This is a genomic window from Shigella sonnei, assembly GCF_002950395.1.
Classification (GTDB): domain Bacteria; phylum Pseudomonadota; class Gammaproteobacteria; order Enterobacterales; family Enterobacteriaceae; genus ECMA0423.
On sequence record NZ_CP026802.1, the window covers coordinates 4032786 to 4090456 of the forward strand.

Sequence of the window (57671 nt, forward strand, 5' to 3'; positions counted from 1 at the left end):
GGAGTTATCGTCAAATTTACCGCCTGCGTGCAGAACGGTCATGATCACTTCCGCCGCCGATACGCCCTCTTCCGGGTGAATACCGGTCGGAATGCCGCGCCCGTCATCCTGTACAGAGACAGAGTTATCGGCGTGAATGGTGACGATAATTTCTTTACAGTGACCCGCGAGCGCTTCGTCGATAGCGTTATCTACCACCTCGAATACCATGTGGTGCAGACCGGTGCCGTCATCCGTGTCGCCGATATACATACCCGGGCGCTTACGCACCGCATCCAGCCCTTTCAGGACTTTGATACTGGAGGAGTCATAAGAATTCGACATCAACGTTTCTCGCTCATTTATACTTGGGTTAATCCGTTATTTTACCCTTTTCCACGGTAAACATCTTCGAATTTTCGTCCGACATGTCTATAACGTGTTCAGCACTGATCGCGCTGACAAAGACCTGTGATTGCGTCGCTTTTAAGCGGCTGGCAAGCAGCCCGCGACGCTCATCATCAAGCTCAGAGGCAAAATCATCTATCAGGTAGAGACACCGCCGCCCGCTTTCACGGGTGAGGAACTCTCCTTGCGCCAGACGTAAGGCGCACATCAACAGCTTAAGCTGCCCACGCGATAAGGTATCTTCCACCGGCGCACCGTCGGCGCGAATGCGTAAGTCCGCTTTATGCGGGCCATGCGCGGTGTAGGTTAGCTGGCGATCGCGTTCAAAATTACGTTCCAGCACCTCAGCATATTCTGTCTCTTTCTCCCAGCCGCGCTGGAAAGAGAAAGTCAGAGAAAACTCAGGGAGAAATTGCTTACAAGTATCGGCCATATCAGCCGCGATACCGGCGCTATACTCCGCGCGCCAGGTGCTGATTTGCTCCGCCAGCGGGATCAGCTCTTTATCCCACGGGCGTAGCTGTTCGTAACGTGTCACCTGGCGCAGCGCCGCATTGCGCTGCTTGAGCAATCGCTTGAGATTGCTCCAGGCGGTGAAAAATCCGGGTTCGTTGTGAAAGCATCCCCAGTCGAGGAATGCTCTTCTGTATTTGGGGCCGCCGTTGAGTAAAGTAAACCCTTCTGGCGTTATCAACTGCATTGGCATCAGGTGCGCCAGTTCCGCGACCTTATGCCCGTCTGTACCGTCGATGCGGACTTTGCTGTCGCCCTGTTTGTCTTTGGTTAAGCCAATCGCTGTCTCGCGCTCTTCGCCCTGTAATCGCCCGTGGAGAACAAACGCCTCCTGCTCATGGCGAATGACGCGACCAATCTGCAAACTGCGAAACGCCCGACCATGGCCGAGCGTATAGATGGCTTCCAGCACGCTGGTTTTGCCACTGCCGTTGGCACCTACCAGAAAGTTAAAGCCGGGAGATAAAGCGAGATCCGCGGTTTCAATGTTGCGGAAATCGCGGATCAACAAGCGGGTGAGGGACATTACAGTCTCATTGGCATGACAACATAGGCAGCCGACTGTGATGCGGCATCTTCAATCTGCACGCTGGAAACCGAATCGGTCAGCATCATGCGGACGTTTTCACATTTCAGCGCGTTCAGAACATCCAGCACGTAGCTGACGTTGAAGCCGATTTCCATCTCCGCACCGCTATAGGTAACGTCGAGGATCTCTTCCGCTTCTTCCTGTTCCGGGTTGTTGGCGGTGATTTTCAGCTGGTTTTCGCTGACATAAAGACGTACGCCGCGGAATTTCTCGTTAGAGAGAATCGCCGCGCGAGCAAACGCCTGCTTGAGCAGATCGCAGCCAGCTTCCAGATGTTTGTCCGGGTTCTTCGGCAGAACGCGGCGATAATCCGGGAAGCGACCATCCACCAGTTTGGAGGTGAAGATAAAGTCGCCAACGTGGGCGCGAATGTTGTTGCTGCCAATCTGTACGCGCAGCGGATTGTCGCCGCCGTCGAGCATACGCATCAGTTCAATCACGCCTTTACGCGGCACGATCACCGAATGGCTTGGCAAAGATTGACCAATTGGCATTGAACAGACTGCCAGACGGTGGCCGTCGGTCGCCACGGTGCGCAGTTCTTCGCCTTCGGTTTCAAACAGCATACCGTTTAAGTAATAGCGAACGTCCTGATGCGCCATAGAAAACTGGGTCGCTTCAATCAGACGCTTCATCGTCGCCTGCGGCAGGGTAAATTCGACTTCGCTCTGCCAGTCATCGAGGTTCGGGAAATCCGCCGCTGGCAGGGTAGACAGCGAAAAACGGCTACGCCCGGAGCGCACCAGCATCCGTTCACCTTCCAGCTGTACGGCAATTTCCGCGCCTTCAGGCAGACCACGGCAGATATCAAAGAATTTGCGCGCCGGAACGGTCGTCGCTCCTGGCTCGTGTGGCTGAACCAGCGCAACGCGTGCCACCATTTCCATCTCGAGATCAGTACCGGTCAGCGACAACGTACCGTCAGCAACCTGTAACAGCAGATTACCGAGAATCGGTAGCGTAGGACGACCACCTAACGGCCCGCTCACCTGTTGTAGCGGTTTTAATAAATGCTCACGTTCTACGGTAAATTTCATAGGTTTACGATGACAATGTTCTGATTAAATTTGAAAAATCTTCTTTGATATCGTGGCTCTCTTCACGCAACTGCTCGATCTTACGGCAGGCATGAAGCACCGTCGTGTGGTCACGACCACCAAACGCATCGCCAATCTCCGGCAGACTGTGGTTAGTCAGCTCTTTCGCCAGCGCCATCGCCATCTGGCGCGGACGCGCCACCGAGCGGGATCGACGCTTGGAAAGGAGATCCGCGACTTTGATCTTGTAGTACTCCGCCACCGTCTTCTGAATATTGTCGATGGTGACCAGTTTTTCCTGCAATGCCAGCAAGTCGCGCAGTGCCTCACGCACGAAGTCGATGGTGATCGCCCGTCCGGTAAAGTTGGCGTTAGCAATAACGCGGTTCAGCGCCCCTTCCAGCTCACGTACGTTAGATCGTAGACGCTTGGCGATAAAGAACGCCACTTCGCCTGGCAAACGAATGTCATTTTCGTCGGCCTTTTTCATCAGGATCGCCACGCGGGTTTCCAGCTCTGGCGGTTCGATCGCCACAGTCAGTCCCCAACCGAAGCGGGATTTCAAACGATCCTCAACGCCGTTGATCTCTTTCGGATAGCGATCCGAGGTGAGAATGATCTGTTGATTACCTTCCAGCAGGGCGTTGAAGGTGTGGAAAAACTCTTCCTGAGATCGTTCTTTATTAGCAAAAAACTGAATATCGTCGATCAGCAGTGCATCTACGGAACGGTAGTAGCGTTTAAACTCTTCGATCGCGTTGTTTTGCAGGGCTTTAACCATGTCCTGAACAAAGCGCTCGGAGTGCATATAAACCACTTTGGCATTCGGCTTGCGCGCCATAATGCCGTTACCCACCGCATGCAGCAGGTGAGTTTTACCCAGACCCGTGCCGCCATAAAGGAACAATGGGTTATAGGCACCGCCAGGGTTATCCGCCACCTGGCGAGCCGCCGCGCGCGCCAGTTGGTTAGATTTACCTTCAACGAAGTTATCAAACGTGTGTTTGACGTTTACGTTAGAACGATAGGTCGGTTCTGCCGGGGCCGGGACGTTATCCCAACCTGAGCGCGTAGAAGGCGCAGCACGTTGCGGCTGCGTTTGCGCCACCTGTGCAGGGGCCGCGACGTTGCTCGTCACTGCCGCTTGTGGCGTTTGCGTCACCGGTTTGGTGCCGACTTCAAAACGCAGCTGTGGGGCATCCGCTCCGCAGAAACTGGTTAGCAGTCCATTGATATTATTAAGGTACTTGTCCCGTACCCAATCGAGGACAAAACGGTTTGGCGCGTACAGGGCCAGCGTGTTATCGCTCAGTTCCGCCTGCAATGGGCGTATCCACATACTGAATTCTGTGGCTGGTAACTCATCCTGCAATCGGGCAAGACACTGCTGCCAAAGCGAAAGTGACACGGCGGACTCCACTCGAACAAAAGTCGATAATGACTAAGGCTGAAACATTCATGATTGTTGACGTACGTCGAAAAGACCCTGCTTGAGGGTGACGCACGAACCGCTGTCTGCGGTTATATGCCCGATCAAGATCCTGCAAAACGATCGGGACCGCGGATCATAGCCTAAACTGCGCAAGAGATCTTCTGTTTCTCACAGATTTTCCCGATTTATCCACAGGACTTTCCAGACCTCGCTAAGTGTAAACGATCCTGCCGCGAGGCGGGCACGATTTACGCCGCATATTGGAAAATTTAATGACCATAGACAAAAATTGGCTTAATCGATCTAATAAAGATCTAGGACGATCCTTGCGCTTTACCCATCAGCCCGTATAATCCTCCACCCGGCGCGCCATGCTGGTTTTCACTGGTGTGAGGTCGTACATTTTCCCTGCGAAAAGGTGCGGAAAAGCGCGGTAAATAAGGAAAGAGAATTGACTCCGGAGTGTACAATTATTACAATCCGGCCTCTTTAATCACCCATGGCTTCGGTGTCCATCGTTTCATTTTTCGGCGGATATCCAATAAAGCCATTGAATTTATTCAAGTTTAGGTAGAAATCGCCATGAAACGCACTTTTCAACCGTCTGTACTGAAGCGCAACCGTTCTCACGGCTTCCGTGCTCGTATGGCTACTAAAAATGGTCGTCAGGTTCTGGCACGTCGTCGTGCTAAAGGCCGCGCTCGTCTGACCGTTTCTAAGTAATAAAGCTAACCCCTGAGTGGTTAAGCTCGCATTTCCCAGGGAGTTACGCTTGTTAACTCCCAGTCAATTCACATTCGTCTTCCAGCAGCCACAACGGGCTGGCACGCCGCAAATTACCATTCTCGGCCGCCTGAATTCGCTGGGGCATCCCCGTATCGGTCTTACAGTCGCCAAGAAAAACGTTCGACGCGCCCATGAACGCAATCGGATTAAACGTCTGACGCGTGAAAGCTTCCGTCTGCGCCAACATGAACTCCCGGCTATGGATTTCGTGGTGGTGGCGAAAAAAGGGGTTGCCGACCTCGATAACCGTGCTCTCTCGGAAGCGTTGGAAAAATTATGGCGCCGCCACTGTCGCCTGGCTCGCGGGTCCTGATAGCCCTCATTCGGGTCTATCAACGCCTGATTAGTCCGCTACTCGGGCCGCATTGTCGTTTCACTCCAACCTGTTCAAGCTACGGAATTGAGGCATTGCGCAGGTTTGGAGTGATAAAAGGCAGTTGGTTGACGGTGAAACGCGTATTAAAATGCCACCCTTTACACCCTGGTGGTGACGATCCCGTCCCGCCCGGACCATTTGATACCAGAGAACACTAACGATGGATTCGCAACGCAATCTTTTAGTCATCGCTTTGCTGTTCGTGTCTTTCATGATCTGGCAAGCCTGGGAGCAGGATAAAAACCCGCAACCTCAGGCCCAACAGACCACGCAGACAACGACCACCGCAGCGGGTAGCGCCGCCGACCAGGGCGTACCGGCCAGTGGCCAGGGGAAACTGATCTCGGTTAAGACCGACGTGCTTGATCTGACCATCAACACCCGTGGTGGTGATGTTGAGCAAGCTCTGCTGCCTGCTTACCCGAAAGAGCTGAACTCTACCCAGCCGTTCCAGCTGCTGGAAACTTCACCGCAGTTTATTTATCAGGCACAGAGCGGTCTGACCGGTCGTGATGGCCCGGATAACCCGGCTAACGGCCCGCGTCCGCTGTATAACGTTGAAAAAGACGCTTATGTGCTGGCTGAAGGTCAAAACGAACTGCAGGTGCCGATGACGTATACCGACGCGGCAGGCAACACGTTTACCAAAACGTTTGTCCTGAAACGTGGTGATTACGCTGTCAACGTCAACTACAACGTGCAGAACGCTGGCGAGAAACCGCTGGAAATCTCCACCTTTGGTCAGTTGAAGCAATCCATCACTCTGCCACCGCATCTCGATACCGGAAGCAGCAACTTCGCACTGCACACCTTCCGCGGCGCGGCGTACTCCACGCCTGACGAGAAGTACGAGAAATACAAGTTCGATACCATTGCCGATAACGAAAACCTGAACATCTCTTCGAAAGGTGGTTGGGTGGCAATGCTGCAACAGTATTTCGCGACGGCGTGGATCCCGCATAACGACGGTACCAACAACTTCTATACCGCTAATCTGGGTAACGGCATCGCCGCTATCGGCTATAAATCTCAGCCGGTACTGGTTCAGCCTGGTCAGACTGGCGCGATGAACAGCACCCTGTGGGTTGGCCCGGAAATCCAGGACAAAATGGCAGCTGTTGCTCCGCACCTGGATCTGACCGTTGATTACGGTTGGTTGTGGTTCATCTCTCAGCCGCTGTTCAAACTGCTGAAATGGATCCATAGCTTTGTGGGTAACTGGGGCTTCTCCATTATCATCATCACCTTTATCGTTCGTGGCATCATGTACCCGCTGACCAAAGCGCAGTACACCTCCATGGCGAAGATGCGTATGCTGCAGCCGAAGATTCAGGCAATGCGTGAGCGTCTGGGCGATGACAAACAGCGTATCAGCCAGGAAATGATGGCGCTGTACAAAGCTGAGAAGGTTAACCCGCTGGGCGGCTGCTTCCCGCTGCTGATCCAGATGCCAATCTTCCTGGCGTTGTACTACATGCTGATGGGTTCCGTTGAACTGCGTCAGGCACCGTTTGCACTGTGGATCCACGACCTGTCGGCACAGGACCCGTACTACATCCTGCCGATCCTGATGGGCGTAACGATGTTCTTCATTCAGAAGATGTCGCCGACCACAGTGACCGACCCGATGCAGCAGAAGATCATGACCTTTATGCCGGTCATCTTCACCGTGTTCTTCCTGTGGTTCCCGTCAGGTCTGGTGCTGTACTATATCGTCAGCAACCTGGTAACCATTATTCAGCAGCAGCTGATTTACCGTGGTCTGGAAAAACGTGGCCTGCATAGCCGCGAGAAGAAAAAATCCTGATTCGGTGAGTTTTCGCTAAAATAAGGGCGGTCAGTTGACCGCCTTTTTTCTTTTCGTAGGGTGGATAAGCACCGCGCATCCGCCACACAAAGCAACAGGAACATCATGAGCGATAATGACACTATCGTAGCCCAGGCCACGCCTCCGGGACGTGGCGGCGTTGGCATCCTGCGCATCTCCGGCCTAAAAGCCCGTGAAGTTGCCGAAACCGTGCTGGGTAAACTGCCTAAGCCGCGCTACGCCGATTATCTTCCGTTTAAAGACGCCGACGGCAGCGTGCTCGATCAGGGGATTGCGCTATGGTTCCCTGGCCCGAACTCGTTCACCGGCGAAGATGTGCTGGAACTGCAGGGTCATGGCGGTCCGGTGATCCTCGACCTGCTGTTAAAACGCATTCTGACCATTCCCGGCCTGCGGATTGCTCGCCCTGGTGAGTTTTCCGAACGCGCGTTTCTTAACGATAAACTCGACTTAGCCCAGGCCGAGGCGATTGCCGATCTTATCGACGCCAGTTCGGAACAGGCGGCCCGTTCGGCACTTAACTCGCTGCAAGGCGCATTCTCCGCACGGGTCAACCATCTGGTGGAAGCCCTCACCCACTTGCGCATTTACGTCGAAGCGGCAATTGATTTCCCTGATGAAGAGATCGATTTCCTCTCCGACGGCAAAATTGAAGCCCAGCTTAATGACGTGATTGCCGATCTCGATGCAGTGCGTGCTGAAGCACGTCAGGGTAGTTTGTTGCGCGAAGGGATGAAGGTGGTGATTGCCGGACGTCCTAACGCCGGTAAATCGAGCCTGTTAAACGCGCTGGCGGGCCGTGAAGCAGCAATCGTAACTGATATCGCCGGAACCACACGTGACGTGCTGCGTGAGCATATCCACATTGACGGAATGCCGCTGCATATCATCGATACCGCTGGGCTACGTGAAGCCAGTGACGAAGTGGAACGTATTGGTATCGAGCGCGCGTGGCAGGAAATTGAACAGGCCGACCGCGTGCTGTTTATGGTCGATGGCACCACAACAGACGCCGTGGATCCGGCAGAGATCTGGCCGGAATTTATCGCCCGTCTGCCAGCGAAACTACCGATCACCGTGGTGCGCAATAAAGCCGATATCACCGGCGAAACGCTGGGAATGAGTGAAGTGAACGGTCACGCGTTAATTCGTCTCTCGGCAAGGACAGGTGAAGGCGTGGAGGTGCTGCGTAACCATCTCAAACAGAGCATGGGCTTTGACACCAACATGGAAGGCGGCTTCCTGGCGCGTCGTCGCCACCTACAGGCGCTGGAACAGGCAGCGGAGCATTTGCAGCAAGGTAAAGCGCAACTGTTAGGTGCCTGGGCGGGTGAACTGCTGGCGGAAGAGTTGCGCCTGGCACAGCAGAACTTAAGCGAAATCACCGGGGAATTTACCTCTGATGATTTGCTGGGGCGGATTTTCTCCAGCTTCTGTATTGGTAAGTAACCGCGCTTACGAAGCCGTATTCTGACTGTCAGATGCGGCTTCGCTTCATTGTTAGCACTCCTGTTATTCCTCAACCCTTTTTTTAAACATTAAAATTCTTACGTAATTTATAATCTTTAAAAAAAGCATTTAATATTGCTCCCCGAACGGGTAATGACTCCAACTTATTGATAGTGTTTTATGTTCAGATAATGCCCGATGACTTTGTCATGCAGCTCCACCGATTTTGAGAACGACAGCGACTTCCGTCCCAGCCGTGCCAGGTGCTGCCTCAGATTCAGGTTATGCCGCTCAATTCGCTGCGTATATCGCTTGCTGATTACGTGCAGCTTTCCCTTCAGGCGGGATTCATACAGCGGCCAGCCATCCGTCATCCATATCACCACGTCAAAGGGTGACAGCAGGCTCATAAGACGCCCCAGCGTCGCCATAGTGCGTTCACCGAATACGTGCGCAACAACCGTCTTCCGGAGACTGTCATACGCGTAAAACAGCCAGCGCTGGCGCGATTTAGCCCCGACATAGCCCCACTGTTCGTCCATTTCCGCGCAGACGATGACGTCACTGCCCGGCTGTATGCGCGAGGTTACCGACTGCGGCCTGAGTTTTTTAAGTGACGTAAAATCGTGTTGAGGCCAACGCCCATAATGCGTGCAGTTGCCCGGCATCCAACGCCATTCATGGCCATATCAATGATTTTCTGGTGCGTACCGGGTTGAGAAGCGGTGTAAGTGAACTGCAGTTGCCATGTTTTACGGCAGTGAGAGCAGAGATAGCGCTGATGTCCGGCAGTGCTTTTGCCGTTACGCACCACCCCGTCAGTAGCAGAACAGGAGGGACAGCTGATAGAAACAGAAGCCACTGGAGCACCTCAAAAACACCATCATACACTAAATCAGTAAGTTGGCAGCATCACCCTAAATTTGGCTAAATCCTTCAAGAAGCCAGCCATTCGCTGGCTTCTTGCCTCTCAGGAAATCACTTATGTCCAAATGGCAACTCGCCTGATCCTCCTTCACCACGTATGCTTTGCGTCACCTTACTATCAGGACGCTTTAGCCCATGTCCCGCTTTTTGATTTGTAGTTTTGCCCTGGTTTTACTTTATCCCGCCGGGATTGATATGTACCTCGTTGGTTTACCGCGCATCGCCGCCGATCTCAATGCCAGCGAAGCGCAGTTGCATATTGCGTTCTCCGTATATCTGGCGGGGATGGCAGCTGCGATGTTATTTGCCGGTAAAGTGGCTGATCGTTCAGGGAGAAAGCCGGTCGCCATACCCGGCGCGGCGCTATTTATTATTGCCTCGGTGTTCTGTTCACTGGCTGAAACCAGCACGTTATTTCTTGCAGGCCGATTTCTACAGGGGTTGGGCGCAGGCTGTTGTTACGTAGTGGCGTTCGCCATTTTGCGCGACACGCTGGATGATCGACGTCGGGCTAAAGTGCTGTCATTACTCAACGGTATTACCTGCATCATTCCGGTGTTAGCGCCAGTGCTCGGACATCTGATTATGCTTAAATTCCCGTGGCAGAGTCTGTTCTGGGCGATGGCAATGATGGGCATCGCGGTACTGATGTTGTCTTTGTTTATTTTAAAAGAAACGCGCCCAGCGTCCCCCGCTGCTTCGGACAAACCACGAGAAAATAGCGAGTCGCTGCTTAATCGGTTTTTCCTCAGCCGTGTTGTTATCACCACCCTCAGCGTTTCGGTGATCCTCACTTTCGTCAATACATCGCCGGTATTGCTGATGGAAATCATGGGTTTTGAGCGCGGAGAATACGCCACCATTATGGCGTTGACCGCTGGCGTCAGCATGACCGTTTCATTCTCCACGCCATTTGCGCTGGGAATTTTTAAGCCACGTACGTTGATGATCACCTCGCAGGTGTTATTCCTTGCGGCGGGGATCACCCTTGCCGTTTCACCTTCCCATGCGGTTTCTCTGTTTGGTATCACGCTGATTTGCGCCGGTTTCTCGGTAGGTTTTGGCGTAGCGATGAGTCAGGCGTTAGGACCATTTTCATTACGCGCGGGCGTAGCCAGCTCGACCTTAGGTATTGCGCAGGTTTGCGGTTCGTCACTGTGGATTTGGCTGGCAGCGGTGGTTGGTATTGGCGCATGGAATATGCTGATCGGGATTCTGATTGCCTGTAGTATAGTGAGCCTGTTGCTGATTATGTTCGTCGCGCCTGGACGCCCCGTTGCCGCTCATGAAGAAATCCATCACCACGCTTGATCTCAATCTGCTGCTCTGTCTGCAACTGCTGATGCAGGAGCGCAGCGTGACCAAAGCGGCGAAGCGGATGAACGTGACCCCTTCAGCGGTGAGTAAGTCGCTGGCAAAGTTAAGAGCGTGGTTTGACGACCCGCTCTTTGTGAACTCACCGCTGGGCCTGTCGCCCACACCGCTAATGGTCAGCATGGAGCAAAATCTGGCGGAATGGATGCAAATGAGCAATCTGCTGCTGGATAAACCGCACCACCAGACACCGCGCGGCCTGAAGTTTGAGTTGGCGGCGGAATCGCCGCTGATGATGATCATGCTTAATGCGCTGTCGAAACGGATCTACCAACGTTACCCGCAGGCGACCATCAAACTACGTAACTGGGATTACGATTCCTTAGATGCCATTACTCGTGGTGAAGTGGATATTGGTTTTTCCGGTCGCGAAAGCCATCCTCGCTCGCGGGAGCTGTTAAGCTCGCTACCGTTAGCCATTGATTATGAAGTGCTGTTTAGTGATGTACCCTGCGTCTGGTTACGCAAAGATCATCCGGCACTGCATGAAACGTGGAATCTGGACACCTTTTTACGTTATCCGCATATCAGCATTTGCTGGGAACAGAGCGACACCTGGGCGCTGGACAATGTGTTACAGGAGCTGGGGCGCGAACGCACGATTGCTATGAGTCTGCCGGAATTCGAGCAGTCACTGTTTATGGCAGCGCAACCCGACAATCTGCTACTGGCGACCGCGCCGCGCTACTGTCAGTACTACAATCAACTCCATCAACTGCCGTTGGTTGCTCTTCCTCTCCCGTTTGACGAAAGCCAGCAAAAAAAGCTGGAAGTTCCTTTTACCCTGCTGTGGCATAAACGGAACAGCCATAATCCGAAGATCGTCTGGTTACGGGAAACCATTAAAAACCTTTACGCGTCGATGGCATAACCGAATCGTATGAAACGCGACCCAATTTCACAATAAAATGTAAAAAAGTTGTAACAAGCTTGTCTGAATCGAACTTTTAGCCGCTTTAGTCTGTCCATCATTCCAGTAAATGATTACTCTTGTATTCATAATGGACCATTAAGCATGGAGCGAAAAATGGCGACTCACTTTGCCCGAGGGATTTTAACGGAAGGACATCTGATTTCTGTTCGTCTCCCCTCCCAGTGTCATCAAGAAGCCCGAAACATTCCCCCTCATCGTCAAAGCCGTTTTCTGGCGTCCAGAGGTTTACTCGCAGAACTGATGTTCATGCTGTATGGCATTGGCGAATTGCCGGAAATCGTCACCCTGCCGAAAGGTAAACCGGTTTTCAGTGATAAAAATTTGCCTTCGTTTTCTATTTCCTATGCCGGGAATATGGTTGGCGTGGCGTTAACAACCGAAGGTGAATGTGGCCTCGATATGGAACTACAGCGTGCGACGCGCGGGTTTCATAGCCCACACGCGCCCGATAACCACACCTTTTCCAGCAATGAATCGCTATGGATCAGTAAACAAAACGATCCTAACGAAGCGCGGGCGCAGCTCATCACGCTGCGCCGAAGCGTGCTAAAACTAACCGGTGATGTTTTGAATGACGATCCGCGCGATCTGCAGCTGCTGCCCATTGCCGGACGCCTGAAATGTGCTCATGTAAATCATGTAGAAGCGTTATGCGACGCGGAGGACGTGCTGGTGTGGTCCGTGGCGGTCACGCCCGCGATTGAAAAGCTCAGTGTCTGGGAGTTAGATGGCAAACACAGCTGGAAAAGCCTGCCGGATATTCACAGCCGCGCCAACAATCCTACCAGCCGGATGATGCGTTTTGCCCAGCTCTCTACCGTGAAGTCTTTTTCGCCAAATTGATAGACAACCACAGGAGTCATTATGTCTGAAAAATTGCAGGTGGTTACGTTACTGGGGAGCCTGCGCAAAGGCTCATTTAATGGCATGGTTGCACGTACCCTGCCGAAAATTGCTCCGGCGAGCATGGAAGTCAATGCGTTACCTTCCATTGCCGACATTCCCCTGTATGACGCTGACGTACAGCAGGAAGAAGGTTTTCCAGCAACGGTTGAAGCTCTGGCGGAACAGATCCGTCAGGCTGACGGTGTGGTGATCGTCACGCCGGAATATAACTACTCGGTACCGGGTGGGCTGAAAAATGCCATCGACTGGCTTTCCCGCCTGCCGGATCAACCGCTGGCCGGTAAACCGGTGTTGATTCAGACCAGCTCAATGGGCGTGATTGGCGGCGCGCGCTGTCAGTATCACCTGCGCCAGATTCTGGTTTTCCTCGATGCAATGGTGATGAACAAGCCGGAATTTATGGGCGGCGTGATTCAGAACAAAGTTGATCGGCAAACCGGAGAAGTGATTGATCAGGGTACGCTGGACCACCTGACCGGGCAATTGACCGCATTTGGTGAGTTTATTCAGCGAGTTAAGATCTAAATAAAAAACCCGCCAGTAATCATGCATGGCGGGTTTTTAATGCGCTATCGATTTTAATGAGCGTCGATAAATACAATCTTCAGGATAAACAGCAGCGCAACGATGATTACGCACGGGCTAAGGTCACGCAGACGCCCGGTACCAATCTTCATCACGCAGTAGGAGATAAAGCCCAGCGCAATACCTTCGGTAATCGAAAAGCTGAACGGCATCATCACGGCGGTAATAAACGCCGGAACAGATTCAGTAAGATCCTGCCAGTTCACGCGAGCAAGACTTGAGGTCATCAACACGCCAACGTAGATCAACGCGCCAGCTGCAGCGTAGCCTGGCACCATTCCCGCCAGCGGCGACAGAAAGATAACCAGCAGGAACAGCAGACCAACAACCACTGCCGTCAGACCGGTACGACCGCCAACCGATACGCCGGAAGAGGACTCAATATAAGCCGTAACGGAAGAAGTACCGATAAACGAACCGGTCACGGAAGAGATACTGTCGACATACAGCGCCTGCTTCATGCGCGGGAATTTCCCCTTCTCATCCGCCAGACCTGCTTTATCGGTCACGCCAATCAGCGTACCGGAGGAGTCAAACAAGTTGACCAACATGAAAGAGAAAATCACCCCTGCCAGCCCGAGGTTAAACGACCCGGCTAAATCTACATGACCCACAACTGTCATTACGCTCGGCGGCGCAGAAACGATGCCATTGTAGTGCACATCACCCAGCATCCAGCCCAGCAGCGTCGTCACCACGATAGAAACCAGCACCGCTGCGTGAATGTTGCGCGAGGCCAGAATGGCGATGATGAAGAAACCGAGGATCCCCAGCAGCACGCTGTGAGAAGTCAGATTACCGATGCTCACCAGCGTTTCCGGGTTAGCGACAATCACACCTGCGTTTTTCAGCCCCATCATGCCAATGAACAGACCGATACCGCTGGTAATACCCACACGCAGACTTACCGGAATGTTAGCAATCATCCAGTAACGAACGCGGAAAATGGTCAAAAGAAGCAGTCCGACAGCGCCCCAGAAGATTGCGCCCATACCGATCTGCCACGGCAGCCCCATTGCCTGGACAACCACAAAAGCGAAAAAGGCGTTAAGCCCCATCGCAGGAGCCAGCGCCACCGGAAGGTTTGCAAACAATCCCATCATAATGCTACCGAAAGCAGCAATCAGACAGGTTGTTACGAAGACGGCACTGGTGTCCATGCCAGCAACGCCCAGAATTTGTGGGTTAACAAATACGATGTAGACCATCGTCAGGAAGGTGGTGAACCCGGCAATCACTTCAGTTCGTGCCGTAGTACCATGTTCGCGCAGTTTAAAAACTCGTTCCAGCATCCCCTGACCAGAAGTCTGGGTGGTATGTTGATGACTCATTATCTATTTCCGAACAAGGAGGGAAAATCCGTCGCTATCGTATACCAAAATGCGACAATAGGCGCGTTTGTGAGAGACTTTTTTTATTGGATTTACTTATACGGCAACGATTGCGTTGCGCAAATCGGCTCTACGAAAACGTTAAACTGATTAAAAAGGAAAGGCATGTCCCGGATAGAAGCGGTATTTTTCGACTGCGACGGTACGCTGGTCGACAGTGAAGTCATTTGCTCCCGCGCATATGTAACGATGTTTCAGGAATTTGGTATTACGCTCGATCCTGAAGAGGTATTCAAACGTTTCAAAGGTGTAAAACTGTACGAAATTATCGATATTGTTTCCCTTGAACATGGTGTTACGTTAGCGAAAACAGAATCTGAACACGTTTACCGTGCAGAAGTCGCTCGGCTGTTCGATTCAGAACTGGAAGCCATCGAAGGGGCTGAAGCGCTCCTGTCAGCGATCACTGCGCCAATGTGTGTGGTATCTAACGGCCCAAATAACAAAATGCAGCATTCTATGGGCAAGCTGAATATGTTGCACTACTTCCCGGATAAACTGTTCAGCGGCTACGATATTCAGCGCTGGAAGCCAGACCCGGCGTTAATGTTCCATGCGGCAAAAGCGATGAATGTAAATGTAGAAAACTGCATTCTGGTTGATGACTCAGTTGCCGGTGCGCAATCTGGTATCGACGCAGGTATGGAAGTGTTCTACTTCTGCGCCGACCCGCACAATAAGCCGATCGTTCACCCGAAAGTCACCACCTTTACCCATCTTTCGCAGTTACCGGAACTGTGGAAAGCGCGTGGTTGGGATATTACGGCATAGTTCTTCACACTCCCTTCACTTACCCCGCTTAAATTGGCGCTCAAAGGTAAGTAAAGGGAGTTTGATATGTCTGTTTCACGTCGGGTAATACATCACGGACTTTATTTTGCGGTTTTAGGACCGTTAATTGGTGTTCTGTTTCTTGTCCTCTACATATTCTTCGCAAAAGAACCGCTGGTTCTTTTGGTAATAATACAGGTACTTCCATTGTTTCTCTTATTGTCGATTACTACGGGAGCTATTCCTGCATTGTTAACCGGCGTGATGGTCGCCTGTCTGCCGGAAAAGATCGGGTCACAGAAAAATTATCGTTGTCTGGCTGGTGGCATAGGTGGCGTCGTTATCACCGAGATCTATTGTGCAGTTATTGTACATATTAAGGGCATGGCTTCCTCGGAGTTGTTTGAAAACATTCTTTCTGGTGACAGTCTCGTTGTCCGCATCATTCCTGCATTGCTGGCAGGTGTGGTGATGAGCAGAATCATTACCCGTCTGCCCGGATTGGATATTTCATGTCCTGAAACAGACTCTTTAAGTTAAGCGGGATACTTTATCTTTGGGCTACTCAAAAGCAGACAGGATGTTACTATGGGTGATGCTGCCAACTTACTGATTTAGTGTATGATGGTGTTTTTGAGGTGCTCCAGTGGCTTCTGTTTCTATCAGCTGTCCCTCCTGTTCAGCTACTGACGGGGTGGTGCGTAACGGCAAAAGCACTGCCGGACATCAGCGCTATCTCTGCTCTCACTGCCGTAAAACATGGCAACTGCAGTTCACTTACACCGCTTCTCAACCCGGTACGCACCAGAAAATCATTGATATGGCCATGAATGGCGTTGGATGCCGGGCAACTGCACGCATTATGGGCGTTGGCCTCAACACGATTTTACGTCACTTAAAAAACTCAGGCCGCAGTCGGTAACCTCGCGCATACAGCCGGGCAGTGACGTCATCGTCTGCGCGGAAATGGACGAACAGTGGGGCTATGTCGGGGCTAAATCGCGCCAGCGCTGGCTGTTTTACGCGTATGACAGTCTCCGGAAGACGGTTGTTGCGCACGTATTCGGTGAACGCACTATGGCGACGCTGGGGCGTCTTATGAGCCTGCTGTCACCCTTTGACGTGGTGATATGGATGACGGATGGCTGGCCGCTGTATGAATCCCGCCTGAAGGGAAAGCTGCACGTAATCAGCAAGCGATATACGCAGCGAATTGAGCGGCATAACCTGAATTTGAGGCAGCACCTGGCACGGCTGGGACGGAAGTCGCTGTCGTTCTCAAAATCGGTGGAGCTGCATGACAAAGTCATCGGGCATTATCTGAACATAAAACACTATCAATAAGTTGGAGTCATTACCTAGGTGCAGATGGTCATTTTTGTGGCAATTTGCCGAATACGACCCATTTCCATGAGCAAACCGTGGAGTTCCCGATCCAGGGAGAGATGGTTGATATTGTGGCGCATGGTGAGTTGGGCGGCGACTTTTCGTTAGTGCCTGACAGCTACGTGACGATGGGGCCGAAAAGCATCATGGCGGCGAAAAACTTGCTGATAATTGTCAGTGGCGCAGGTAAAGCGCAGGCACTGAAAAATGTGCTGCAAGGTCCGGTTACCGAAGATGTTCCAGCTTCCGTGTTGCAGCTGCATCCTTCGCTGATAGTAATCGCTGATAAAGCCGCTGCCGCAGAATTAGCGCTCGGTTAAGCTGAAGAAATAAGGCCGGATGTATGAATTACGCTCCGGCCTGTTCTCATTATTTAAATAACTACGAAAAATCACCCCACAGTCTCAGCTTGCCGCAGTGGAGACAGCGGAAGAGATAACCCTGACAATCACCACCCTTTTGCAGGCATTTAGCTAGATCAGAATTTCTAATACCGAAATTCTCACAATCTTCTTCAAGGTTGGCAAATTCATCGAGGCGATCTTTTATATCATTCCAGCCCACATAGCCGATAAAAGCACAGAAATCGCCACAATGCGCAAGCCAGAATTCCTGTTGCCATCCATGATAACCTGGCGTGCGTTCAACCAACTCTTTCAGCATTTCATCAGGATATGTGTTCTTAATACCGGCAAATTCGTCCTCTTCATCATACTCAAATTCAACACCTTCTATGCTGGCATCATCCTGAAAACGGTAATGACTCCAACTTATTGATAGTGTTTTATGTTCAGATAATGCCCGATGACTTTGTCATGCAGCTCCACCGATTTTGAGAACGACAGCGACTTCCGTCCCAGCCGTGCCAGGTGCTGCCTCAAATTCAGGTTATGCCGCTCAATTCGCTGCGTATATCGCTTGCTGATTACGTGCAGCTTTCCCTTCAGGCGGGATTCATACAGCGGCCAGCCATCCGTCATCCATATCACCACGTCAAAGGGTGACAGCAGGCTCATAAGACGCCCCAGCGTCGCCATAGTGCGTTCACCGAATACGTGCGCAACAACCGTCTTCCGGAGACTGTCATACGCGTAAAACAGCCAGCGCTGGCGCGATTTAGCCCCGACATAGCCCCACTGTTCGTCCATTTCCGCGCAGACGATGACGTCACTGCCCGGCTGTATGCGCGAGGTTACCGACTGCGGCCTGAGTTTTTTAAGTGACGTAAAATCGTGTTGAGGCCAACGCCCATAATGCGTGCAGTTGCCCGGCATCCAACGCCATTCATGGCCATATCAATGATTTTCTGGTGCGTACCGGGTTGAGAAGCGGTGTAAGTGAACTGCAGTTGCCATGTTTTACGGCAGTGAGAGCAGAGATAGCGCTGATGTCCGGCAGTGCTTTTGCCGTTACGCACCACCCCGTCAGTAGCTGAACAGGAGGGACAGCTGATAGAAACAGAAGCCACTGGAGCACCTCAAAAACACCATCATACACTAAATCAGTAAGTTGGCAGCATCACCCTGCACCTAATCCCAGCACCACCAAATCCAGGCCGCCTTCACGCGCCAGTTTCTGATCATGCTCGCGGTAGTTATCAATAGTGAGCTTCTGGATATTCTCTTCTTTGATCCCCGCAGGGGTGAAAAACAGATTACGCAGATTGGTAATCGTTACGCCTTCTCCCTCTTTGCCGCGAAAGGGAATTTCATCGAAATTATAGAAATAGCAGTTATCGTACCAGGGCTTACCTTTAACCAGGGTGGTGAGGTATTCATACATGCCTTTGGGCGTGCTACCGGCGGTAATTGCCAGGTTAACACGACGCGTCTTCGACATATAACCAAGCAGATGGTGTGCCGCGACACGGCTCATTTCCTGGTAATCTTCGGTAATGATTAATTTCATCTTAATGCCTTATTTTATTTAAATAATTTCTGTACGAAGGCTGCATAGGCAGGCCGCCAGACATCCATTTCATGGTTCAGGCCGGGATATTCCTGGTAATCAAACTTAATTTTTTTCTGCTCAAGCTCAGTTTTCAGCCCGGCGATATCCTTGCCGGTTACGACATCTTTATCACCAACGACCACAGTAAAATTACGTAGTTGCTGGTTAATAGCTGCCGGATCGTTCAGCCGGGCCGCGACACCTTCATCCGGTACGGTTGTCGTGGTAACACCACTGAATGTGGCCAGCCAGCCAAAGCTTTCCAGATGATTCATTCCGGAAACCAGCGCCTGGTACCCGCCTTGTGAAAGCCCTGCCAGCGCGCGACCATCGGCATCTTTACGGACATTAAAACGCTTGCTAATCAGCGGGATAATATCGTTCATCAGTTCGCGATCTGCCGCTTTAGCATTCAGCGGATAAAAGACTTTACGTCTTTCCTGAGGCACGAAATCTTCGGGAATAATGCCCTTCGCATCGGTTTCGGTATCCGGGATCACCACCAGCATCGGTTTAATTTTCCCTTCAGCCAGCAGGTTATCCATGATTTGCGGGATACGCCCCTGATCGATAGCGGAACGTCCGGTATCACCAAAACTGTGATAGAAATAGAGCACTGGCAAAGGCTCGCCCATGCCGGTGTATCCTGGCGGGGTCCAGACATACATCTGACGTTCAGATTGCAATGCGTTGGAGTGGTAAGTTATGGCGATCAAATCACCATGCGCAACAGAACGCGTATCCAGATAACTGCCTGGCACCAGAACCATACTGGAGTTAACCTGGCGCTGAGGCTTAGTCATTGCGGTGCCTATATCAATGCTGCGTACACCATCAACATTGAAAAAATACTCATACAGGTTGCCTTTCAGGACAGGCGTGCGCCACGACCAGACTCCTGCTTCGTCTTTGATCATCGGGTGAATATTGTCCGGAACCGGAACACCCACCACTAAGGAGTAATGCCAGTCAGTTAAGCAACTGACTGGCTCTTTTTCGGGGCTGTGGGGTATTTCCAGGGCCTCTCCTTTACCACTCTCGGGAAGGCCCTTTCCCTTCTCGTCGGTAATTTCACAAGTTGTCCCATACTTGCAAGATCGCGCATCAGCTCCGGTATACGTCCCGGTGAAGCGCCCTGCAATGTCATCAGCATTCTCATCACCATTCCGCATGATTCTGAGAAACTCAGTTGATTCGGCCAGTAACCTTTCAGATGTTCCGCCATTTTAATCATCTGATATCTCACCAGATTATAAGCCAGTAAGACACCCCACAGCTCTTGCTCCACAAGCTCCGGCTTTTTACTTCTCAGCGTCAGCCTGCTCAGTTGCATCGTCTGTTTTATCTCCCTGTATCCCAGTTCGATTTCCCAGCGATGACTGTACAGATCCGCCATTTCTCCTCCGGGGAAGCGCATGGCGTCCGTCATCGACGTCAGCAGATGGCAGACTTTTCCTTTGCGCGTCACGGTCAGCAGGCGGGCTGTCACTTCATTTCCCAGTCCCGGCCACTTTTTTCGTGCCTGCGGGCTGGTTTTCAGCTTCACCAGATGATCGCCTTTACCCAGTTTTCTGAGCTCTTCATATTGCGCTCCCTTTCTGAGAGGTATCATCCAGTGGCGGTGTTCTCCCGCCAGGCTCCAGGCATTTAACAGTCCCAGTGAGTAATAACCTTTATCCATTAACGTCAGAGTGTTATCGCCGGTTTGTTCTATAAGTTGCTCAGCAAGCTCATTTTCGCTGTTCTTCATCGTGCCGAAGGCTGCAGCCGTCAGCAGATGGCTGGTCAGTTCCATCTGGCAGACCATTTTGACCTGCGGGTAGAGCGCCGGGTTCCCGGCATGTGTCTGGCGGGGGAAGGCTGCATCGTTCTCTGGTGTATCCGGTGTGCGCCAGAACACACCATCGATGGCCAGCAGGGTCAGGCCGCACCAGTGCGGATGCGGCGTGGCGTTATGCCAGAGCTGTGCTGTTTTCGTGAACACGCGGCGGACAGCCTCACTTCCCTGGCGCTGGCGGGCCTGAATAACGGCACTGGGGGCAACGAAGGGGCGATTGTCCGGCAGCATGATGTCCAGGCGATTCACAATCTGGTGAAGAGGTTCTTTACGCTCAAGCGCCATGCCAACAATACACCAGACCATCATTTCGAGGGGAAGACGGCGCTTGCGTAGCGTTACAGTACCTGATTCGGCAAGGCAACGAGAGATGAGTTCGGGGTCGAGGTAATCCCCCAGAGAAGTCAGTGGGTTACGCAGAGAATCGTAACGGGATACCAGATCAAGAGCCTGTCCAATGTGCATAAAAAAATCCGGAAACAAGTGAGCGTTTCCGGATTCTTACACAGCCACTGGATCGGTCAACTGATCCTTAACTGATCGGCATTACTCCTCCTGAAGAGGATAATTTTACAGCCAGCAGGAAGTTAGCGGCTGGCTGTAAAAATATTATGGTTCGCCGTACAAACCAATTAAACGGCGTACCACACCGTTAGTCCAGCCAAACCCATCCTGCAACGGATACTCGCCACCGCCGCCTTCGCGGGGAACACCATCGGCAATATGGTATTTCTCGATCATTTTGTGCTGTTCCAGATAGAACTGATTCACCGTTTTCAGCCAGCTGCGCGCGATTTCATCACCCAGAAGGTCATCGCCATACATTTTAAATCCCTGAATTGCCATCCATTGTAACGGTGCCCAGCCGTTGGGTTTATCCCACTGTTCACCGGTTTCGTACTCGCTTGCCAGAATCCCGCCAGGTGTCAGTAACCGGCTGCGTACGGCGTTTGCCAGACGATCGGCCTGTTCATGGTTCGCCATGCCGACATAGAGCGGCACAATGGCGGCAGCGGAAAACAGCGCCAGTTGTTCGCGTCGCCAGTCGTAATCGCGGTAGATGCCGTTTTCATCATCCCAGAGGTAACGGTTTACCGCATCGCGACGGGCACTGGCCTTCTGGCGGAACAGCGCTTCTGTCTCTTTCTCGCCTTTCAGCGCCGAGATGTTGGCGATGGCGCTCTCCAGTTTAAACAGGAAGGCATTCAGATCGATGGGGATGAACTGGGTGGTACGAATGCTCGCCAGACGACCAGTATCACGCAGCCAACGGGAAGAGTAATCCCAACCGGAGGCCGCCCCCGCGCGTAAATCGCGGTACACCTCGTTGGGCGGGCGACCAGAATGTTTCGCGGTTTCAACGTCCTCAAGCCAGGATTCGTCACGCGGCGTGTCGCGATCGTCCCAGTAACGGTTGAGCAGCGATCCGTCCGGCATCCGCACAACATGGCGATAGGCCTGATTAGGGATCAACGATTCTGCACCGTCCATCCAGAAGGCATATTCCATTTTAAGGTGGTCGAGATAGCGGCGCGCACCGCGTACACCATCTTCTTCAAACAACTCCACCATCAGCGCAAAAACCGGTGGTTGCGATCGGCTCAAATAATAGGTGCGGTTGCCGTTGGGGATGTGACCATAGTTTTCGATCATCCAGGCGAAGTTATCGGCCATGCATTTCAGCAAATCTTCCCGACCACTTTCCGCCAGCCCCAGCATGGTGAAATAGGAGTCCCAATAGTAGGTTTCGCTAAAACGGCCGCCTGGGACAATATATGACTGCGGCAGCGCCAGTAGAGAAGACCACGGAATGTGATCCTGTGGTTCGCGGGTTAGCACCGGCCACAGCTGGTCGATATGCTCTTTCAGGGAATTTTGCGGGTCCGATACATACTCGCTGGAGTAGACCTCCGGCAGCCAGAAGTGATTTTCAACAAACTTGCGCAAGTCAAAATCACGATGACGGCGCACTTTACGGTAGCGGATTAAAATATCCAGCGGGTCCATTTTAGGTGCGCAGTCGGGAAAGGTTTTACTGTCCGGGAAAATTTTCGCCGACTGAACATGCTCGAACAGTTCGAGATAGCGATCGGCAGGCGTCAGCGCATCAGAGGCGGGCAGCCCTTCAATCATCTCGGGTTCCGGTTCTGCCTCGATCATCTCATCCAGTTTTAATTCATACGGGTCCAGCTCATAGCAGAGATCGACTTCGATCATCAGTTCGTCTGGATTAGGGTTTTGAATTTTCTGATTGAGCATAAGGATCCAACCTCCGAAATTCGTCGCTAATTATCGGGCTTTTCTTTAAGGGTAGTCATTCGCTCCGCCTGGTGGGCGACAAAGCGTGCGGTGGATCACGTTTATTAACCTGTCAAAAAATATAACGCACTAATATCCATGGAATTTATAAAAATACGGATTTCGTGTTGTTTTTCATTTTCAGAACATTCAATCCTGCTCTCGCCGCAATCATGATATGCCATTCCTGATCTGGGTAATAGGCACAGGCTATCTTATTGATAGTTTATATTCATGTAATTGATTGATTCCTATCAAAAAGCGTATCTCACTGTTTTTTATGATGGCTTTGTCTCGCAGAGACGTTTGCAGCATTCTGGAAAATTTTCTGGGTCACAATAACTCACCACCGTGAGGGAAGAATAATGAAAATGGTCTCACGTATTACCGCGATCGGCCTGGCTGGCGTCGCGATTTGCTATTTAGGGTTATCTGGTTATGTGTGGTACCACGATAATAAACGCAGTAAACAGGCCGATGTTCAGGCATCCGCTGTCAGTGAAAATAATAAGGTTTTAGGTTTTCTCCGCGAAAAAGGATGCGACTATTGCCACACGCCTTCGGCAGAATTACCCGCCTATTATTATATTCCTGGCGCGAAACAGTTGATGGATTACGACATTAAGCTTGGATATAAATCTTTTAACCTCGAGGCCGTGCGTGCGGCACTGCTGGCTGATAAACCCGTTTCGCAAAGCGATCTGAATAAGATTGAATGGGTGATGCAGTATGAAACTATGCCGCCAACGCGTTATACCGCGCTTCACTGGGCGGGTAAGGTGAGTGATGAAGAGCGGGCGGAAATACTGGCCTGGATTGCAAAACAGCGCGCGGAATATTACGCCAGCAATGATACTGCTCCGGAGCATCGCAATGAACCGGTGCAGCCCATCCCGCAAAAACTGCCTACCGATGCGCAAAAAGTGGCGTTGGGCTTTGCGCTGTATCACGATCCCCGTTTATCGGCTGATAGCACCATTTCATGCGCTCATTGCCATGCGTTGAATGCGGGGGGCGTCGATGGCAGAAAAACATCGATTGGTGTTGGTGGCGCAGTTGGGCCGATTAACGCGCCGACGGTATTTAACTCAGTATTTAACGTTGAGCAGTTCTGGGATGGTCGTGCGGCAACATTGCAGGATCAGGCTGGTGGACCGCCGTTGAACCCGATTGAAATGGCGTCGAAATCTTGGGACGAAATTATTGCTAAGCTGGAAAAAGATCCGCAGCTTAAAGCGCAGTTCCTCGGCGTCTATCCGCAAGGTTTCAGTGGCGAAAATATTACTGATGCCATTGCTGAATTTGAGAAAACATTAATTACGCCGGATTCCCCATTTGATAAATGGTTGCGTGGAGATGAAAATGCGCTGACGGCGCAACAGAAAAAAGGCTATCAATTATTTAAAGATAATAAATGTGCAACTTGTCATGGTGGTATTATTCTCGGTGGACGTTCCTTTGAACCGTTGGGGCTGAAAAAAGACTTTAACTTTGGGGAAATTACGGCGGCGGATATTGGTCGTATGAATGTTACTAAAGAAGAGCGTGATAAATTGCGTCAGAAAGTACCCGGTTTACGTAACGTTGCTTTAACGGCACCGTACTTCCATCGCGGTGACGTGCCGACGCTGGACGGGGCGGTGAAACTGATGCTGCGCTATCAGGTAGGCAAAGAGCTGCCGCAGGAGGATGTGGATGATATCGTAGCTTTCCTGCACAGTCTGAACGGGGTGTACACGCCGTATATGCAGGATAAACAATAATTAATTTGATCGCCCGAACAGGAATGTTTGGGCGATTTTTATTACGATAATAAAGTCTGTTTTTAATATTATCATGTTAAATGTTTATATTATAAAAAGTCGTTTTTCTGCTTAGGATTTTGTTATTTAAATTAAGCCTGTAATGCCTTGCTTCCATTGCGGATAAATCCTACTTTTTTATTGCCTTCAAATAAATTTAAGGAGTTCGAAATGGACCAGAAGCTGTTAACGGATTTCCGCTCAGAACTACTCGATTCACGTTTTGGCGCAAAGGCCATTTCTACTATCGCGGAGTCAAAACGATTTCCGCTGCACGAAATGCGCGATGATGTCGCATTCCAGATTATCAATGATGAATTATATCTTGATGGCAACGCTCGTCAGAACCTGGCCACTTTCTGCCAGACCTGGGACGACGAAAACGTCCATAAATTGATGGATTTGTCGATCAATAAAAACTGGATCGACAAAGAAGAATATCCGCAATCCGCAGCCATCGACCTGCGTTGCGTAAATATGGTTGCCGATCTGTGGCATGCGCCTGCGCCGAAAAATGGTCAGGCCGTTGGCACCAACACCATTGGTTCTTCCGAGGCCTGTATGCTCGGCGGGATGGCGATGAAATGGCGTTGGCGCAAGCGTATGGAAGCTGCAGGCAAACCAACGGATAAACCAAACCTGGTGTGCGGTCCGGTACAAATCTGCTGGCATAAATTCGCCCGCTACTGGGATGTGGAGCTGCGTGAGATCCCTATGCGCCCCGGTCAGTTGTTTATGGACCCGAAACGCATGATTGAAGCCTGTGACGAAAACACCATCGGCGTGGTGCCGACTTTCGGCGTGACCTACACCGGTAACTATGAGTTCCCACAACCGCTGCACGATGCGCTGGATAAATTCCAGGCCGACACCGGTATCGACATCGACATGCACATCGACGCTGCCAGCGGTGGCTTCCTGGCACCGTTCGTCGCCCCGGATATCGTCTGGGACTTCCGCCTGCCGCGTGTGAAATCGATCAGTGCTTCAGGCCATAAATTCGGTCTGGCTCCGCTGGGCTGCGGCTGGGTTATCTGGCGTGACGAAGAAGCGCTGCCGCAGGAACTGGTGTTCAACGTTGACTACCTGGGTGGTCAAATTGGTACTTTTGCCATCAACTTCTCCCGCCCGGCGGGTCAGGTAATTGCACAGTACTATGAATTCCTGCGCCTCGGTCGTGAAGGCTATACCAAAGTACAGAACGCCTCTTACCAGGTTGCCGCTTATCTGGCGGATGAAATCGCCAAACTGGGGCCGTATGAGTTCATCTGTACGGGTCGCCCGGACGAAGGCATCCCGGCGGTTTGCTTCAAACTGAAAGATGGTGAAGATCCGGGATACACCCTGTACGACCTCTCTGAACGTCTGCGTCTGCGCGGCTGGCAGGTTCCGGCCTTCACTCTCGGCGGTGAAGCCACCGACATCGTGGTGATGCGCATTATGTGTCGTCGCGGCTTCGAAATGGACTTTGCTGAACTGTTGCTGGAAGACTACAAAGCCTCCCTGAAATATCTCAGCGATCACCCGAAACTGCAGGGTATTGCCCAGCAGAACAGCTTTAAACACACCTGATAACATAACGTTGTAAAAACCGAATGCCCAGCCTTTAAAAAAACAGCTGGGCATTCGGTTGCTTATTAATCGCAATAATATATTGGCTGTCTATTCATCGTGTTGATAAGATATATGTTATATGAATGTTTATTAAATGTAGCGATTGCCTTTAATGTCACGAAAAGGGATTATTTGCTTGCTATTAATTTCACTGCGTTCTTAAACACATTTTTGTATTATAAATCCAGTCATCCTGCCCGTAGAACATCACACATTATCATCCTGTTCTCCCGCTTCGTTTAAATTTATTTATCAATCAATTTGACTTAAGAGGGCGGCGTGCTACATTAATTAACAGTAATATGTTTATGTAATATTAAGTCAACTATGCAATCATTACATGGGAATTGTCTAATTGCGTACGCAAGACATAAATATATTCTCACCATGGTTAATGGTGAATATCGCTATTTTAATGGCGGTGACCTGGTTTTTGCGGATGCAAGCCAAATTCGAGTAGATAAGTGTGTTGAAAATTTTGTATTAGTATCAAGGGATACGCTTTCATTATTTCTGCCGATGCTCAAGGAGGAGGCATTAAATCTTCATGCACATAAAAAAATTTCTTCATTACTCGTTCATCACTGTAGCAGAGATATTCCTGTTTTTCAGGAAGTTGCGCAACTATCGCAGAATAAGAATCTTCGCTATGCAGAAATGCTACGTAAAAGAGCATTAATCTTTGCGTTGTTATCTGTTTTTCTTGAGGATGAGCACTTTATACCGCTGCTTTTGAACGTTTTGCAACCGAACATGCGAACACGAGTTTGTACGGTTATCAATAATAATATCGCCCATGAGTGGACACTAGCCCGAATCGCCAGCGAGCTGTTGATGAGTCCAAGCCTGTTAAAGAAAAAATTGCGCGAAGAAGAGACATCATATTCACAGTTGCTTACTGAGTGTAGAATGCAACGTGCTTTGCAACTTATTGTTATACATGGCTTTTCAATTAAGCGAGTCGCAGTGTCCTGTGGATATCACAGCGTGTCGTATTTCATTTACGTCTTTCGAAATTATTATGGGATGACGCCCACAGAGTATCAGGAGCGATCGGCGCAGGGATTGCCGAACCGTGACTCGGCGGCAAGTATTGTTGCGCAAGGAAATTTTTACGGCACTGACCGTTCTGCGGAAGGAATAAGATTATAGAATTTTACTCAGACATAAAAAAAACCCGGCATAGGGGACCGGGAAGAGGATAGTCTGCCGTCTCCAGACTAATAAACCGTTATAACACTCCCTGTTGGCACGGGAAACTTTGTGCTCTCAGTAAGTTAAATATAACTTTTACTGGAAATAAGATCAGCCATTTTTTTATAAACATAAGCTATACGCTGTGCGAAAATATATTCGTGCTGCATTTACTTATTATCAATTAACTGTTATGCAAAACTACTTTGTGGATAAATTTTGGTCCTACCAAATCTGGCAGTTTTTTCGCTAAGAAACAGTCTGGCAACATTTCATTAGTATACTGAAATTGAAATAATCGCAGTATGAAATATAAGGGATAATCATGACTCATGTCTGCTCGGTGATCCTCATTCGTCGTTCATTCGATATTTATCATGAACAGCATAAAATATCGCTGCATAACGAGAGTATCGTGCTGCTGGAGAAAAATTTGGCAGACGATTTTGCGTTTTGTTCACCGGATACGCGACGACTGGATATCGATGAGCTGACAGTTTGCCATTACTTACAAAATATTCGTCAGCTACCACGCAATTTAGGGTTACATAGCAAAGACCGTCTATTAATTAACCAGTCACCCCCCATGCCGCTGGTGACGGCGATTTTTGATAGCTTCAATGAATCCGGGGTAAATTCACCGATACTGAGCAATATGCTCTACCTTTCCTGTTTATCGATGTTTTCTCATAAGAAAGAACTGATCCCCTTACTTTTCAATAGCATCAGCACTGTTTCAGGAAAAGTTGAACGCCTTATTAGCTTTGATATCGCCAAACGTTGGTATCTGCGCGATATCGCGGAAAGAATGTATACCAGCGAGAGTCTCATAAAAAAAAAGTTGCAGGATGAAAATACCTGTTTCAGTAAAATATTACTCGCTTCCAGGATGTCGATGGCCAGACGATTACTCGAGTTACGTCAAATTCCTCTGCATACTATTGCAGAAAAATGTGGCTATAGCAGTACGTCGTACTTTATAAACACATTTCGACAATATTATGGTGTAACGCCACATCAGTTTGCGCAACATTCGCCAGGTACCTTTTCCTGACATATTTTGCATTTGAATATTGGTCAGGATCTCACACCTGCTTCATGTGAAACTCTTCCCTGATGATTTCTGCCGGGCTACCGGCTAGTTCTCTTTCGCAGTTTGCCAGGCGGTATAGGTATTTTCAGGAGGAAAAGACTCGGCATGTTTGGGATTATTAAGCTGACAATTCATACGATTACGGGAATGTGGGTCAGTATTGTGCTGTTCAAATTGATGACGAATGGCTGGAGTGGTTTCTACTTTCAGTGCTGTGTACTAAGCCTGGTATTCCTGACGGTTAGCTGGTTGTTGAGTGGTGAATGGTTAGCAGGAAAGAGTAAGGCTGAACCTTCACGTTCAACCTTACTCTCATTTACACGTTACGCTTTTTTAAAGCGGGCAAAGAGATGTTCCACTACAACGAAAAAGACCGGAACGAAGTAAATTGCCAGCACTGTTGCGGCAAACATCCCGCCCATCACGCCGGTACCTACCGCGTTTTGCGCGCCAGAACCGGCACCATGACTGATAACCAGCGGCAGCACGCCGAGAATAAAGGCGAGAGAGGTCATCAGGATTGGGCGTAAACGCATCCGCGCCGCTTCGATGATTGCCTCTATCGGCGTTTTCCCTTCTTTCTGCATCATCTCAACGGCAAATTCGACAATCAGGATGGCGTTCTTGGCGGAAAGCCCGATGGTGGTCAGCAAACCAACCTGGAAGTAGACGTCATTACTTAAGCCGCGCAGATCGGTGGCCAGTAATGCGCCAACGACGCCTAACGGAACAACCAACATCACCGAGAACGGAATTGACCAGCTCTCATAGAGTGCGGCGAGGGCGAGGAACACCACGACCAGTGAAATGGCATACAGTGCAGGAGCCTGGTTTGAGGATAACGCTTCCTGATACGACAGTCCGGTCCATGAGTAGCCGACGCCTGCCGGAAGTTTAGCGACCAGGTCTGCCATAAATTTCATAGCGTCACCGGTACTTTTCCCGGCCGCCGCTTCACCTAAAATCTCCATTGACGGGATGCCGTTGTAGCGTTCCAATCGCGGTGAACCATAGGTCCATTCGGTAGACGAGTAGGCAGAAAGCGGTGCCATCGTGCCAGAGGCGTTGCGTACATACCATTGGTTGATGTTATCCGGCAACATACGGAACGGCGTGCCTGCCTGGACATACACTTTTTTCACCCGCCCCTGGTTGAGGAAGTCGTTCACGTAGCTGCTGCCGAAGGCGGTGGAAATTGTCTGGTTGATATCAGACAGCGCCACACCCATTGCCTCAGCTTTCGCGGCGTTGACGTTCACTTTGAACATCGGCGTATCTTCCAGGCCGTTCGGGCGTACCCCGGTGACCTGGTCAGGCGATTGCGCTGCCAGTGATAACAGCTCGTTTCGTGCCTGGGTTAGTTTTTCGTGCCCCAGGTTACCGTTGTCCAGCAGTTCCATATCAAAACCTGACGCGGTACCCAGTTCAGCCACCGCGGGTAAGTTGAACGGGAAGACGACGGCTTTATTGATACTGCTTAACGCAATCATTGCCCGCTGAATGATCGCGGTAACCGAGTTTTCCTCACCGACACGTTCAGACCACGGCTTGAGACTGATAAACGCCAGGCCGTTGTTTTGCCCCTGGCCGCTGAAGCCAAAGCCGCCAACGGTAAACACCGACTGAACATTATCTTTCTCTTTTGTAAGATAATAATCCGTCACCTGTTGCAGCACTTTCGTGGTGTTAACCATGGTGGCACCGGAAGGTAACTGCGCGGTGGTCATAAATACCCCCTGATCCTCTTCTGGTAAGAAAGAGGTCGGTGTACGCAGGAACAGCACCGCCATCCCGGCGCAAATCAGCAGGTAGACCACCATGTAGCGACCGGTACAACGCAACAGCGAGCGGGTGCTATCGGTATAGTGCTGAGTTGATTTTTCAAACAGCGTGTTGAAGCGTGCGAACAGGGCGTTAGGTTTGTGACCGCCTTCCGGCGCGGCTTTCAGAATGGTGGCGCACAGGGCAGGGGTCAGGCTCATTGCCACAAATACTGAAAGCAGCATGGAGGAGATCAGCGTGATGGAGAACTGGCGGTAGATCTCCCCGGTTGCGCCGCTCATAAAGGCCATCGGCATAAACACTGCGGAAAGAACAACAGCAATACCGACCAGCGCACGTTGGATCTGCCCCATCGATTTATGCGTCGCTTCCTTCGGTGGTAGCTTATCTTCCGCAATGACACGCTCGACGTTCTCCACCACCACGATGGCGTCATCCACCAGTAACCCTATCGCCAGCACCATCCCGAACATAGTTAACGTGTTGATGGTGAAACCGACCGCCGACAAGATCGCAAACGTCCCGAGAATAACCACCGGTACGGCAATCGTCGGGATGATTGTGGCACGGAAATTCTGCAAAAACAGATACATGACCAGGAAGACGAGGATGATAGCCTCAACCAGTGTTTTAAAAACTTCCTGAATAGAAATTTCGATAAACGGCGTGGTGTCGTAAGGATAAACCGTCTTCAGACTTGCGGGGAAATAGGCTGATAAGCGGTTCAGCTCCTCTTTGACTGCCCGCGAGGTATCCAGGGCGTTTGCTCCGGTAGCCAGTTTGATGGCGATCCCGGCAGCAGGTTTGCCGTTATAGCGCGCCACGGTGGAATAATCTTCCGCTCCAAGTTCGACGCGGGCGACATCACGCAGCAGCACTTGCGAACCATCTTGCTGAACTTTCAACAGGATTTTGCCAAATTCTTCCGGCGTTTGCAGACGCGTCTGCACAATGATCGAGGCGTTTAGTTGCTGGTCTGCCGCCTGTGGCATGCCACCCAGTTGACCACCGGAAATCTGGTTGTTTTGCACCTTAATCTGGGAAATAACATCGGAAGGTACCAGATTGTATTTATTGAGTTTTTGCGGGTCCAGCCAGATACGCATGGCGTACTCGGAACCAAAGAGCTGTACGCTACCAACGCCCGCGGTACGGCTTAGCGGGTCTTTGATATTAGACGCTACATAGTCCGCGATATCGTACTGGTTGAGGCTGCCGTTATCAGAAATAAACGCCGCTACCATCAGAATATTACTGCTCGACTTATCAACGCTAATCCCCTGCTGCTGCACCGCTTCAGGTAATGAAGGCATAGCGAGTTGCAGTTTATTTTGCACCTGAACCTGTGCGATATCAGGAGATGTCCCAGTCTCGAAGGTCAGAGTGATAGAGGCATTACCCGCCGCATCACTGGTTGAAGACATGTACATCAGGCCATCAAGCCCATTCATATTTTGCTCAATCACCTGAGTGACCGAGTCTTCTACCGTTTGCGCATCGGCACCTGGATAGGTAGCGCTGACGGTAATGGTCGGTGGCGCAATCTGCGGATACTGCGCAACCGGTAAGTTCATGATCGCCAGACCACCTGCAAGCATCATAATAATGGCAAGTACCCAGGCAAAAACCGGGCGATCAATAAAATAGTTAGCCATGAAAGTCCCCTTAAGCCTGCAACGTTATTGTTTCGATTCGGTGCTGGCGTTTTCCTGGCTGGAGGAAATTGCTCGTGCTTTGATACCCGGACGAATGCGTTGCAAACCGGAAACGATCACCCGATCGCCAGCCTGCAAGCCAGAGGTGACAACCCACTGGTCGCCGATGGCTTTGCTGGCTTCAATTTCGCGTAGCTGCACAACATCGTCTTTATCCAGAATGAGCGCCGTTGCTTTACCCTGGGCGTTGTGAGTGACGCCTTCCTGCGGCACCAGTAATACATTCTGGCGGCTACCTTCATCCACTAATGCCGTGACGTACATGCCAGGCAGCAAGTCACCATTTGGGTTGGGGAAAATCGCCCGTAACGTCACGGAGCCCGTGGTTTCATCCACCGTCGGGTCGGAGAATTTCAGTGTGCCGGTCTGGCTGTAGCGTTTACCATTTTCCAGATTGAGCTGTACTGGCGTACTGCCCTGAACCTGTTTGATTTGCCCACTGGCGACCTCTTCTTTCATGCGCAAGAAATCCTGCACCGACTGCGTGAGATCGACATAAATCGGGTCCAGACGTTGTACGGTAACCAGCGAATCTGCCTGATTAGCGGTAACGAGTGCGCCGACGGTCACCGACGATTTCCCGCTGACGCCCGTAATCGGCGAGGTGACATTCGCGTATTGCAGATTGATCGTCGCCTGTTCAACAGCCGCTTTGGCGACGGTGACATTGGCTTCTGCTTCATTCAGCTGGGTGCGCGCGGTGTCGTAATCCTGACGGCTAACGTAGTTGGTCTTCAGCAACGATGCCTGGCGGTTAAAGGTGATGCGGGCATTGCTGGCGGTAGAGAGCGCTTTCGCCAGCGAGCCTTTGGCGGAGTTTAGCTCGGCCTGTAAAGGTGCAGGATCAATCTGATACAGCGAATCGCCCTGGTTCACTTTATCGCCTTCGATAAAGTTGCGTTTAATGATAATACCGCCCACCTGGGGACGTATCTCGGCAACTTCATAAGGAACGGTTCTACCGGGCAATTCGCTCAACACATTGACCGAACCGGGGGAGAGTGTGACGACACCGACCTCAGGCGTCATGGCGGCGGCGTTTTCCGCCGATTTGTCATCGCAGGCGGTGAGCATCGCGCCGCAGAATAACAACGGTATTAACAGCTTTCTTCTTCTGTTCATTTTAGTCCCTGAAAATTCTTGAGAAATAACGGTTCTTTAAATTGCGCGCGAGGAGAGATATGAGGGATTTACAGACCAGCGGCATAGTGGGGTTGTCAGCCAGTAAGGTGGGATACAGGCACAGTGATCGACATGGTGAGGTCAACGACAAAAAAAATGTTGCCGTTCTGCCAACAGTTCCTGCCAGCATTCGGGCAACGAAGGGTTCTACTGGTGGATACACATACCTGGGGAATAAAGTCGTTTTAGCCTCTCCTTTAGTAATCACCGGGGGTAATGAAATCAGCATCTGCATCCCTCGTCATGCCAGCCATCAATTTCAGTTGCTTATGTCCTGACTAAAAATAAGATGTGATACCCAGGGTGACGATGTCGCTCATACGTCTTAGTTTCAGCTTGTACATAATGTTGAATTTCTGAATCTTTAATGTTTGTTGCGAAATATTGAGCGTCGACGTGATATTGCTTTCATTTTTATTTTTCAGAATCAGTTGCATAATTTTGAACTGATTATGTGAAAAACATAATTGTGAATTCTTATGGGGCAAGTGTTTACCATAAGTAATCTCAAGAAGATTTTTGATACTTTCTTTGCGGCTAACAAAATAAATAGGCGCTTTAGCTTTTAGTTTACTGATGTGATAAGGTGCCAAAACAATAATTCTCTCGGCATCTAATTTCTCCAGAAATTTAATCGCTTCTTCATCAAGGATATGATTGTGATAGGTATCAATGATAACCTTGAAGGGTTTATTGCCTACTTTTTTGATCTCTGACAGGGAATTGATTTTTATCATTTCGTGATTATCTTTCAACTGCCAAAAGCCCTGTAAAAGAAAAGAATCTTTCGTCATGAGAAAAATCATAACTTGCTCCTTAGCCGTTATCGTTTCGAACATGTCATCCTTTTCATTATTTACATCCTTGTCCGAATCGTTGTTCAATATAGTAAACGCCTATAAGAACTTTACCCTTCGTGAACTAATACGTCTATTAACACTAATCAATACTTCAGATTTATCCATCACGCACTCCATATATTGATCCTAAGTAAGATTCCTGGTTGTTATCAGCTTGTAAATAGTAAACAAAAAGTTAACGTTTGCGGATTACTGCCCAAGAATAAGTTATCAATAACCAGTTTGTGATCTCTGAAGAATATTACTAAAGTTAAAATGTAATCCGATTTAAATATCGAGTCTCCTTGTTTCGACTTAAGCTGGCAATTGGATTGCCAGCTTTCTTTTAACGCATTGAAATTACCTGAGTAAATAACGCATTCATGTCTTCAGGTTTTTATATAGCGTCTGGAGACACGGATATTTATGCAATGTAATCAACGCCAGTTGCAAAAAAATGAACCCGGATTACTTATTTAACCGCCCATAGCATCAACGCTTACGGAACTCTTTGTTCACTTTCCCACAGCACTTTTAAAACATTAAACCTGACTACGGAAAATATCAGCCATGATAATGTTTGAAATGGCTAATTTGCCATGGAGTGAAAAAAATTAGATGAAATTCAGTAGGTTGAAATAATCACTAGCAGGTAATTATTTCAATGATAGTGCGCAATTGATCTACAACACTCCGTAGCGGAGAGAGTATTAATCGGATCATAGTCATATCAAGTGACTATGATCCGGGTGACAACCGGGATAATTATTGCTGCTTAACGAACAAACTGGCGAAGCTGAACAGGCTGGCGGCGCTAAATATCAGTTCAATTCCCACCAGTGTGGAAACCAGCGTTACAGACACCATCGGCGTTGCACCAAGGAATATCCAGGCAATGACGATATCCAGCACACCAATAACGAGCTGTAGCCAGCTGCCTTTCATTGAACGCTGACGATACCAACTCATCAGGCGAATAACCCCTGCAACACAGAACAAACCGGCAATAAATGCCGCAATGGCAAAAATGCCCAGCTCCGGTGCGCGGATGAAGAAATAGCCGATCAATAAATAGGCGACTGCGACGAGGAAACCGGATAATACCGGCCAGAAATTATGACTGCGGTTGCTGAATAACCCGACAATAAGCGCAATGCCCGAGCAGATTAATAATGCACCCACTACTGTGCTTAAAATATCGCCAGAGACGAACGGGAAACTGATACACAGCAACCCGACGATAAACAGTAGCACGGCAATAAACTGGATTGCTCTGCGATGTTTTTTAAGCATCTCCAGATCAAACTTCAAAATTGTTGCCTTATCTATATATAACATAGAACCACCCTATAAAATTAAGAAGAAAATCCCCTGCTATCAATCTATGCCAAAAACGCGTCTAAGAATGTAGTCGATTTAATAAAAATTTCCTAATTACAGTATCTGATGCATCTGTAACTCATTGTATTGAAATAAAAATATCTGATTTTGATATTTTATATCAACATGACATATACAGAAAACCAGGTTATAACCTCAGTGTCGAAATTGATTCGTGACGGCTCTTTCACTTTATAGTTGAGGATATTACGATGAAAAAAGTATTAGGCGTTATTCTTGGTGGTCTGCTTCTTCTGCCAGTTGTGAGCAATGCAGCGGATGCGCAAAAAGCAGCTGATAACAAAAAACCGGTCAACTCCTGGACCTGTGAAGATTTCCTGGCTGTGGACGAATCCTTCCAGCCAACTGCAGTTGGTTTTGCTGAAGCGCTGAACAACAAAGATAAACCAGAAGATGCGGTTTTAGATGTTCAGGGTATTGCAACCGTAACCCCAGCTATCGTTCAGGCTTGTACTCAGGATAAACAAGCCAACTTTAAAGATAAAGTTAAAGGCGAATGGGACAAAATTAAGAAAGATATGTAATTCCGGGAATGCGTTACATCGTACTTCCTTGCATATTGAACAGGCCGGAATATCTTCTTTAAAAGCAGCTATTCCTCCTGTTCATATATAATCTCTATATTGAATGGGTTACAAAATGAATATTTCATCTCTCCGTAAAGCGTTTATTTTTATGGGCGCTGTAGCGGCTTTGTCACTGGTGAACGCACAATCTGCGCTGGCAGCCAATGAATCCGCTAAAGATATGACCTGCCAGGAATTTATTGATCTGAATCCAAAAGCAATGACCCCGGTTGCATGGTGGATGCTGCATGAAGAAACAGTATATAAAGGTGGCGATACCGTTACTTTAAATGAAACCGATCTCACTCAAATTCCTAAAGTGATCGAATACTGTAAGAAAAACCCGCAGAAAAATTTGTATACCTTCAAAAATCAAGCATCTAATGACTTGCCGAATTAATGAGGTACAAGTAAAAAGGAGTAGCAAGTTGAGCCATCTTGCTGCTCCTTTTTGCATTTTTATATGACAGCAGAATTTATTATACGTCTTATACTCGCGGCAATTGCCTGTGGCGCTATTGGCATGGAAAGGCAAATGCGCGGCAAAGGAGCAGGGTTACGCACACATGTATTAATTGGCATGGGAAGCGCCCTGTTTATGATTGTTTCGAAATATGGTTTTGCTGACGTGCTGTCTTTAGATCACGTCGGACTCGACCCCAGCCGTATTGCTGCTCAGGTGGTGACGGGCGTCGGGTTTATCGGTGCAGGTAACATTCTCGTTCGTAACCAAAATATTGTAGGTCTGACGACGGCAGCGGATATCTGGGTGACCGCCGCCATAGGTATGGTTATTGGCAGCGGTATGTACGAACTGGGTATTTATGGTTCAGTGATGACCTTGTTGGTGCTGGAAGTCTTCCATCAATTAACCTTCCGCCTGATGAACAAAAATTACCATTTACAGCTGACATTAGTGAACGGTAATATGGTATCAATGCTCGACTGGTTTAAGCAGCAAAAAATAAAAACTGATTTAGTTTCGTTGCAGGAAAATGAAGATCATGAAGTGGTCGCCATTGATATCCAGCTTCATGCCACAACGTCGATAGAAGACCTGTTGCGATTATTAAAAGGTATGGCAGGGGTGAAAGGCGTTTCAATTAGCTAATCTGTGTGGCAGCGTAGCCAGACTCACCGTAAGCCTGAAATTCACACCAGATAATCAATATGCTGATGGCGTACCAGCTCATTGATCCGCTTAAGATTGAGGATCATCATGATATTGTGTTTATGGCAGTAGAACGTTTTTAGCGATATTTTCAGTTTCTCCAGAATATCTTCAGTTGTCATTTGATTCGCAATGCAGCTCAGAACCTGATGTTGCTTGCGCGAAAGTGACACATTCGCTTCAGGCACAGAGCAGTAACTGCCATTGATGAGTGCGACAAAATCAATGATAGTGATAGTCCGCGGAACAAAGGTCACCGGTACTTTCCCCAGACAGCGTTTAATATTAAAGGGGGAGAAAACAATGACATGGACAGGTTTTAATCGTTCAATTTGAGTGAGAAAATTAGAATGAAATACATTATTCATTAATGTATCAATAATGACGAAGGCATTCTGATGCAACATTACGTCGATCTCTTCTTCGTTCTGTATATGAACGACATTACCTTTACTCAGAATGTTTTTCATCGCGGTGAAGAACATCGTATCCCTGGTAATTATAAGAAACATAACCGACTCCTGGTGCGGACATTAACTTTATAATCAATTTGCCAAAGGTAATTAACAGGACAGGGCTTATAATAATAATAGTTAGCTTACTGTATATTAATTTTATGTAATACATGATGCAGATGCTGAGAAAGCATCTGCATCTTTCGGTGGTGTTATTTGACCAGCTCAGGTGTTACCTGACTCACCGCATTGGTGTAGTAAGGCGCACCCCAGCCCGGTTCCGGCCAGAATGCACCATAGCCGTAATCCCACAGGTTATAGGTGGTATTAACCACTTCTCTCAAATGCCACACCTGGATGCCCTGCATATTCACTTCCAGGAAGTTATACGGGACTTTATTGATAAAGCCAGGTTGTTCACCCTGAATGGTACCGAGGATGGTAACAAAGTGATTACGATAGTTCACTGGGTCAAGGAAGCCGCTTTGTCTGGCGAGCAGTCGGCCCTGATAGTTGGCTTCAATATCAGGTTTCGCATAGCTATCCAACGGTAATACAGCGATTTCTAACAACGTATCCGTTTTGCCATTGATAACGTTGATAACCTTCCCACCAAAGCGCGCTTGTTGACCAACATATAACCCCGGCTGGTTATGAACAGCAACAAAACTTTTTTGAATATCAGGTTGGTTATTGCCTTTGATATTTTGCGGAATTGAACTACATGCGGCAAGCAAAAATGAAAGGCTGAGGATGAGTGCACCTTTTGTCATGTTCATGTTACTATCCTTATCAACAAATATTAAAACCATAATAGATATTTCTTTATAGTTTTCATCTGATTCTGAGGCGATATGCCTGATAGTAACGTAAACCTGTCTGATGTTTATATCCCTTTTGTTTAGTTCAATTCCATTGATTTTGGGGCGTGGCATGAGTATCCATCGCCCCATAATATAATCCTTTGTTGGTGATGCTGCCAACTTACTGATTTAGTGTATGATGGTGTTTTTGAGGTGCTCCAGTGGCTTCTGTTTCTATCAGCTGTCCCTCCTGTTCAGCTACTGACGGGGTGGTGCGTAACGGCAAAAGCACTGCCGGACATCAGCGCTATCTCTGCTCTCACTGCCGTAAAACATGGCAACTGCAGTTCACTTACACCGCTTCTCAACCCGGTACGCACCAGAAAATCATTGATATGGCCATGAATGGCGTTGGATGCCGGGCAACTGCACGCATTATGGGCGTTGGCCTCAACACGATTTTACGTCACTTAAAAAACTCAGGCCGCAGTCGGTAACCTCGCGCATACAGCCGGGCAGTGACGTCATCGTCTGCGCGGAAATGGACGAACAGTGGGGCTATGTCGGGGCTAAATCGCGCCAGCGCTGGCTGTTTTACGCGTATGACAGTCTCCGGAAGACGGTTGTTGCGCACGTATTCGGTGAACGCACTATGGCGACGCTGGGGCGTCTTATGAGCCTGCTGTCACCCTTTGACGTGGTGATATGGATGACGGATGGCTGGCCGCTGTATGAATCCCGCCTGAAGGGAAAGCTGCACGTAATCAGCAAGCGATATACGCAGCGAATTGAGCGGCATAACCTGAATTTGAGGCAGCACCTGGCACGGCTGGGACGGAAGTCGCTGTCGTTCTCAAAATCGGTGGAGCTGCATGACAAAGTCATCGGGCATTATCTGAACATAAAACACTATCAATAAGTTGGAGTCATTACCTCCTTTGTTTTAAAATTACATAAAATCTATTTTCATTCAATAATTATAAAGTGCTAATAATCAATATTATGGTATTATATTCTGATAATGATTTGATAAGCGAATTCTTTTGCCAGATGGTATTTCTATTTCCACCCCATAATTTATATCTTTTTCATTAGGAAGTGGCCTCTTTAAATAAGGCGTGTGTGACATTTTTTTGGGGTTAAGCGTCTCGTATTGAAATACTTCGAACTGATATTCAGACATTTCTGCCCATGTTTGAATTTTATTGTATCGAGAGAGTGTCGTAAAGGCTTTAACTTGCTTATAACATTGTTTTTGGAATTCTTGCTGATATTTTAATATGTCATTGTATGAAAGATTGGTTATCCTGGCCTCTAAAAATTTAATTATTGTCGAAGCAATTTCCGCTTTTGCTCGTAAAAAGTTGTCATTAATGGTTAATAATGTTGAAAATAAACCTTCGATTTGTTTGTCAAGATATTGTCCATCTTTATATAATTTGGGGGTAGGGTGTTCTTTATGTAAAAAATAGTGTCACCTAAATTTGCGTCAGTGAAATTTATATTAAGTAGATCTTCGAAATAAAACCTTGACAAGGTTAGAACGAACCCGGACAGGTTCTGTCCTGTCATATTGAAATCAATAAAGTTGGCTCCGGCAAAGACTTTCATCCTGTTTTTATTTTCACTGTGCTCAATATATAACTTCGTCATTTTTTGATACAGGCTTTGAATATCTTTTATATTAGTTGGTAAGTCAGCTCGTTGTTCAGCAATAAAATTAGTATCTGAAAACATGGTTTGGACACTGAATGTTATGGGTATTCCCTCTTCTACGCTAATTTTAGTTATGATTGCCTTGTCGGGTTTAGGATTAGCGACAACAATGATTCGACATTCAGCACTTTTGTTTTTTTCATATCTAATGTTATTAATCTGATTAAGTATTGATTGTGTCTGTTGCGTAAGTTGTGTCGAACTTATCGTTTCAATGTTAGTAATAAGACTTACAAGTTGAGCCACAACTTTTGAGTAGTCTGCATTTGTATATGTAGTGTTCGTGTGGCACGCATTAATTTGTTGAAGTTGGTGTTGCACTAAATCATATTGATCAGAGATATATCCTTCTCCAGAGAATGTGGAATTAATGGGTTGTTGTTCTTCCCAATTATCGCAAGGCCACTTCGGTGTGTCTGGCGTTTTAGCATTATCGGTATTTGTTGTGCAGTTATAAATATCGCCGTGATATGTATTTATTATACCTGGGGTAAAGTCAATTGACATAAAATTCCTTATTCATCATTTGTTTTATGCTAAGATGTTTAAATTGGATAATTAGAACAGGAATGGATTTTCTTCTACACACAATAAATGTAATGCGTTATATCTTCCTGATATAATTACCTTTGATTTCCCTTTTATCTCCACCCGGTAATATTTGTGTATAAAAAAAGGGTAGTGATAGTATCGTAAAGGAAATCGTTAACAACTATCAAAATGCGCTCATTTTAAAAAGTTATTATGTTCTCTGATAGTGTGTGAAGTGATTTTTTTTGTGATGTTTTAGATGTGTATGGATTTGCCCCTATATTTCCAGACATCTGTTATCACTTAACCCATTACAAGCCCGCTGCCGCAGATATTCCCGTGGCGAGCGATAACCCAGCGCACTATGCGGATGCCATTCGTTATAATGCTCGAACGCCTCTGCAAGGTTCTTTGCTGCCGTTAACCCGTCTGGTTTGGGCATGATACTGATGTAGTCACGCTTTATCGTTTTCACGAAGCTCTCTGCTATTCCGTTACTCTCCGGACTCCGCACCGCCGTGTTCTTCGGTTCAAGTCCCAACATCCGGGCGAACTGGCGTGTTTCATTAGCCCGGTAGCATGAACCATTATCCGTCAGCCACTCCACTGGAGACGACGGAAGATCGTTGCCGAAGCGGCGTTCCACCGCTCCCAGCATGACGTCCTGTACTGTTTCACTGTTGAAGCCGCCGGTAGTCACCGCCCAGTGCAGTGCTTCACGATCACAGCAGTCCAGCGCGAACGTGACACGCAGTCTCTCTCCGTTATCACAGCAGAACTCGAACCCGTCAGAGCACCATCGCTGATTGCTTTCTTTCACGGCCACTCTGCCTGTATGTGCCCGTTTCGATGGCGGTACAGCAGGTTTTCGCTCAAGCAACAGCGCATTCTGGCGCATGATCCGGTAAACACGTTTGGCATTGATCGCAGGCATACCATCAAGTTCTGCCTGTCTGCGAAGCAGCGCCCATACCCGACGATAACCATACGTGGGCAGCTCTCCGATAACATGGTGTATACGGAGAAGCACATCCGTATCATCAGTGTGACGACTGCGGCGGCCATCCATCCAGTCATCGGTTCGTCTGAGAATGACGTGCAACTGCGCACGCGACACCCGGAGACAACGGCTGACTAAGCTTACTCCCCATCCCCGGGCAATAAGGGCGCGTGCGCTATCCACTTTTTTGCCCGTCCATATTCAACGGCTTCTTTGAGGAGTTCATTTTCCATCGTTTTCTTGCCGAGCAGGCGCTGGAGTTCTTTAATCTGCTTCATGGCGGCAGCAAGTTCAGAGGCAGGAACAACCTGTTCTCCGGCGGCGACAGCAGTAAGACTTCCTTCCTGGTATTGCTTACGCCAGAGAAATAACTGGCTGGCTGCTACACCATGTTGCCGGGCAACGAGGGAGACCGTCATCCCCGGTTCAAAGCTCTGCTGAACAATTGCGATCTTTTCCTGTGTGGTACGCCGTCTGCGTTTCTCCGGCCCTAAGACATCAATCATCTGTACTCCAATGACTAGTCTAAAAACTAGTATTAAGACTATCACTTATTTAAGTGATACTGGTTGTCTGGAGATTCAGGGGGCCAGTCTAGTGTAATAATGAACTAGGTTAAAGTGTATTTAAAAATGTGTTGTATTAGCGACTGAAATCTGCCTTTTAAAAAGGAGGAGGGTACTGAGACAAAGAGTCATTGAGGTGTACTGGCAATAGCGGACACTACCATTTGTTCTTTTTTTAAGCAGCCATCTGATGATATTTTTCCCTGAAGGCTGCCGGGGAGATATTCCCCAGACGAGAGTGACGACGCTGACGATTGTAGAAAATCTCAATGTATTCCCGTATTACTGAGATGGCTTCATCCCGGTTATTAAAACGATAGTGGCTCAGGCTCTCATTTTTCAGCGTTCCCCAGAAGCTTTCCATCGGAGCGTTGTCGTAACAGTTACCTTTACGCGACATTGATGTTTTCAGACCAGACTGCTCCTGTATGACCCGGTAATCGTATGCGCAGTACTGTGAACCTCGATCAGAGTGGTGGATTAGCCCGGCAGGTGGGCGCTGGCTCCTGAGCGCCATAAACAGGGCTTTACCTGTCAGCTCTTTTGTCATGCGCTCTCCCATGGCGTAGCCGACAATTTCGCACGTATAAACATCTTTGATGCCAGCGAGGTACAACCATCCCTCCTGTGTGGCAACATACGTCAGGTCCGCCACCCAGACCTGATTTGGTGCTGTAGGAGCGAACGTCTGGTTCAGCAGATTTGGCGCAACTGGCAGATTGTGGTTCGAGTTCGTAGTCGCTCTGAACTTGCGTTTCTGCTTACAGCGTAGCCTTAGCTCCTTACGAAGACGTGCCAGTCGGTCACGACCAACGATGATGCCATTCTCTGCCAGCTCCGTCTGGAGCCGCCGGGTTCCATATGTTTCGCGAGTGCGGATATGTGCCACCTTAATCTCCAGTTTTAGCCGCTCATCACTTTGTTTTCTGTCTGAGGGTTCATGCTGTACCCAGTTGTAATAACCGCTCCTGGATACACCAAATACCTGACACATCGCTTCAATGGGAAATTGTTGTCGCCATTGTTCGATTAACGCGTATTTTTCAGCGACTCCTGTGCAAAATACGCTGTTGCTTTTTTTAATATATCTCGCTCAAGGCGAGCTTCATTTAACGCCTTACGCAGTTGCAGAATTTCAGATTCCAGTTCAGCCACCGTGCGGGAACCAGGAGTACCGAGCCCTTTTCTGGCGGCGGTAACCCATTGTCCTAAAGTGCCTTCAGGAAGAGATAATCGGGAAGCGCCTTCACTGATCGAAAGTTGATTTTCAGGAACCGTTCTGACAGCTTCGGCTTTGAACTCTTTAGAGTAACGTTGGGTTTTTCTGCTCATTATTAGCTCCTTCTGATGCCATTCTATTTCAGGAAGGAGTGTCCGTTAAACTCAGGCTACCTCACATTGCTTCTCCGATAAAATGTCAGAGAAGCATGATTACGTGGTTATTGTCTGTTGATGACTTGTTGACCGAGCCGTCATCATTCTCAATGCATTAGTTAAATCATTTGTGATTTTTAAGGATTATCCTGTCTATGATTTTCTACTTAGAAGGATATGGCACTAACTATGCATCTTATAGTTTACTGCTGGCATCTATTTAAAATAGCAATTGAGTCAAATAGCCCATCAAGATAGCCATACCTAATATAACCGTCAGGAATGCAGCTATCATCGGCATTCTGAACATTGATTTAAGTAATATCACTTCCGTCAGGCTTGCGCCGGCACTGCCGATGATTAATGCCATTAATGCTCCCAGACCCATTCCTTTTGTCATCAGAACAGATGCCAGAGGGATAACCGCCTCAGCCCGGATATACAGCGGAATACCGACAACGGCGCTTAATGGGATGGCGAAGGGATTATCTGCTCCTGCATGAGCGGCAATCCACGCTGAGGGAATAAAGCCATAAATAAAAGATCCTATTAATACTCCTAACAAAAGATATGGCAGTACATCTTTAAACTGTTGCAACGCATCTTTGGTGGCTAGTTTTATGGGATTAATACTTACTACAGCTTTGGTACTGCAACAGGTAACTACGGGGTTCTCAATGGCTTTAGCCGCTGGACTACAACAACTCACTTTTATGGGCGTATATGTCGTTCCCGGCGAAGTTTTTGCTGGAGCACAACAATTTGCTGATGAGCTTTTACTGGCAATGATATGACGTTCAAACCCCAGAGAATCCAGGATAATACTGGCAAGAACGGAGACGCCGGCTGCGATAATCGCGTACAACAAGGTGACTTTCCAACCAAAGGTCATCCACATTAGTCCGACGATAATGGGATTAAGTAATGGTGAAACAAATAAAAAAGTGAGAGTCGGACCAAACTGTCAACGCCACGATGTTTGACCGTTATTTGCCATTTTCATGCCCGCTAAATACTTTCGTTACTGATGCTGTCCGCTTTCCACCATTTCATCATCACTGATTGGCGTTGTGTTTTTGGTCAGCACTCCAGCTTTACGTTTCTCTTTTAACCGGTAACTCTCTCCTTTGATATTCAGCGTGGTTGAGTGATGTAGCAGCCGATCCAGGATCGCTGTTGCCAGTACGTGATCTCCGAACATTTCTCCCCAGTCTGCGAACCCTTTGTTTGACGTCAGTATGATGCTCGCTTTTTCATATCGACGGTTCAGTAGCCGGAAGAACAGACTGGCTTCCTCTCTGTTCATCGGCAGATAGCCTATTTCATCTAGGATCAACACCCGGGCATAACTCAGTTGCTGTAGCTGACGCTCCAGCCGGTTTTCCTGTTTCGCTTTCATCAGTGTCGCGATCAGTCTGTCCAGTGGCATAAACAGTACCCGATGTCCCGCATCCACCGCTTTCACGCCAAGAGCTATGGCCAGATGAGTTTTTCCGACACCAGGAGGGCCCAGCAGGATCACGTTTTCGCTGCGCTCCACGAACGCCAGACCAGCCAGTTCCCGGACAACCTTACGGTCGATGCCCGGCTGGAAGGTAAAGTCGAACTGCTCCAGCGTTTTGACCCACGGCAGACGAGCCTGCTTCAGCCTGGACTCCATACCGCGCTGATGCCTGCCGTTCCATTCCTGCTGTAGCGCCATGCACAGGAACTCCCGGTAGTTCAGCTCTTTTTTAGCTGCCTGTTCCAGCAGGCTTTCAACGTGATAACTCAGATGCTCCATTTTCAGGCGACTCAGCAGGACTTCCAGTTCATGCATCACAACAGCTCCTCATAGGCACTCAGTGGTCGATGTTCCACCTGACTGACCTGCTGCCAGAGCGGGGCGTGATGCTCCGGCACTGTCTGCCAGCCAGACGATGCTGAACAGAGGCGATGTGAGGCCACCAGTTTCTCATTACTGTAGATCCGCAACTCGTCATCCAGCGATATTCGTATCGATACCGGCTGACCACACAGCGCTTCGGGAACGCTGTAACGATTACCACCAACCTCGATATAGCTGTCCCAGGACACATGGCGGATATCGAAGTAACTGGTATCGAAGTCTGTATCCGGTAACGGCTGCAGATGTTCCTGCTCCAGCGCGAAGCGCTGTTCCGGCGTTTCTTTGAACTGGCGAAGCTCCCGTTTGTCAGCCACATCGGCTATCCATTGCTCCAGTTGTTGATTGACATGAGTGAAGCTGTCGAACCTGCGGTACCGGACGAAGAAGTTCTCCTTGAGGTATTTCACCATCCGCTCAACCTTACCTTTTGTTCTGGCCCTGCGTGGACGGCATGCCCGTGGCAGGAAGTTATAGTGGTCAGCCAGCAACAGGAATCCGGAGTTGAACACGACTTTCCCGTTGTTATTCTTCAGCACCGCAGCCTTCTGGTTATCAACCAGCACCGTTTTCACACAACCACCGAAGTAGCGGAAGGCGCGAACCAGTGATTCGTAGGTATGCTCAGCATCCTGTTTTGGTGCGGCGAAGACATGGAAGCTGCGGGAGAACCCCAGCGTATTAACCGCAAAGTTAACTTTGCACCGTTGCCCGGCAACCTCCACCTCAACTTCGCCCCAGTCATGCTGGAGCTGGTATCCAGGCTGAGTTTCGAAGCGAACTGTTCTTTTTGACGGACGCATTTTACGTTTGGGCTGGATGTAGTAACGCAGCATGGAACGTCCGCCCGTATAACCCATTGCCTTAATCTCCGCGAAGATAACCTCGCTATTCCAGACATTCTCTGCCAGGCGCATGTCGATGTAATCCATAAACGGTTTCAGCTTAACCATTTTGTGGCGGGTCTTTCTGGCTGGCGGTTCAGGGTATTTGAGGTAGCGTCTGACCGTCCGTTCAGAGCAACCAATCTGAGTCGCAATATCGACGATGTACGCGCCCTGCTGGCGCATTTGCTTTATCATGTAAAAGTCCTCTCTGCTCAGCATGTTGATGTCCTTTCTGGTGTGAGAACCTTAAGGAAACAACATGTTGGGTGGAGCGGACAATCCAAATGGCGAATTACCGTCTTATATCACTGGCGCTGACAAAACCCGGCTTTCGCTGACAACAATCCACGTAACATGGGTATTGTCGAGCAACTACAGAACGGGGTAACGGCTCCCAACAGAGCAGCCAGGAGATAGCCTCTCCCTTTTCTGGCCCCCATCATCTGCTGGATTTTATGGTCTGGCACCTTTTGTCTTATCAGGCTGACACCGGCACTAATCACTATAAACAGCAACGAAAGCTCGACGGCGAGAAACACAAACATCTCTGCGGCATCTTGCAGCATCGCAAGCCAACTACTCATACGTAACCTCATTGGATAAATCTATATTTCCAGAATAATCGAAATGAAATTCAGATCAAGATATTTCTGGTATTATCGAAATATCAACCAGACAGAGGGGTGTCATATGCAGTTGGAAGAAGTCGCTAAAGCGCTGAAAGAGCTAGGTCACCCGACCCGTTTGTTCATATTTAAACATCTTGTCAAAGCCGGGGAACAAGGGTTGCCGGTCGGTGAGTTGCAAAAGCAGCTTGGGATACCTGGCTCCACACTCAGCCACCATATATCAGCACTGGTATCGGTAGGACTGGTCAAACAAAACCGTGAGAGTCGGACGCTGATGTGTGTTTCGCAATACGCAATGCTGGAAGCGATAATTGAATTCTTACGCGAGGAGTGCTGCGTAAATAGCAAAATTGCCTGATGCGCTACGCTCTACATATTTCATGCCATATATTGAATTTGCACGGTTTTGTAGGTCGGATAAGACGCGTTAGCGTCGCATCCGACATAAACAAAGCGCACTTTACCAACTATCGGCAGTGGATATCGCCGCTTTATTTCAGGCGCTTACCCGCTTCATCAACCACTTTCTCGCCATCTTCCTTGGAGAATGCGCCTTTTTGCGCATCTGGCAGAATTTCCAGCACCACTTCTGAAGGGCGGCACAGGCGAGTTCCCAGCGGCGTCACCACAATCGGGCGATTAATCAGAATCGGGTGCTGAAGCATAAAGTCGATTAACCGATCGTCAGTAAATTTATCTTCCGCAAGGCCCAGCTCCTCATACGGTTCGACGTTTTTACGCAGCAGCGCGCGTACGGAAATCCCCATATCGGCAATGAGTTTGACCAGTTCATCGCGCGTTGGCGGAGTTTCCAGATAATGGATAATGGTCGGTTCTGTGCCGCTGTTGCGGATCATCTCCAGCGTATTACGCGACGTGCCGCAGGCCGGGTTGTGATAAATGGTAATGTTGCTCATATCAGTATCTCATTACAAAGTGAAAGAGAGACGTAGCGCCAGCGCAGCCAGCGTCACAAACAGCACAGGCAGGGTCATGATAATCCCTGTACGGAAGTAATATCCCCAGCTGATAGTCATATTCTTCTGCGAAAGTACGTGCAGCCAGAGTAGCGTAGCCAGGCTACCAATTGGGGTAATTTTCGGTCCCAAATCGCAGCCAATCACATTGGCATAAACCATCGCTTCTTTGATAACGCCAGATGCCGTGCTGCCATCAATGGACAACGCGCCAACCAGTACCGTCGGCATATTGTTCATAATAGAAGAGAGGAAGGCGGTGAGGAATCCGGTGCCGAGCGTCGCGGCCCACAGGCCGTTATCCGCCAGCACGTTGAGTACGCCAGAAAGATATTCCGTTAATCCGGCATTGCGCAGGCCATAAACCACCAGATACATGCCGAGCGAGAAGATGACAATCTGCCAGGGGGCACCGCGCAGGACTTTACCCGTATTAATCGCATGACCGCGTTTAGCGACGACAAATAATATCAGCGCGCCCACAGCTGCAATGGCGCTCACCGGAATGCCGAGCGGTTCCAGGACGAAAAATCCCACCAGCAGAAGCAGTAAAACAACCCAGCCAGTTTTGAACGTAGCAGGATCTTTGATCGCTTCTGCGGGAGATTTCAGCAGCGCCATATCGTAGTTCTGCGGAATATCTTTGCGAAAATAGAGATGTAGCATCACCAGCGTGGCAACAATCGCGGCGATATCCACCGGCACCATCACCGAGGCGTATTCGCGAAAGCCGAGGCCAAAGAAATCAGCGGAAACGATATTCACCAGGTTGGAGACAATAAGCGGCAGGCTGGCGGTATCGGCAATGAATCCGGCCGCCATCACGAACGCCAGCGTCGTGCCTTTACTGAATCCTAAAGCCAGCAGCATGGCGATGACAATCGGCGTCAAAATAAGCGCCGCGCCATCATTGGCAAACAGGGCGGCAACGGCAGCACCGAGCAGGACAATCCAGGTAAACAGCAAGCGACCACGACCATTACCCCAGCGTGAGACGTGCAGCGCCGCCCATTCAAAAAAGCCGGACTCATCCAGCAGCAGGCTGATGATAATGACGGCGATAAACGCAGCCGTCGCGTTCCAGACGATATTCCACACCACCGGAATATCACCCGGATGAACCACGCCCGTAACTAACGCCAGTACTGCGCCGAGCGTTGCACTCCAGCCGATGCCTAAACCTTTCGGCTGCCAGATAACCAATACGATGGTCAGGACAAAGATAGCGCCTGCCAGTAACATAATGCCTCCCGGATAAAACACATCTGAAAATTCATATGTGTTTAGCTAAATTTTTAACTGCAAATGTTCTTACTGTCCCCGGAACAGTTTTGTCGAGCCAGGTTGCGGACAATCGCCTGAACCTTTTCCTGTTCACATCGCCAGGCCTCATCAATAATTTTCGCCGCCCATGCTGGAATATGCGGTGATAAGCGGTAATGAACCCACTTACCTTGCTTGCGGTCCAGCAATAGCCCGCTTTCACGAAGCAATGCCAGGTGGCGGGAGATCTTGGGCTGCGACTGATCGAGGGCAGTACAAAGATCGCAGACGCATAACTCTCCCAGCTCGCTGAGCAGTAAAACGATGCCCAGACGGGTTTCATCAGCAAGAATTTTGAACAATTGGATGGGTAACAGAAATGACATATTGCGCTCCTGATTGTGGCAGGTAGTGTCTCTCTTCGAAGCGGATAAGTCAAAAACATATATGACTTAACGAATGTGTAAGTGCAGAGGAAGGTAATAGGTGTGAATTTTGAGTTGGCTATTCATTTGAAAGGCGGTTTGAATCAGGACGTAAAAAAACCGACTTTGCGTCGGTTTTTTACTCTTCAGCCTGAGTTGGTGGCTCTGGCTGGAGTGAGAATGCCCACATCTAACGGTTCAATACTATTAGCCAGTGGCTAACATTGCAAGAATTAGCGATTTCTTCAGCTGGCGGAGGGGGCACTTCGGTATATATCGCAATGACGATTTATATACTTTCACTGGGTCATCGTCATATTAAGCCTTGTCCGAATCCGGATGTAAAAAAACCGACTTTGCGTCGGTTTTTTTACTCTTCAGCCCTGAGTTGGTGGCTCTGGCTGGAGTGAGATAGTCATCATCTAACGCATCAATGCTAATACCATACTGAAACTATTGCAAGGACATGCTGGTTTTATAACCTGAATGTACTGTATGATTATCCAGTTAGCTCTGAGGCATTTTCACTCTGGTAATGCGCATAAACGCTTTCAAAGTCCTGGTCAGAAGTACGGGTGGTGCCGTTAACTGATGCTCTGGCCGGAGTGAGATAGTCGTCATCTAACAATGAGACATGCGCCGTGACAGGCAGTGGATGAGTAAGCGGATGCATTCTCACTCCATCGCATGGAGAAAACGGGTGATTGATAAAGCAATCATCGTTCTTGGAGCGTTAATTGCGCTGCTGGAACTGATCCGCTTTCTGCTTCAGCTTCTGAACTGATAGCGGAAACGTAATTAAGGGCTAAGAGCACACTACTCTTAGCCCTTTAACATTTAGCGCATGGTCACGAACTCTTCTGCCGCCGTTGGGTGAATGGCGACGGTATTGTCGAAGTCTTTTTTGGTTGCGCCCATCTTCAGCGCCACCGCGAAGCCCTGCAACATTTCGTCCATACCAAAGCCAATGCCGTGAATACCGACAATCTTCTCTTCTGGCCCAACGCACACCAGCTTCATGCGGCACGGCTGGCGGTGAGTGGTGACGGCGGTATACATCGCGGTGAAAGAGGATTTATACACTTTCACCTGATCGTCGCCGTACTGCTCGCGCGCCTGCGGTTCCGTTAAACCAACAGTACCAATCGGCGGATGGCTGAAGACCACGGTCGGAATGTTGCTGTAATCCAGATGCTCATCCGGCTTGTTATTAAACAGGCGTTCAGAGAGACGGCGACCCGCTGCAACTGCTACCGGTGTCAGTTCCACTGCACCCGTGTTATCGCCCACCGCGTAAATACCTTCAATATTGGTGTTTTGATATTTATCGACGACGATATAGCCTTTTTCGTTAGTTTTAACGCCAGCGGCTTCTAGGTTGATGTTGTCATTGGCAGGCTCGCGACCAATCGCCCAAATCAGGCAATCCACCGTTTCACTGCGACCATCTTCCAGCTCCAGCGTCAGGCTACCATCGGCATTTTTCACTACCGCTTTCGGGATGGCGTTGGTGTGCAGCTGCGGGCCTTCGGCGTTCATCACTTCGACCAGCGTTTCGGAAATCATCGGGTCGAAGCTGCGCAGCGGCGCATGTTTACGCACAAACAGATGCGTTTTCGCGCCGAGGCCGTTAATCACGCCCGCCAGCTCAACGGCGATGTAACCCGCGCCAACAACCGCCACGCGCTCTGGCAAAGCAGGAAGGGCGAAGAAGCCATCAGAATCAATACCGTATTCCACGCCCGGAATATCCGGGTGGCTCGGACGACCGCCTGTGGCGATCAGAATATGATCGGCCGTGATGGTTTCGCCGTTTACCTCCAGCGTTTTGGCATCAACGAAGCGGGCAAAGCCTTTGATTACATCAACGTTATTTTTACCGAGCACGTTTTCATAGGAAGTATGAATACGGTCGATATAGGCGGTACGGCTGGCGATCAACGTTTCCCAGTTGAACTTGTTGATGGTGGTATCGAAACCATAATCAGGGCCGTACATATGGATCGCTTCACGGATTTGCGCCGCGTGCCACATCACTTTTTTCGGCACGCAGCCGACGTTCACGCAGGTGCCGCCCAGCTCTTTGGCTTCAATCAGTGCGCATTTCTGGCCGTACATAGCCGCGCGGTTGATGGAGGCGATACCGCCGCTGCCGCCGCCGATGGCGATGTAATCATAGTGTTTAGTCATGACAGAGTGTCCTTATCGTTGATTACCGCGATTGTAGCGCGAGACGTAATAGGTGCCAGCAATGGCTGCAATTACTCCGGCACGATCCAGCTTACGGTGGCGTGCCCGGTGCCTGCCGGAACCAGTTTGCTGTGCAGCCACGGCAGCACGTTATTCATCTGCTGTTCCAGTTTCCACGGCGGGTTAATCACAATCATGCCGGAAGCGGTCATGCCACGGCGATCGCTGTCTGGCAGTACCGCCAGTTCAATTTGCAGAATTTTGCGAATACCGGTCGCTTCCAGATCGTGGATCATGCGCTTAATTTGCTGACGCAGCACCACCGGATACCACAGTGCGTAAGTACCAGTGGCGAAACGTTTGTAACCTTCTGCTATCCCGCTGACCACCGCCTGATAGTCGGTTTTCATTTCATACGGCGGGTCGATAAGGATTAAACCACGGCGGGAAACCGGCGGAAGTTTGGCCTTAAGCTGCTGGAAACCGTCGGCTTTTTCGACGCGCGCACGGCTGTCTTTCTGAAATTCAGAACGCAGCAACGGGTAATCGCTCGGGTGCAGTTCGGTCAGTTGCAGGCTGTCTTGTTCGCGCAGTAGCTGGCGAGCAATCAACGGCGACCCGGGGTAGTAACGCAACTGACCGCTACGGTTGAAGTGTTTTACCACATTGATGTACGCCTCCAGTTCTGCGGGCAAATCGTCCTGCTGCCAGATACGGGCGATACCTTCGAGATATTCGCCGGTACGCTCGGCATGTTCGCTGCCTAACTGATAACGCCCGGCCCCTGCGTGGGTATCGAGATAGAGAAACGGTTTATCTTTCTCTTTCAGCGACTCGATGATCAGGCTCTGAACGGTATGTTTAAGGACGTCGGCGTGGTTGCCAGCGTGAAAGCTGTGGCGATAACTGAGCATGGGTAAAGGTGTTCCGGTAAGTAAAAATCGGCCCGTATTCGGGGCGCACAAAAGCGTATCAGGACAGTATACCGAAAAGAGGCCGCCGCCGCGAAAGCGTAACGTTTCTCATTGAAATTCACTACACTTAACCCCATGCTACACACATTATGTAAAGCGCCTGTTGAGCGCTTCCTTAACCTCTTTAACCAGGACTGCGCGAATGACGAATCCGTTACTGACTCCCTTTGAATTGCCTCCGTTTTCTAAAATTCTCCCGGAACATGTCGTTCCAGCCGTGACTCAGGCGCTGAACGATTGCCGCGAAAATGTGGCGCGCGTAGTAGCGCAAGGGGCACCGTACACCTGGGAAAATCTCTGCCAGCCGTTGGCGGAAGTGGACGATGTGTTGGGGCGTATCTTTTCCCCGGTCAGCCACCTGAACTCGGTGAAAAATAGCCCGGAACTGCGTGAAGCCTACGAGCAAACCCTGCCGCTGCTGTCGGAATACAGCACCTGGGTAGGGCAACATGAAGGGCTGTATAAAGCGTACCGCGACCTGCGCGATGGCGATCATTACGCCACGCTGAACACGGCGCAGAAGAAAGCGGTTGATAACGCCCTGCGTGATTTTGAACTCTCTGGCATAGGTCTGCCGAAAGAGAAACAGCAGCGTTACGGCGAAATTGCTACCCGTCTTTCTGAACTGGGCAACCAGTACAGCAACAACGTCCTCGATGCGACGATGGGCTGGACCAAACTCGTTACCGACGAAGCGGGGCTGGCGGGGATGCCAGAAAGCGCGCTGGCTGCGGCAAAAGCCCAGGCCGAAGCGAAAGAGCTGGAAGGCTACCTGCTGACGCTGGATATCCCAAGCTACCTGCCGGTAATGACCTACTGCGACAACCAGGCTCTGCGCGAAGAGATGTATCGCGCTTACAGCACCCGCGCCTCCGATCAAGGCCCGAACGCCGGTAAGTGGGATAACAGCAAGGTGATGGAAGAGATCCTCGCGCTGCGTCACGAACTGGCGCAACTGCTGGGCTTTGAAAACTACGCCTTTAAATCCCTTGCCACTAAAATGGCAGAAAACCCGCAGCAGGTGCTGGATTTCTTAACCGATCTGGCAAAACGCGCGCGTCCGCAAGGCGAAAAAGAGCTGGAGCAACTGCGTGCCTTCGCTAAAGCCGAATTTGGTGTCGATGAGTTGCAGCCGTGGGATATCGCTTACTACAGCGAAAAACAGAAACAGCACCTCTACAGCATCAGCGACGAGCAGCTGCGTCCGTACTTCCCGGAAAACAAAGCGGTTAACGGCCTGTTTGAAGTGGTGAAACGTATTTACGGCATCACCGCTAAAGAGCGTAAAGAGGTTGATGTCTGGCATCCGGATGTACGTTTCTTCGAACTGTATGACGAAAATAACGAACTGCGCGGCAGCTTCTACCTCGATCTGTATGCCCGTGAAAACAAGCGCGGCGGGGCGTGGATGGATGACTGCGTAGGCCAGATGCGTAAAGCTGATGGTTCTCTGCAAAAACCGGTCGCGTATTTGACTTGTAACTTCAACCGCCCGGTAAATGGTAAACCGGCGCTGTTCACTCACGACGAAGTGATCACCCTGTTCCACGAGTTCGGTCACGGCCTGCACCATATGCTGACCCGCATCGAAACCGCTGGTGTTTCCGGTATCAGCGGTGTGCCGTGGGATGCGGTCGAACTGCCGAGTCAGTTTATGGAAAACTGGTGCTGGGAGCCGGAGGCGCTGGCGTTTATCTCTGGTCACTATGAAACCGGCGAACCGCTGCCGAAAGAGTTGCTGGATAAAATGCTGGCGGCGAAGAACTACCAGGCGGCGCTGTTTATTCTGCGTCAGCTGGAGTTCGGCCTGTTTGATTTCCGCCTTCATGCCGAGTTCCGCCCGGATCAGGGGGCAAAAATCCTCGAAACTCTGGCAGAAATCAAGAAACTGGTTGCCGTGGTGCCATCTCCGTCCTGGGGCCGTTTCCCGCACGCTTTCAGCCATATTTTCGCCGGTGGTTATGCGGCAGGTTACTACAGCTACCTGTGGGCTGACGTACTGGCGGCAGATGCTTTCTCGCGCTTTGAGGAAGAGGGCATTTTCAACCGTGAAACCGGGCAGTCGTTCCTCGACAACATTCTGAGCCGTGGCGGTTCAGAAGAGCCGATGGATCTGTTCAAACGCTTCCGTGGTCGTGAACCGCAGCTGGATGCGATGCTGGAGCATTACGGCATTAAGGGCTGATCATTCAGTGAAAATCTGCTTAATTGATGAAACAGGCGCCGGAGACGGCGCCTTATCTGTTCTGGCGGCCCGCTGGGGGCTGGAGCACGATGAAGACAACCTGATGGCGCTGGTGTTAACGCCGGAACATCTGGAATTGCGCAAGCGTGATGAGCCAAAACTTGGCGGCATCTTTGTTGATTTTGTTGGCGGAGCGATGGCGCACCGACGCAAATTCGGCGGTGGTCGCGGTGAGGCGGTGGCGAAAGCGGTGGGCATTAAAGGCGATTATTTGCCGGATGTGGTGGATGCCACTGCAGGACTGGGGCGCGATGCCTTTGTGCTGGCTTCAGTCGGTTGCCGCGTGCGGATGCTGGAGCGTAATCCAGTTGTTGCCGCGCTGCTCGACGACGGCCTGGCGCGTGGTTATGCGGATGCGGAAATCGGCGGCTGGTTGCAGGAGCGTTTGCAGTTAATTCACGCCTCCAGCCTGACGGCGCTAACCGATATTACCCCACGCCCGCAGGTGGTCTATCTCGACCCGATGTTCCCGCATAAGCAGAAAAGCGCGCTGGTGAAAAAAGAGATGCGTGTCTTTCAGTCGCTGGTGGGGCCGGATCTTGATGCCGATGGATTGCTGGAGCCTGCACGCTTGCTGGCGACCAAACGCGTGGTAGTAAAGCGCCCGGACTACGCGCCACCGCTAGCGAATGTCGCCACGCCAAACGCGGTTGTGACTAAAGGGCATCGCTTTGATATCTATGCAGGTACGCCCGTGTAAAAGTAAAGCAGGGTAGCGATAACGCTACCCTGCTTTCTGCAAGAATAATTAATGGCTTTCCGGCGTCGCAATCATGCGTTTCAGCCACGGCACCATCAACAGCATCACTACTGCAACGCCCAGCGTAACCAGGCCAATCTTACCAAACACGTTGGTATAGACGGGTAACGTCTCAAGCGGATCGGTAATGTTGTCCGGCACTGCGGTAAATGTTGCCACATAGCCGCCCAGCAAGAATGCGGCAGCCTGCGTCAGGAACCACATCCCGAGAATAAAGCCCATCAAATGCTGCGGCACCAGGGCAGCAATCATCGCCAGGCCAAGGGCGCTAATAAACAATTCACCCAGGCTCTGGAATAAATACACCAGCACGATAAACCATGGCGATGTCAGCCCTTGTGCATCCGCAAACCACATTCCCGCAGCTGCCGCCGTCAAAAAGCCCAGTGAGCACATAAACATGCCGAGAGTAAATTTCATCGGCATCGAGAGGTCTTTGCCTTTGTTACCCAGATGCGTGTAAATGCCTGCCAGTATTGGGCTGGCGAGTACCACCCAGAACGGGTTAAGCGCCTGGAAGCTGACCGGGTTTATGGAAAAGCCGAGAATTTCATGATGCACGTTGTTGATGGCAAAGAAGTTCAGCGACGTTGGCATCTGGGCGTAGAGAATGTAAAACACCACCGCTTCGAGCATCAGGACAAAGGCGACAAACATTTTATTGCGCCCGGTTTTATCCAGCTTGAATGCCTGACGAAAGAAGATGATGGTGACGACGATGGAGAGAACAATCAGCACCAGATTGGCGACTTCTACGTTGTGCATCAGCCATGCACATACGAAGATCATCACCACGCTGCCAAGTAATACGTACAACAGTTTGCTGAAGCTCATCGGCTTGAAGTCGGGTTCAGAACCAATGTCTTTCACCATTCCACGACAGGCGATGTAAACCAGTAATGCGATAATTAACCCCGCCCCGCACAGGTTGTAGGTGACTGAATAACCGTATCTATCAGCGATCACAGGGGCCAGCGATAACGCTATCAACGAGCCGATATTGATCGACATATAGAACAGGGTGAATGCGCCATCAAGCCGCGGATCTTTCGGCGGATAGCACTTCGAAAGCAAGCTGGCTGGGTTAGCTTTAAACAGGCCGTTACCGACAGCGATAGTCCCCAGGGCGATGAAAATCAGGTCAGGCTTAAGTAGCGACATGCCGGTCATGAAGTAGCCAATCGCCAGCACAAGTGCTCCGAGAACAATGGTGCGTTTGGTCCCCAGCAGGTGGTCGCCGACATAGCCGCCAATGGAAATGAGGCCATAGACCAGCGCAGCAAAAGCACCAAAAGTGACAAAAGCCTGCTCTTGCGAGAATCCAAGCTGTTTAACGAAGAAAACCGCCAGTACGCCCTGCACGCCGTAGTAGCCGAATCGCTCCCATAACTCGACAAAAAAGATCATGAAAAATGGGCGAGGTTGCTGCAGCATCCCCATGGGTGTTGTTGTATTCATATTTATTAACCTTCCAATACCATCCTGAAAAGTATGAACGCGTAAGGGATAACGCGCGAAAAAGTTTACATCTGTCAGAGATTCTTAATATTGATGCGGTGAATAGATTAATACACTATTACAACAGAAAATAACCAGCTGATCACACTAATGATGGAAAATATGATAGTGTTAAATGTTGTATTGGCAGGAGATTTTGATTGCGTACGCAGATCGTAGGCCAGATAAGGGGTTTACGCTGCATCAGGTAACAAGGCGCGCCAAAAAGCAAAACGCCCGCATATGCGGGCGTTCAGGAACACGTCGTGGGGGGATGATTATTCTTCTTCGTCGCGCAGCGGAACAATCAGCATATCAACGTGAACGGTGTTGATCAGCTGACGTGCGGAAGACATTAGTTTGCTCCAGAAGTCCTGGT

54 protein-coding genes and 7 pseudogenes (2 of these 61 cut by a window edge) are annotated in these 57671 nt (G+C 49.6%); 28 read left to right on the plus strand and 33 right to left on the minus strand.

Annotation, left to right across the window (positions count from 1 at the left end; all coding sequences use genetic code 11):
- The 4 genes in view from gyrB to dnaA are tightly spaced (at most 28 nt apart) and all read right to left on the minus strand, a layout consistent with a single transcriptional unit that may run on beyond the window.
- Positions 1-324, minus strand: partial view of a DNA topoisomerase (ATP-hydrolyzing) subunit B gene (gyrB, locus tag C1P89_RS20835; RefSeq protein ID WP_000072067.1) — the start only. It extends 2091 nt beyond the left edge of the window; 324 of the gene's 2415 nt are visible here — the first part of the coding sequence; its start codon is at positions 322-324; the stop codon falls past the left edge of the window.
- A gap of 28 nt (positions 325-352) precedes the next feature.
- Positions 353-1426 carry a DNA replication/repair protein RecF gene (gene recF, locus C1P89_RS20840; protein ID WP_000060112.1) on the minus strand — a complete coding sequence of 358 codons (1074 nt, stop codon included), beginning with the start codon at positions 1424-1426 and terminating at the stop codon, positions 353-355.
- Entirely contained in the window at positions 1426-2526 is a 1101-nt protein-coding gene (dnaN, locus tag C1P89_RS20845) for a DNA polymerase III subunit beta (protein ID WP_000673464.1), read from the minus strand. The genes recF and dnaN overlap by 1 nt, the downstream gene beginning before the upstream one ends.
- Before the next feature lie 4 nt (positions 2527-2530).
- Complete coding sequence (dnaA, locus tag C1P89_RS20850) at positions 2531-3934, minus strand: chromosomal replication initiator protein DnaA (RefSeq protein WP_000059111.1); 1404 nt, start codon at positions 3932-3934, stop codon at positions 2531-2533.
- 296 nt (positions 3935-4230) lie between these two features.
- Here dnaA and C1P89_RS20855 point away from each other — a divergent pair, with 296 nt between their 5' ends.
- The 6 genes from C1P89_RS20855 to mnmE all read left to right on the plus strand — a co-directional run bounded on the left by C1P89_RS20855 (position 4231) and on the right by mnmE (position 8397).
- A complete protein-coding gene (locus C1P89_RS20855; protein WP_123005643.1) occupies positions 4231-4311 on the plus strand; it encodes a hypothetical protein in 81 nt (26 codons plus the stop codon).
- Positions 4312-4540: 229 nt separating this feature from the next.
- Positions 4541-4681, plus strand: a complete 141-nt coding sequence (rpmH, locus tag C1P89_RS20860) for a 50S ribosomal protein L34 (RefSeq protein ID WP_000831330.1) — start codon at positions 4541-4543, stop codon at positions 4679-4681.
- A gap of 16 nt (positions 4682-4697) precedes the next feature.
- Positions 4698-5057, plus strand: a complete 360-nt coding sequence (gene rnpA / locus C1P89_RS20865; RefSeq protein WP_000239730.1) for a ribonuclease P protein component — start codon at positions 4698-4700, stop codon at positions 5055-5057.
- On the plus strand, positions 5021-5278 hold the full coding sequence (gene yidD / locus C1P89_RS20870) for a membrane protein insertion efficiency factor YidD (protein ID WP_001307474.1): 258 nt from the start codon (positions 5021-5023) through the stop codon (positions 5276-5278). The genes rnpA and yidD overlap by 37 nt, the downstream gene beginning before the upstream one ends.
- Positions 5279-5280: 2 nt before the next feature.
- On the plus strand, positions 5281-6927 hold the full coding sequence (gene yidC / locus C1P89_RS20875; RefSeq protein WP_000378258.1) for a membrane protein insertase YidC: 1647 nt from the start codon (positions 5281-5283) through the stop codon (positions 6925-6927).
- Positions 6928-7032: 105 nt separating this feature from the next.
- Entirely contained in the window at positions 7033-8397 is a 1365-nt protein-coding gene (mnmE, locus tag C1P89_RS20880) for a tRNA uridine-5-carboxymethylaminomethyl(34) synthesis GTPase MnmE (RefSeq protein WP_001282364.1), read from the plus strand.
- Positions 8398-8561: 164 nt separating this feature from the next.
- Here mnmE and C1P89_RS20885 read toward each other — a convergent pair.
- Positions 8562-9259 (minus strand): IS1-like element IS1A family transposase gene (locus tag C1P89_RS20885; RefSeq protein WP_094096600.1). Its coding sequence is split into 2 segments (ribosomal slippage): positions 8562-9010 and positions 9010-9259, totalling 699 coding nucleotides; the frame shifts between segments, so codons are not numbered across the junction.
- Between the two features lie 200 nt (positions 9260-9459).
- Here C1P89_RS20885 and mdtL point away from each other — a divergent pair.
- From mdtL to yieF, 4 genes are all read left to right on the plus strand, one after another.
- Positions 9460-10635 (plus strand): multidrug efflux MFS transporter MdtL, encoded by a 1176-nt coding sequence (gene mdtL / locus C1P89_RS20890; protein WP_000085987.1) that lies wholly within the window; start codon positions 9460-9462, stop codon positions 10633-10635.
- Positions 10610-11569 carry an HTH-type transcriptional regulator YidZ gene (yidZ, locus tag C1P89_RS20895; RefSeq protein ID WP_000748502.1) on the plus strand — a complete coding sequence of 320 codons (960 nt, stop codon included), beginning with the start codon at positions 10610-10612 and terminating at the stop codon, positions 11567-11569. The genes mdtL and yidZ overlap by 26 nt, the downstream gene beginning before the upstream one ends.
- A gap of 156 nt (positions 11570-11725) precedes the next feature.
- Positions 11726-12475, plus strand: coding sequence for a 4'-phosphopantetheinyl transferase family protein (locus C1P89_RS20900; RefSeq protein WP_000190670.1), 750 nt, complete (start codon positions 11726-11728; stop codon positions 12473-12475).
- Between the two features lie 21 nt (positions 12476-12496).
- Positions 12497-13063 (plus strand): class I chromate reductase YieF, encoded by a 567-nt coding sequence (yieF, locus tag C1P89_RS20905; protein ID WP_001291271.1) that lies wholly within the window; start codon positions 12497-12499, stop codon positions 13061-13063.
- 53 nt (positions 13064-13116) lie between these two features.
- Here yieF and adeP read toward each other — a convergent pair whose 3' ends face one another.
- A complete protein-coding gene (adeP, locus tag C1P89_RS20910) occupies positions 13117-14454 on the minus strand; it encodes an adenine permease AdeP (protein ID WP_000019342.1) in 1338 nt (445 codons plus the stop codon).
- A 165-nt stretch (positions 14455-14619) separates the two neighbouring features.
- On the opposite strand from adeP, the gene yieH reads away from it, so the two are divergent.
- From yieH to C1P89_RS20930, 4 genes and pseudogenes are all read left to right on the plus strand, one after another.
- A complete protein-coding gene (yieH, locus tag C1P89_RS20915) occupies positions 14620-15285 on the plus strand; it encodes a 6-phosphogluconate phosphatase (protein ID WP_000086492.1) in 666 nt (221 codons plus the stop codon).
- Positions 15286-15351: 66 nt separating this feature from the next.
- Entirely contained in the window at positions 15352-15825 is a 474-nt protein-coding gene (locus tag C1P89_RS20920; protein WP_000116772.1) for a protein CbrB, read from the plus strand.
- Between the two features lie 106 nt (positions 15826-15931).
- Positions 15932-16629, plus strand: a protein-coding gene (locus C1P89_RS20925; protein ID WP_094096600.1) for an IS1-like element IS1A family transposase whose coding sequence is annotated in 2 segments (ribosomal slippage) — positions 15932-16181 and positions 16181-16629 — 699 coding nt in all. Because the reading frame shifts where the segments join, the coding sequence is not laid out codon by codon here.
- 14 nt (positions 16630-16643) lie between these two features.
- A pseudogene (locus C1P89_RS20930) lies at positions 16644-16991 on the plus strand (6-phosphogluconolactonase); the annotation flags it as partial.
- 61 nt (positions 16992-17052) lie between these two features.
- On the opposite strand, the pseudogene C1P89_RS20935 reads toward C1P89_RS20930, so the two are convergent.
- The 6 genes and pseudogenes from C1P89_RS20935 to C1P89_RS20965 all read right to left on the minus strand — a co-directional run.
- A pseudogene (locus tag C1P89_RS20935) lies at positions 17053-17424 on the minus strand (CbrC family protein); the annotation flags it as partial.
- Between the two features lie 17 nt (positions 17425-17441).
- Positions 17442-18139 (minus strand): IS1-like element IS1A family transposase gene (locus C1P89_RS20940; protein WP_094096600.1). Its coding sequence is split into 2 segments (ribosomal slippage): positions 17442-17890 and positions 17890-18139, totalling 699 coding nucleotides; the frame shifts between segments, so codons are not numbered across the junction.
- 56 nt (positions 18140-18195) lie between these two features.
- Positions 18196-18579, minus strand: a pseudogene (locus tag C1P89_RS20945) (sugar phosphate isomerase family); the annotation flags it as partial.
- Positions 18580-18593: 14 nt separating this feature from the next.
- Positions 18594-19580, minus strand: a pseudogene (locus C1P89_RS20950) (alpha/beta hydrolase); the annotation flags it as partial.
- A gap of 14 nt (positions 19581-19594) precedes the next feature.
- Positions 19595-20941: an IS4-like element IS4 family transposase gene (locus C1P89_RS20955; protein WP_005143822.1), complete on the minus strand. Its 1347-nt coding sequence runs from the start codon at positions 20939-20941 to the stop codon at positions 19595-19597.
- Positions 20942-21067: 126 nt separating this feature from the next.
- Complete coding sequence (locus tag C1P89_RS20965; RefSeq protein ID WP_000934218.1) at positions 21068-22717, minus strand: alpha,alpha-trehalase; 1650 nt, start codon at positions 22715-22717, stop codon at positions 21068-21070.
- Positions 22718-23121: 404 nt separating this feature from the next.
- Between C1P89_RS20965 and ccp the strand changes: the two genes are divergently transcribed.
- The 4 genes from ccp (at position 23122) to gadW (ending at position 28420) form a co-directional block, all read left to right on the plus strand.
- Complete coding sequence (gene ccp / locus C1P89_RS20970; protein ID WP_000784825.1) at positions 23122-24519, plus strand: cytochrome c peroxidase; 1398 nt, start codon at positions 23122-23124, stop codon at positions 24517-24519.
- Positions 24520-24729: 210 nt separating this feature from the next.
- Complete coding sequence (gad, locus tag C1P89_RS20975; protein WP_000372240.1) at positions 24730-26130, plus strand: glutamate decarboxylase; 1401 nt, start codon at positions 24730-24732, stop codon at positions 26128-26130.
- A gap of 369 nt (positions 26131-26499) precedes the next feature.
- The gene (gene gadX, locus C1P89_RS20980) at positions 26500-27324 is read left to right on the plus strand and encodes an acid resistance transcriptional activator GadX (RefSeq protein WP_001191068.1); all 825 of its coding nucleotides are present in this window, start codon (positions 26500-26502) and stop codon (positions 27322-27324) included.
- 367 nt (positions 27325-27691) lie between these two features.
- Complete coding sequence (gadW, locus tag C1P89_RS20985) at positions 27692-28420, plus strand: acid resistance transcriptional activator GadW (protein ID WP_000149991.1); 729 nt, start codon at positions 27692-27694, stop codon at positions 28418-28420.
- A gap of 362 nt (positions 28421-28782) precedes the next feature.
- Here the strand turns inward: gadW and mdtF are convergent, their stop codons facing one another.
- Together mdtF and mdtE are read right to left on the minus strand one after the other, a co-directional pair.
- Entirely contained in the window at positions 28783-31896 is a 3114-nt protein-coding gene (mdtF, locus tag C1P89_RS20990) for a multidrug efflux pump RND permease MdtF (protein ID WP_000024892.1), read from the minus strand.
- 24 nt (positions 31897-31920) lie between these two features.
- Positions 31921-33030 carry a multidrug transporter subunit MdtE gene (gene mdtE, locus C1P89_RS20995; RefSeq protein WP_001340474.1) on the minus strand — a complete coding sequence of 370 codons (1110 nt, stop codon included), beginning with the start codon at positions 33028-33030 and terminating at the stop codon, positions 31921-31923.
- A gap of 107 nt (positions 33031-33137) precedes the next feature.
- On the opposite strand from mdtE, the gene C1P89_RS21000 reads away from it, so the two are divergent.
- Positions 33138-33416, plus strand: coding sequence for a hypothetical protein (locus C1P89_RS21000; RefSeq protein ID WP_001205325.1), 279 nt, complete (start codon positions 33138-33140; stop codon positions 33414-33416).
- Here C1P89_RS21000 and gadE read toward each other — a convergent pair whose 3' ends face one another.
- The gene (gene gadE, locus C1P89_RS21005; protein ID WP_000576690.1) at positions 33417-33944 is read right to left on the minus strand and encodes an acid resistance transcriptional activator GadE; all 528 of its coding nucleotides are present in this window, start codon (positions 33942-33944) and stop codon (positions 33417-33419) included.
- Between the two features lie 798 nt (positions 33945-34742).
- Entirely contained in the window at positions 34743-35315 is a 573-nt protein-coding gene (gene hdeD, locus C1P89_RS21010; protein ID WP_000965672.1) for an acid-resistance protein HdeD, read from the minus strand.
- Positions 35316-35569: 254 nt separating this feature from the next.
- Between hdeD and hdeA the strand changes: the two genes are divergently transcribed.
- The 3 genes from hdeA (at position 35570) to C1P89_RS21025 (ending at position 37055) form a co-directional block, all read left to right on the plus strand.
- Positions 35570-35902 (plus strand): acid-activated periplasmic chaperone HdeA, encoded by a 333-nt coding sequence (gene hdeA / locus C1P89_RS21015; protein ID WP_000756550.1) that lies wholly within the window; start codon positions 35570-35572, stop codon positions 35900-35902.
- Positions 35903-36017: 115 nt separating this feature from the next.
- The gene (gene hdeB / locus C1P89_RS21020; protein ID WP_001298717.1) at positions 36018-36344 is read left to right on the plus strand and encodes an acid-activated periplasmic chaperone HdeB; all 327 of its coding nucleotides are present in this window, start codon (positions 36018-36020) and stop codon (positions 36342-36344) included.
- A gap of 63 nt (positions 36345-36407) precedes the next feature.
- Positions 36408-37055 (plus strand): MgtC/SapB family protein, encoded by a 648-nt coding sequence (locus C1P89_RS21025; RefSeq protein WP_011310309.1) that lies wholly within the window; start codon positions 36408-36410, stop codon positions 37053-37055.
- 41 nt (positions 37056-37096) lie between these two features.
- Here C1P89_RS21025 and C1P89_RS21030 read toward each other — a convergent pair whose 3' ends face one another.
- A complete protein-coding gene (locus tag C1P89_RS21030; RefSeq protein ID WP_000478623.1) occupies positions 37097-37627 on the minus strand; it encodes a helix-turn-helix transcriptional regulator in 531 nt (176 codons plus the stop codon).
- Positions 37628-37782: 155 nt separating this feature from the next.
- A complete protein-coding gene (slp, locus tag C1P89_RS21035; RefSeq protein ID WP_001057453.1) occupies positions 37783-38349 on the minus strand; it encodes an outer membrane lipoprotein Slp in 567 nt (188 codons plus the stop codon).
- A 245-nt stretch (positions 38350-38594) separates the two neighbouring features.
- Here slp and C1P89_RS21040 point away from each other — a divergent pair.
- Positions 38595-39292 (plus strand): IS1-like element IS1A family transposase gene (locus C1P89_RS21040; RefSeq protein WP_094096600.1). Its coding sequence is split into 2 segments (ribosomal slippage): positions 38595-38844 and positions 38844-39292, totalling 699 coding nucleotides; the frame shifts between segments, so codons are not numbered across the junction.
- 188 nt (positions 39293-39480) lie between these two features.
- Here C1P89_RS21040 and C1P89_RS21045 read toward each other — a convergent pair.
- The 7 genes and pseudogenes from C1P89_RS21045 to C1P89_RS21075 form a co-directional block, all read right to left on the minus strand.
- Positions 39481-40596, minus strand: a pseudogene (locus tag C1P89_RS21045) (hypothetical protein).
- A gap of 301 nt (positions 40597-40897) precedes the next feature.
- A protein-coding gene (locus C1P89_RS21050) for an IS3-like element IS2 family transposase (RefSeq protein ID WP_088895425.1) occupies positions 40898-42126 on the minus strand; the annotation gives its coding sequence in 2 pieces (ribosomal slippage) (positions 40898-41811 and positions 41811-42126; 1230 coding nt in all).
- A gap of 235 nt (positions 42127-42361) precedes the next feature.
- Positions 42362-43518 (minus strand): IS3-like element IS600 family transposase gene (locus C1P89_RS21055; RefSeq protein ID WP_087879933.1). Its coding sequence is split into 2 segments (ribosomal slippage): positions 42362-43269 and positions 43269-43518, totalling 1158 coding nucleotides; the frame shifts between segments, so codons are not numbered across the junction.
- Between the two features lie 262 nt (positions 43519-43780).
- Positions 43781-44521 (minus strand): annotated as a pseudogene (locus tag C1P89_RS21060) (permease); the annotation flags it as partial.
- Positions 44522-44581: 60 nt separating this feature from the next.
- Complete coding sequence (gene istB, locus C1P89_RS21065) at positions 44582-45379, minus strand: IS21-like element IS21 family helper ATPase IstB (RefSeq protein WP_000544828.1); 798 nt, start codon at positions 45377-45379, stop codon at positions 44582-44584.
- Positions 45379-46551: an IS21-like element IS21 family transposase gene (gene istA / locus C1P89_RS21070; RefSeq protein WP_000952382.1), complete on the minus strand. Its 1173-nt coding sequence runs from the start codon at positions 46549-46551 to the stop codon at positions 45379-45381. Before istA ends, istB begins: the two co-directional genes overlap by 1 nt.
- A gap of 101 nt (positions 46552-46652) precedes the next feature.
- A pseudogene (locus C1P89_RS21075) lies at positions 46653-46916 on the minus strand (permease); the annotation flags it as partial.
- A 106-nt stretch (positions 46917-47022) separates the two neighbouring features.
- Between C1P89_RS21075 and C1P89_RS21080 the strand changes: the two are divergent.
- Positions 47023-47319, plus strand: a complete 297-nt coding sequence (locus C1P89_RS21080) for an ArsR/SmtB family transcription factor (RefSeq protein WP_001175589.1) — start codon at positions 47023-47025, stop codon at positions 47317-47319.
- Between the two features lie 133 nt (positions 47320-47452).
- Here C1P89_RS21080 and arsC read toward each other — a convergent pair whose 3' ends face one another.
- The 4 genes from arsC to C1P89_RS26140 form a co-directional block, all read right to left on the minus strand.
- Entirely contained in the window at positions 47453-47878 is a 426-nt protein-coding gene (gene arsC, locus C1P89_RS21085) for a glutaredoxin-dependent arsenate reductase (RefSeq protein ID WP_000065769.1), read from the minus strand.
- A 12-nt stretch (positions 47879-47890) separates the two neighbouring features.
- Complete coding sequence (gene arsB / locus C1P89_RS21090; RefSeq protein WP_000922639.1) at positions 47891-49180, minus strand: arsenite/antimonite:H(+) antiporter ArsB; 1290 nt, start codon at positions 49178-49180, stop codon at positions 47891-47893.
- Positions 49181-49233: 53 nt separating this feature from the next.
- Entirely contained in the window at positions 49234-49587 is a 354-nt protein-coding gene (gene arsR, locus C1P89_RS21095) for an As(III)-sensing metalloregulatory transcriptional repressor ArsR (protein ID WP_000008957.1), read from the minus strand.
- A gap of 538 nt (positions 49588-50125) precedes the next feature.
- Positions 50126-50299, minus strand: coding sequence for a hypothetical protein (locus tag C1P89_RS26140; protein WP_005140459.1), 174 nt, complete (start codon positions 50297-50299; stop codon positions 50126-50128).
- A 27-nt stretch (positions 50300-50326) separates the two neighbouring features.
- On the opposite strand from C1P89_RS26140, the gene dinQ reads away from it, so the two are divergent.
- Positions 50327-50410, plus strand: coding sequence for a damage-inducible type I toxin DinQ (gene dinQ / locus C1P89_RS21105; RefSeq protein ID WP_001295215.1), 84 nt, complete (start codon positions 50327-50329; stop codon positions 50408-50410).
- 53 nt (positions 50411-50463) lie between these two features.
- On the opposite strand, the gene gorA is transcribed toward dinQ, so the two are convergent.
- Positions 50464-51816, minus strand: a complete 1353-nt coding sequence (gene gorA, locus C1P89_RS21110) for a glutathione-disulfide reductase (protein WP_000160805.1) — start codon at positions 51814-51816, stop codon at positions 50464-50466.
- A gap of 71 nt (positions 51817-51887) precedes the next feature.
- Entirely contained in the window at positions 51888-52730 is an 843-nt protein-coding gene (rlmJ, locus tag C1P89_RS21115) for a 23S rRNA (adenine(2030)-N(6))-methyltransferase (protein ID WP_000954225.1), read from the minus strand.
- 202 nt (positions 52731-52932) lie between these two features.
- On the opposite strand from rlmJ, the gene prlC reads away from it, so the two are divergent.
- Together prlC and rsmJ are read left to right on the plus strand one after the other, a co-directional pair.
- Complete coding sequence (prlC, locus tag C1P89_RS21120) at positions 52933-54975, plus strand: oligopeptidase A (protein ID WP_005140456.1); 2043 nt, start codon at positions 52933-52935, stop codon at positions 54973-54975.
- Between the two features lie 7 nt (positions 54976-54982).
- On the plus strand, positions 54983-55735 hold the full coding sequence (gene rsmJ, locus C1P89_RS21125; protein ID WP_000686608.1) for a 16S rRNA (guanine(1516)-N(2))-methyltransferase RsmJ: 753 nt from the start codon (positions 54983-54985) through the stop codon (positions 55733-55735).
- Positions 55736-55783: 48 nt separating this feature from the next.
- On the opposite strand, the gene dtpB is transcribed toward rsmJ, so the two are convergent.
- Positions 55784-57253 (minus strand): dipeptide/tripeptide permease DtpB, encoded by a 1470-nt coding sequence (gene dtpB / locus C1P89_RS21130; protein ID WP_001098659.1) that lies wholly within the window; start codon positions 57251-57253, stop codon positions 55784-55786.
- A gap of 165 nt (positions 57254-57418) precedes the next feature.
- Here dtpB and C1P89_RS26145 point away from each other — a divergent pair, with 165 nt between their 5' ends.
- Entirely contained in the window at positions 57419-57472 is a 54-nt protein-coding gene (locus C1P89_RS26145; protein ID WP_212591402.1) for a hypothetical protein, read from the plus strand.
- Between the two features lie 98 nt (positions 57473-57570).
- Here C1P89_RS26145 and uspA read toward each other — a convergent pair whose 3' ends face one another.
- On the minus strand, positions 57571-57671 hold the end of the coding sequence (gene uspA / locus C1P89_RS21140) for a universal stress protein UspA (RefSeq protein ID WP_000323571.1). The gene runs 334 nt beyond the window's last position; the window shows 101 of its 435 coding nt (coding positions 335-435); the start codon falls outside the window, past its right edge — the gene reads right to left on this strand; its stop codon occupies positions 57571-57573.

Coding starts and splice junctions, on each gene's coding strand:
- recF (WP_000060112.1), bottom strand. CDS start 1,426: ATGTCCCTCACCCGCTTGTTGATCCGCGATTTCCGCAACATTGAAACC.
- dnaN (WP_000673464.1), bottom strand. CDS start 2,526: ATGAAATTTACCGTAGAACGTGAGCATTTATTAAAACCGCTACAACAG.
- C1P89_RS20855 (WP_123005643.1), top strand. CDS start 4,231: ATGACCATAGACAAAAATTGGCTTAATCGATCTAATAAAGATCTAGGA.
- rpmH (WP_000831330.1), top strand. CDS start 4,541: ATGAAACGCACTTTTCAACCGTCTGTACTGAAGCGCAACCGTTCTCAC.
- yidD (WP_001307474.1), top strand. CDS start 5,021: ATGGCGCCGCCACTGTCGCCTGGCTCGCGGGTCCTGATAGCCCTCATT.
- yidC (WP_000378258.1), top strand. CDS start 5,281: ATGGATTCGCAACGCAATCTTTTAGTCATCGCTTTGCTGTTCGTGTCT.
- mnmE (WP_001282364.1), top strand. CDS start 7,033: ATGAGCGATAATGACACTATCGTAGCCCAGGCCACGCCTCCGGGACGT.
- mdtL (WP_000085987.1), top strand. CDS start 9,460: ATGTCCCGCTTTTTGATTTGTAGTTTTGCCCTGGTTTTACTTTATCCC.
- yidZ (WP_000748502.1), top strand. CDS start 10,610: ATGAAGAAATCCATCACCACGCTTGATCTCAATCTGCTGCTCTGTCTG.
- C1P89_RS20900 (WP_000190670.1), top strand. CDS start 11,726: ATGGCGACTCACTTTGCCCGAGGGATTTTAACGGAAGGACATCTGATT.
- yieF (WP_001291271.1), top strand. CDS start 12,497: ATGTCTGAAAAATTGCAGGTGGTTACGTTACTGGGGAGCCTGCGCAAA.
- adeP (WP_000019342.1), bottom strand. CDS start 14,454: ATGAGTCATCAACATACCACCCAGACTTCTGGTCAGGGGATGCTGGAA.
- yieH (WP_000086492.1), top strand. CDS start 14,620: ATGTCCCGGATAGAAGCGGTATTTTTCGACTGCGACGGTACGCTGGTC.
- C1P89_RS20920 (WP_000116772.1), top strand. CDS start 15,352: ATGTCTGTTTCACGTCGGGTAATACATCACGGACTTTATTTTGCGGTT.
- C1P89_RS20965 (WP_000934218.1), bottom strand. CDS start 22,717: ATGCTCAATCAGAAAATTCAAAACCCTAATCCAGACGAACTGATGATC.
- ccp (WP_000784825.1), top strand. CDS start 23,122: ATGAAAATGGTCTCACGTATTACCGCGATCGGCCTGGCTGGCGTCGCG.
- gad (WP_000372240.1), top strand. CDS start 24,730: ATGGACCAGAAGCTGTTAACGGATTTCCGCTCAGAACTACTCGATTCA.
- gadX (WP_001191068.1), top strand. CDS start 26,500: ATGCAATCATTACATGGGAATTGTCTAATTGCGTACGCAAGACATAAA.
- gadW (WP_000149991.1), top strand. CDS start 27,692: ATGACTCATGTCTGCTCGGTGATCCTCATTCGTCGTTCATTCGATATT.
- mdtF (WP_000024892.1), bottom strand. CDS start 31,896: ATGGCTAACTATTTTATTGATCGCCCGGTTTTTGCCTGGGTACTTGCC.
- mdtE (WP_001340474.1), bottom strand. CDS start 33,030: ATGCTCACCGCCTGCGATGACAAATCGGCGGAAAACGCCGCCGCCATG.
- C1P89_RS21000 (WP_001205325.1), top strand. CDS start 33,138: ATGAGGGATTTACAGACCAGCGGCATAGTGGGGTTGTCAGCCAGTAAG.
- gadE (WP_000576690.1), bottom strand. CDS start 33,944: ATGATTTTTCTCATGACGAAAGATTCTTTTCTTTTACAGGGCTTTTGG.
- hdeD (WP_000965672.1), bottom strand. CDS start 35,315: ATGTTATATATAGATAAGGCAACAATTTTGAAGTTTGATCTGGAGATG.
- hdeA (WP_000756550.1), top strand. CDS start 35,570: ATGAAAAAAGTATTAGGCGTTATTCTTGGTGGTCTGCTTCTTCTGCCA.
- hdeB (WP_001298717.1), top strand. CDS start 36,018: ATGAATATTTCATCTCTCCGTAAAGCGTTTATTTTTATGGGCGCTGTA.
- C1P89_RS21025 (WP_011310309.1), top strand. CDS start 36,408: ATGACAGCAGAATTTATTATACGTCTTATACTCGCGGCAATTGCCTGT.
- C1P89_RS21030 (WP_000478623.1), bottom strand. CDS start 37,627: ATGTTTCTTATAATTACCAGGGATACGATGTTCTTCACCGCGATGAAA.
- slp (WP_001057453.1), bottom strand. CDS start 38,349: ATGAACATGACAAAAGGTGCACTCATCCTCAGCCTTTCATTTTTGCTT.
- istB (WP_000544828.1), bottom strand. CDS start 45,379: ATGCATGAACTGGAAGTCCTGCTGAGTCGCCTGAAAATGGAGCATCTG.
- istA (WP_000952382.1), bottom strand. CDS start 46,551: ATGCTGAGCAGAGAGGACTTTTACATGATAAAGCAAATGCGCCAGCAG.
- C1P89_RS21080 (WP_001175589.1), top strand. CDS start 47,023: ATGCAGTTGGAAGAAGTCGCTAAAGCGCTGAAAGAGCTAGGTCACCCG.
- arsC (WP_000065769.1), bottom strand. CDS start 47,878: ATGAGCAACATTACCATTTATCACAACCCGGCCTGCGGCACGTCGCGT.
- arsB (WP_000922639.1), bottom strand. CDS start 49,180: ATGTTACTGGCAGGCGCTATCTTTGTCCTGACCATCGTATTGGTTATC.
- arsR (WP_000008957.1), bottom strand. CDS start 49,587: ATGTCATTTCTGTTACCCATCCAATTGTTCAAAATTCTTGCTGATGAA.
- C1P89_RS26140 (WP_005140459.1), bottom strand. CDS start 50,299: ATGCATCCGCTTACTCATCCACTGCCTGTCACGGCGCATGTCTCATTG.
- gorA (WP_000160805.1), bottom strand. CDS start 51,816: ATGACTAAACACTATGATTACATCGCCATCGGCGGCGGCAGCGGCGGT.
- rlmJ (WP_000954225.1), bottom strand. CDS start 52,730: ATGCTCAGTTATCGCCACAGCTTTCACGCTGGCAACCACGCCGACGTC.
- prlC (WP_005140456.1), top strand. CDS start 52,933: ATGACGAATCCGTTACTGACTCCCTTTGAATTGCCTCCGTTTTCTAAA.
- dtpB (WP_001098659.1), bottom strand. CDS start 57,253: ATGAATACAACAACACCCATGGGGATGCTGCAGCAACCTCGCCCATTT.